General features: G+C 70.6%; 55 protein-coding genes (1 of these 55 running past the window's edge). 29 read left to right on the forward strand and 26 right to left on the reverse strand.

Annotation, left to right across the window (positions count from 1 at the left end):
- Nucleotides 1–183 precede the first annotated feature (183 nt).
- From TN53_RS46955 to TN53_RS29205, 3 genes are all read right to left on the reverse strand, one after another.
- Nucleotides 184–918 carry a hypothetical protein gene (locus TN53_RS46955; RefSeq protein WP_046261698.1) on the reverse strand — a complete coding sequence of 245 codons (735 nt, stop codon included), beginning with the start codon at nt 916–918 and terminating at the stop codon, nt 184–186.
- Nucleotides 919–1,036: 118 nt separating this feature from the next.
- Nucleotides 1,037–1,882, reverse strand: a complete 846-nt coding sequence (locus tag TN53_RS29200; protein WP_046261750.1) for a hypothetical protein — start codon at nt 1,880–1,882, stop codon at nt 1,037–1,039.
- A 136-nt stretch (nt 1,883–2,018) separates the two neighbouring features.
- Nucleotides 2,019–2,579: an RNA polymerase sigma factor gene (locus tag TN53_RS29205; RefSeq protein ID WP_046261699.1), complete on the reverse strand. Its 561-nt coding sequence runs from the start codon at nt 2,577–2,579 to the stop codon at nt 2,019–2,021.
- Nucleotides 2,580–2,710: 131 nt separating this feature from the next.
- On the opposite strand from TN53_RS29205, the gene trpS reads away from it, so the two are divergent.
- Together trpS and TN53_RS29215 are read left to right on the forward strand one after the other, a co-directional pair.
- On the forward strand, nt 2,711–3,724 hold the full coding sequence (trpS, locus tag TN53_RS29210) for a tryptophan--tRNA ligase (RefSeq protein ID WP_046261751.1): 1,014 nt from the start codon (nt 2,711–2,713) through the stop codon (nt 3,722–3,724).
- 138 nt (nt 3,725–3,862) lie between these two features.
- On the forward strand, nt 3,863–4,438 hold the full coding sequence (locus TN53_RS29215; RefSeq protein WP_046261700.1) for a 2'-5' RNA ligase family protein: 576 nt from the start codon (nt 3,863–3,865) through the stop codon (nt 4,436–4,438).
- A gap of 94 nt (nt 4,439–4,532) precedes the next feature.
- Here TN53_RS29215 and TN53_RS29220 read toward each other — a convergent pair whose 3' ends face one another.
- Nucleotides 4,533–5,288: a decaprenylphospho-beta-D-erythro-pentofuranosid-2-ulose 2-reductase gene (locus tag TN53_RS29220; protein WP_046261701.1), complete on the reverse strand. Its 756-nt coding sequence runs from the start codon at nt 5,286–5,288 to the stop codon at nt 4,533–4,535.
- Nucleotides 5,289–5,339: 51 nt separating this feature from the next.
- Nucleotides 5,340–6,689 (reverse strand): FAD-binding oxidoreductase, encoded by a 1,350-nt coding sequence (locus TN53_RS29225; protein WP_046261702.1) that lies wholly within the window; start codon nt 6,687–6,689, stop codon nt 5,340–5,342.
- A gap of 143 nt (nt 6,690–6,832) precedes the next feature.
- Here TN53_RS29225 and TN53_RS29230 point away from each other — a divergent pair, with 143 nt between their 5' ends.
- The 3 genes from TN53_RS29230 to TN53_RS47930 all read left to right on the forward strand — a co-directional run bounded on the left by TN53_RS29230 (nt 6,833) and on the right by TN53_RS47930 (nt 9,405).
- A complete protein-coding gene (locus tag TN53_RS29230) occupies nt 6,833–7,369 on the forward strand; it encodes a phosphatase PAP2 family protein (protein WP_046261703.1) in 537 nt (178 codons plus the stop codon).
- On the forward strand, nt 7,362–8,339 hold the full coding sequence (locus tag TN53_RS29235; RefSeq protein WP_046261704.1) for a decaprenyl-phosphate phosphoribosyltransferase: 978 nt from the start codon (nt 7,362–7,364) through the stop codon (nt 8,337–8,339). The genes TN53_RS29230 and TN53_RS29235 overlap by 8 nt, the downstream gene beginning before the upstream one ends.
- A 160-nt stretch (nt 8,340–8,499) precedes the next feature.
- Nucleotides 8,500–9,405, forward strand: coding sequence for a YihY/virulence factor BrkB family protein (locus TN53_RS47930; protein ID WP_046261705.1), 906 nt, complete (start codon nt 8,500–8,502; stop codon nt 9,403–9,405).
- Here the strand turns inward: TN53_RS47930 and TN53_RS47935 are convergent.
- Nucleotides 9,359–10,492, reverse strand: a complete 1,134-nt coding sequence (locus tag TN53_RS47935; protein ID WP_420719136.1) for a D-alanyl-D-alanine carboxypeptidase family protein — start codon at nt 10,490–10,492, stop codon at nt 9,359–9,361. The two genes, TN53_RS47930 and TN53_RS47935, sit on opposite strands and share 47 nt — an antisense overlap.
- Between TN53_RS47935 and TN53_RS49630 the strand changes: the two genes are divergently transcribed.
- The 5 genes from TN53_RS49630 to TN53_RS29265 all read left to right on the forward strand — a co-directional run bounded on the left by TN53_RS49630 (nt 10,491) and on the right by TN53_RS29265 (nt 14,612).
- Nucleotides 10,491–10,655, forward strand: a complete 165-nt coding sequence (locus TN53_RS49630; RefSeq protein WP_420719137.1) for a hypothetical protein — start codon at nt 10,491–10,493, stop codon at nt 10,653–10,655. The two genes, TN53_RS47935 and TN53_RS49630, sit on opposite strands and share 2 nt — an antisense overlap.
- A gap of 102 nt (nt 10,656–10,757) precedes the next feature.
- Entirely contained in the window at nt 10,758–11,000 is a 243-nt protein-coding gene (locus TN53_RS47940) for an SCO4848 family membrane protein (RefSeq protein ID WP_046261707.1), read from the forward strand.
- 24 nt (nt 11,001–11,024) lie between these two features.
- Nucleotides 11,025–12,359 carry a metallophosphoesterase gene (locus tag TN53_RS29255; RefSeq protein WP_046261708.1) on the forward strand — a complete coding sequence of 445 codons (1,335 nt, stop codon included), beginning with the start codon at nt 11,025–11,027 and terminating at the stop codon, nt 12,357–12,359.
- 198 nt (nt 12,360–12,557) lie between these two features.
- Nucleotides 12,558–14,114, forward strand: coding sequence for an ABC transporter substrate-binding protein (locus TN53_RS29260; protein WP_046261709.1), 1,557 nt, complete (start codon nt 12,558–12,560; stop codon nt 14,112–14,114).
- Between the two features lie 96 nt (nt 14,115–14,210).
- Nucleotides 14,211–14,612 (forward strand): ATP-binding protein, encoded by a 402-nt coding sequence (locus TN53_RS29265; protein ID WP_046261710.1) that lies wholly within the window; start codon nt 14,211–14,213, stop codon nt 14,610–14,612.
- On the opposite strand, the gene TN53_RS29270 is transcribed toward TN53_RS29265, so the two are convergent.
- Together TN53_RS29270 and TN53_RS29275 are read right to left on the reverse strand one after the other, a co-directional pair.
- A complete protein-coding gene (locus tag TN53_RS29270; protein ID WP_046261711.1) occupies nt 14,613–16,043 on the reverse strand; it encodes a sensor histidine kinase in 1,431 nt (476 codons plus the stop codon). It lies immediately after the preceding gene.
- Nucleotides 16,040–16,729, reverse strand: a complete 690-nt coding sequence (locus TN53_RS29275) for a response regulator transcription factor (RefSeq protein ID WP_046261712.1) — start codon at nt 16,727–16,729, stop codon at nt 16,040–16,042. Before TN53_RS29275 ends, TN53_RS29270 begins: the two co-directional genes overlap by 4 nt.
- A gap of 168 nt (nt 16,730–16,897) precedes the next feature.
- On the opposite strand from TN53_RS29275, the gene TN53_RS29280 reads away from it, so the two are divergent.
- A complete protein-coding gene (locus TN53_RS29280) occupies nt 16,898–19,306 on the forward strand; it encodes an MMPL family transporter (RefSeq protein ID WP_046261713.1) in 2,409 nt (802 codons plus the stop codon).
- An 8-nt stretch (nt 19,307–19,314) separates the two neighbouring features.
- On the opposite strand, the gene TN53_RS29285 is transcribed toward TN53_RS29280, so the two are convergent.
- Together TN53_RS29285 and TN53_RS29290 are read right to left on the reverse strand one after the other, a co-directional pair.
- Nucleotides 19,315–20,037: a TetR/AcrR family transcriptional regulator gene (locus TN53_RS29285; protein ID WP_046261714.1), complete on the reverse strand. Its 723-nt coding sequence runs from the start codon at nt 20,035–20,037 to the stop codon at nt 19,315–19,317.
- Between the two features lie 32 nt (nt 20,038–20,069).
- Nucleotides 20,070–20,480 carry a VOC family protein gene (locus tag TN53_RS29290; RefSeq protein ID WP_046261715.1) on the reverse strand — a complete coding sequence of 137 codons (411 nt, stop codon included), beginning with the start codon at nt 20,478–20,480 and terminating at the stop codon, nt 20,070–20,072.
- Between the two features lie 131 nt (nt 20,481–20,611).
- Here TN53_RS29290 and TN53_RS29295 point away from each other — a divergent pair, with 131 nt between their 5' ends.
- Both TN53_RS29295 and TN53_RS29300 read left to right on the forward strand, forming a co-directional pair.
- A complete protein-coding gene (locus tag TN53_RS29295; protein ID WP_159038216.1) occupies nt 20,612–21,046 on the forward strand; it encodes a hypothetical protein in 435 nt (144 codons plus the stop codon).
- A 41-nt stretch (nt 21,047–21,087) separates the two neighbouring features.
- Nucleotides 21,088–21,480 carry a hypothetical protein gene (locus tag TN53_RS29300; RefSeq protein WP_046261717.1) on the forward strand — a complete coding sequence of 131 codons (393 nt, stop codon included), beginning with the start codon at nt 21,088–21,090 and terminating at the stop codon, nt 21,478–21,480.
- A 190-nt stretch (nt 21,481–21,670) separates the two neighbouring features.
- Here the strand turns inward: TN53_RS29300 and TN53_RS29305 are convergent, their stop codons facing one another.
- The 7 genes from TN53_RS29305 to TN53_RS29335 all read right to left on the reverse strand — a co-directional run bounded on the left by TN53_RS29305 (nt 21,671) and on the right by TN53_RS29335 (nt 27,468).
- The gene (locus tag TN53_RS29305) at nt 21,671–22,450 is read right to left on the reverse strand and encodes a hypothetical protein (RefSeq protein WP_046261718.1); all 780 of its coding nucleotides are present in this window, start codon (nt 22,448–22,450) and stop codon (nt 21,671–21,673) included.
- Between the two features lie 61 nt (nt 22,451–22,511).
- Nucleotides 22,512–23,120: a Uma2 family endonuclease gene (locus TN53_RS29310; RefSeq protein ID WP_046261719.1), complete on the reverse strand. Its 609-nt coding sequence runs from the start codon at nt 23,118–23,120 to the stop codon at nt 22,512–22,514.
- A 177-nt stretch (nt 23,121–23,297) separates the two neighbouring features.
- Nucleotides 23,298–24,059 carry a succinate dehydrogenase iron-sulfur subunit gene (locus tag TN53_RS29315; protein ID WP_046261720.1) on the reverse strand — a complete coding sequence of 254 codons (762 nt, stop codon included), beginning with the start codon at nt 24,057–24,059 and terminating at the stop codon, nt 23,298–23,300.
- Complete coding sequence (gene sdhA, locus TN53_RS29320) at nt 24,059–25,813, reverse strand: succinate dehydrogenase flavoprotein subunit (protein WP_046261721.1); 1,755 nt, start codon at nt 25,811–25,813, stop codon at nt 24,059–24,061. The genes TN53_RS29315 and sdhA overlap by 1 nt, the downstream gene beginning before the upstream one ends.
- A gap of 22 nt (nt 25,814–25,835) precedes the next feature.
- Nucleotides 25,836–26,318: a succinate dehydrogenase hydrophobic membrane anchor subunit gene (locus TN53_RS29325; RefSeq protein WP_046261722.1), complete on the reverse strand. Its 483-nt coding sequence runs from the start codon at nt 26,316–26,318 to the stop codon at nt 25,836–25,838.
- 5 nt (nt 26,319–26,323) lie between these two features.
- Complete coding sequence (sdhC, locus tag TN53_RS29330; protein ID WP_095046799.1) at nt 26,324–26,704, reverse strand: succinate dehydrogenase, cytochrome b556 subunit; 381 nt, start codon at nt 26,702–26,704, stop codon at nt 26,324–26,326.
- A gap of 188 nt (nt 26,705–26,892) precedes the next feature.
- Nucleotides 26,893–27,468: a 2-oxo-4-hydroxy-4-carboxy-5-ureidoimidazoline decarboxylase gene (locus TN53_RS29335; protein ID WP_046261724.1), complete on the reverse strand. Its 576-nt coding sequence runs from the start codon at nt 27,466–27,468 to the stop codon at nt 26,893–26,895.
- 209 nt (nt 27,469–27,677) lie between these two features.
- On the opposite strand from TN53_RS29335, the gene TN53_RS29340 reads away from it, so the two are divergent.
- The 4 genes from TN53_RS29340 (at nt 27,678) to TN53_RS29355 (ending at nt 31,370) form a co-directional block, all read left to right on the forward strand.
- Entirely contained in the window at nt 27,678–29,300 is a 1,623-nt protein-coding gene (locus TN53_RS29340; protein ID WP_046261725.1) for a beta-N-acetylhexosaminidase, read from the forward strand.
- A gap of 119 nt (nt 29,301–29,419) precedes the next feature.
- Nucleotides 29,420–30,106, forward strand: coding sequence for a DUF4328 domain-containing protein (locus tag TN53_RS29345; RefSeq protein WP_046261726.1), 687 nt, complete (start codon nt 29,420–29,422; stop codon nt 30,104–30,106).
- Nucleotides 30,107–30,243: 137 nt separating this feature from the next.
- Nucleotides 30,244–30,747, forward strand: a complete 504-nt coding sequence (locus tag TN53_RS29350) for a hypothetical protein (protein WP_046261727.1) — start codon at nt 30,244–30,246, stop codon at nt 30,745–30,747.
- 74 nt (nt 30,748–30,821) lie between these two features.
- Nucleotides 30,822–31,370 (forward strand): hypothetical protein, encoded by a 549-nt coding sequence (locus TN53_RS29355; protein WP_046261728.1) that lies wholly within the window; start codon nt 30,822–30,824, stop codon nt 31,368–31,370.
- A gap of 124 nt (nt 31,371–31,494) precedes the next feature.
- Here the strand turns inward: TN53_RS29355 and TN53_RS29360 are convergent, their stop codons facing one another.
- A complete protein-coding gene (locus tag TN53_RS29360) occupies nt 31,495–31,980 on the reverse strand; it encodes a DUF1877 family protein (protein ID WP_046261729.1) in 486 nt (161 codons plus the stop codon).
- A 224-nt stretch (nt 31,981–32,204) separates the two neighbouring features.
- Between TN53_RS29360 and TN53_RS29365 the strand changes: the two genes are divergently transcribed.
- The gene (locus TN53_RS29365; RefSeq protein ID WP_420719138.1) at nt 32,205–32,552 is read left to right on the forward strand and encodes a hypothetical protein; all 348 of its coding nucleotides are present in this window, start codon (nt 32,205–32,207) and stop codon (nt 32,550–32,552) included.
- 78 nt (nt 32,553–32,630) lie between these two features.
- Here the strand turns inward: TN53_RS29365 and TN53_RS29370 are convergent, their stop codons facing one another.
- Nucleotides 32,631–35,276 carry an FG-GAP-like repeat-containing protein gene (locus tag TN53_RS29370; protein WP_046261730.1) on the reverse strand — a complete coding sequence of 882 codons (2,646 nt, stop codon included), beginning with the start codon at nt 35,274–35,276 and terminating at the stop codon, nt 32,631–32,633.
- A gap of 244 nt (nt 35,277–35,520) precedes the next feature.
- Between TN53_RS29370 and TN53_RS29375 the strand changes: the two genes are divergently transcribed.
- The 6 genes from TN53_RS29375 (at nt 35,521) to TN53_RS29400 (ending at nt 40,953) form a co-directional block, all read left to right on the forward strand.
- Nucleotides 35,521–35,955 (forward strand): hypothetical protein, encoded by a 435-nt coding sequence (locus tag TN53_RS29375; protein ID WP_046261731.1) that lies wholly within the window; start codon nt 35,521–35,523, stop codon nt 35,953–35,955.
- A complete protein-coding gene (locus TN53_RS29380; protein ID WP_052745331.1) occupies nt 35,952–37,172 on the forward strand; it encodes a DUF4241 domain-containing protein in 1,221 nt (406 codons plus the stop codon). Before TN53_RS29375 ends, TN53_RS29380 begins: the two co-directional genes overlap by 4 nt.
- A gap of 180 nt (nt 37,173–37,352) precedes the next feature.
- Nucleotides 37,353–37,973, forward strand: coding sequence for an RNA polymerase sigma factor (locus TN53_RS29385; protein WP_046261732.1), 621 nt, complete (start codon nt 37,353–37,355; stop codon nt 37,971–37,973).
- Between the two features lie 57 nt (nt 37,974–38,030).
- Nucleotides 38,031–38,738 (forward strand): hypothetical protein, encoded by a 708-nt coding sequence (locus TN53_RS29390; RefSeq protein WP_052745332.1) that lies wholly within the window; start codon nt 38,031–38,033, stop codon nt 38,736–38,738.
- Nucleotides 38,739–39,034: 296 nt separating this feature from the next.
- Nucleotides 39,035–39,697 carry an RNA polymerase sigma factor gene (locus TN53_RS29395; protein ID WP_046261733.1) on the forward strand — a complete coding sequence of 221 codons (663 nt, stop codon included), beginning with the start codon at nt 39,035–39,037 and terminating at the stop codon, nt 39,695–39,697.
- Nucleotides 39,697–40,953 (forward strand): hypothetical protein, encoded by a 1,257-nt coding sequence (locus TN53_RS29400; protein ID WP_052745333.1) that lies wholly within the window; start codon nt 39,697–39,699, stop codon nt 40,951–40,953. Before TN53_RS29395 ends, TN53_RS29400 begins: the two co-directional genes overlap by 1 nt.
- A 190-nt stretch (nt 40,954–41,143) precedes the next feature.
- On the opposite strand, the gene TN53_RS29405 is transcribed toward TN53_RS29400, so the two are convergent.
- Nucleotides 41,144–41,965: a L,D-transpeptidase family protein gene (locus tag TN53_RS29405; RefSeq protein WP_095046801.1), complete on the reverse strand. Its 822-nt coding sequence runs from the start codon at nt 41,963–41,965 to the stop codon at nt 41,144–41,146.
- Between the two features lie 124 nt (nt 41,966–42,089).
- On the opposite strand from TN53_RS29405, the gene TN53_RS29410 reads away from it, so the two are divergent.
- A complete protein-coding gene (locus tag TN53_RS29410) occupies nt 42,090–43,670 on the forward strand; it encodes an acyl-CoA mutase large subunit family protein (RefSeq protein ID WP_046261735.1) in 1,581 nt (526 codons plus the stop codon).
- An 18-nt stretch (nt 43,671–43,688) separates the two neighbouring features.
- On the forward strand, nt 43,689–44,336 hold the full coding sequence (leuE, locus tag TN53_RS29415; RefSeq protein ID WP_046261736.1) for a leucine efflux protein LeuE: 648 nt from the start codon (nt 43,689–43,691) through the stop codon (nt 44,334–44,336).
- Between the two features lie 47 nt (nt 44,337–44,383).
- Here leuE and TN53_RS29420 read toward each other — a convergent pair whose 3' ends face one another.
- The gene (locus TN53_RS29420; RefSeq protein ID WP_046261737.1) at nt 44,384–45,781 is read right to left on the reverse strand and encodes an FAD-dependent oxidoreductase; all 1,398 of its coding nucleotides are present in this window, start codon (nt 45,779–45,781) and stop codon (nt 44,384–44,386) included.
- A gap of 93 nt (nt 45,782–45,874) precedes the next feature.
- Here TN53_RS29420 and TN53_RS29425 point away from each other — a divergent pair, with 93 nt between their 5' ends.
- Nucleotides 45,875–46,582, forward strand: a complete 708-nt coding sequence (locus tag TN53_RS29425) for a TetR/AcrR family transcriptional regulator (RefSeq protein WP_046261738.1) — start codon at nt 45,875–45,877, stop codon at nt 46,580–46,582.
- On the opposite strand, the gene TN53_RS29430 is transcribed toward TN53_RS29425, so the two are convergent.
- Nucleotides 46,573–47,463: a class I SAM-dependent methyltransferase gene (locus TN53_RS29430; RefSeq protein ID WP_046261739.1), complete on the reverse strand. Its 891-nt coding sequence runs from the start codon at nt 47,461–47,463 to the stop codon at nt 46,573–46,575. The two genes, TN53_RS29425 and TN53_RS29430, sit on opposite strands and share 10 nt — an antisense overlap.
- Nucleotides 47,464–47,527: 64 nt before the next feature.
- On the reverse strand, nt 47,528–48,646 hold the full coding sequence (locus TN53_RS29435; protein ID WP_095046802.1) for an acyltransferase family protein: 1,119 nt from the start codon (nt 48,644–48,646) through the stop codon (nt 47,528–47,530).
- A 219-nt stretch (nt 48,647–48,865) separates the two neighbouring features.
- Between TN53_RS29435 and TN53_RS29440 the strand changes: the two genes are divergently transcribed.
- Nucleotides 48,866–50,329, forward strand: a complete 1,464-nt coding sequence (locus tag TN53_RS29440; protein ID WP_046261740.1) for a glycosyltransferase family 29 protein — start codon at nt 48,866–48,868, stop codon at nt 50,327–50,329.
- On the forward strand, nt 50,326–52,647 hold the full coding sequence (locus tag TN53_RS29445; RefSeq protein ID WP_046261741.1) for a glycosyltransferase: 2,322 nt from the start codon (nt 50,326–50,328) through the stop codon (nt 52,645–52,647). The genes TN53_RS29440 and TN53_RS29445 overlap by 4 nt, the downstream gene beginning before the upstream one ends.
- 37 nt (nt 52,648–52,684) lie before the next feature.
- On the opposite strand, the gene TN53_RS29450 is transcribed toward TN53_RS29445, so the two are convergent.
- The 3 genes from TN53_RS29450 to TN53_RS29460 all read right to left on the reverse strand — a co-directional run.
- Nucleotides 52,685–52,993: a DUF6193 family natural product biosynthesis protein gene (locus TN53_RS29450; RefSeq protein ID WP_046261742.1), complete on the reverse strand. Its 309-nt coding sequence runs from the start codon at nt 52,991–52,993 to the stop codon at nt 52,685–52,687.
- A gap of 19 nt (nt 52,994–53,012) precedes the next feature.
- Entirely contained in the window at nt 53,013–53,990 is a 978-nt protein-coding gene (locus TN53_RS29455) for a hypothetical protein (RefSeq protein ID WP_046261743.1), read from the reverse strand.
- Between the two features lie 138 nt (nt 53,991–54,128).
- Nucleotides 54,129–55,334 carry the 3' portion of an alpha-2,8-polysialyltransferase family protein gene (locus TN53_RS29460; protein WP_046261744.1) on the reverse strand. Its footprint extends 138 nt past the window's final position, so only the last 1,206 of its 1,344 coding nucleotides appear in the window; the start codon falls outside the window, past its right edge; its stop codon occupies nt 54,129–54,131.

The following is a 55,334-nucleotide window of genomic DNA, read 5'->3' on the forward strand; positions in this document are numbered from 1 at the left end:
CGCCCAACCGAAGCAACTGGCAGATCCGTCCCGCCCTCATCCCACAGATGCCCAGGTCGTGCCCTGCTGGCGCGGGACAGATCTGCCAATTACCGGCGAAGAGCCTCGGCCGCCGGTACACCGAGGGCCCAGGGCCAGCCAGCCCGGCGATCCGTCCTGCCATGGCCAGCTGGACGGGAGCCCTCATACATCCCTCAGTTCCTGCCGAGGCCCCGGCTCCCGCACCCTCCACCGCCGCAGCGCCCGCACCTCCGGCAGTCGCGGGGCGAAAGGCCGCAGCACCAGCGCCAGCACCGCCCCGGCCGCGAGGCCCGGCAGCGCCCACCACCAGTCGGTGCCGTCACCCGATCCGGGCCGCTGGGCCGGGGCCGCCGCGGGCGTCGGCTCGGTGGCCTCCGCCGGCTCCGTGCCGTACATGTCCCAGGGCGGTGGGTACTCCACCGAGTAGTCACCGTCGGAGGCCTCGCCCATCACGCCCAGGTTCTCGAGGAGGCCGCGGAGGACGGCCGGCTGTTCGGCGCGGTGCCAGGTGCCGTTCGTCGACGCGTCCAGGTTGGCCGCCGTGTGTATCCAGACCGCTTTGGAATCCACCGCCGGATGGACCCGGTCGACCCGCCACGGCGTCACGTCGTGCAGCATCCAGGTGACATTGATCTGTGGGCCGGCGGCCAGATCGGCCTCGGGCGGCTTGTCCGCCGTGCCCGCGCCCGGTTCGCCGAGGAGCCGCTGCAACTCGCCGTACTTCTTGTCCGAGTGGTAGAGCGAGGCCGTCTCCGTACTCCACGGCGAGACGATCAGCACGCTGGTCGGCCCGCCCGCCGAAGCAGCCCCGGCACCCCACAGGGTCAGCCCGAGCGCAGCCGCCAACACCCCTGCCAGCGCCCCCAGTCGACGCCGCCCACCCTTCCAGCCGCTCATCCGCCTGTGCATCAGAACCCCCAACCAGCCGATGCCGTACGGCCCGCCCCCGTCTCCGCGAGCCGTGTGTCACTTCTGGTACACCGCCCGACCCGCCGGGGTTCCCACCCCGACCGCACTATTTCGGGGACTTCTCCAGCGACTTCGCGATCTCCACCGCCCGCGCCTGTGACACCACGCCCTCCAGCCGCAGCGTCACGTCCTCGGTACCCACCCCATGGCTCCACAGCAGGGTCGGCCCGGCGGTCCGCTCGGTGCGGGTGTAGCGCTCCCCGTCCGCGTCCACCAGCCAGAAGCTCAGCAGATGGGGGCGCGGAAACCACAGGGCCGTGTCGTTCGCCGTGCCGACGCCCCCAGGGTCGTCGCCCAGGGAGATCCACTCCGGCTGCTCGCGCACGGTCTTCGTGAAGGCGATGTCCAGTCCGGCCGCGAACTGGTCCAGCCGGATCGTCCTCCCCCGCTCACGCCAGCACAGGGTGACCAGGGTCCGCCCTCGCGCCTCCCCGGTCACCGTCACCGCCACCGCGTCCGGGCCGCCGAGCGCGTCCGGAACCAGCGGCGCGAACCCGGCCCGCCGCTCGGCCTGCGCGAGGGAGACCGAGCGGCCGCAGCCTGGCACCTCGGCGCCGGGCGAGGGCGTCGCCGACGGGTCGTAGCGCACCTCGACCCCGGCGAAACCGAACCAGTCGTAGACCGCGGCCCGCACCGGCGGGGTGAGCGCGAGCACCGTCAGCAGACCGCACAGCGCCGCGCTCAGGGAGCGCCACCGCATCCGCGTCCAGCGCCGCACCGCGGCCAGCCGCTCACGGGCGGGCGGCGGCTCGGCAACCGGGACCGGCACCTGGTCGGCGAGTATCTGCCCGAGCACCCGCTCGACCATGGTCTCGGAGCCGCTGGAGCCGCCGGTCTCGTCGCCCCCGGGCGCGTCCAGCGACCTGCCCAGCGCCCGCAGCTCCTCCGGCAGCCGCGAGGCACCGCCCTGCGACGCCCGCCCACGCCCCCACGGGCTGGGACCCCGGTCCCCGCCACGACCGCGCGGACCCCGGCCACCGGCGTCCTCGGGCCCACGGCTGCCCTCACCGCCGTACGGCTCTCGCCTCTCACCCACGCTCAGCACCCCCTTCCCGAGGCTCGAAATCCGGCAGCAGCCGACTCATTTTCCGCAGCGCGCGGTTCAGCCGGGATTTCACCGTGCCCCGGGGCCAGCCCAGGGCCTGGGCCGTCTCGGACTCGTCCATCTCCAGCAGATAGCGGTAGGTGACGACCAGGCGGTGCTCCTCGCTCAGCTTCTCCAGGGCGGACAGGAGGGCCGCGCGGCGCTCCGTCTCGAGTGTCGCGACCGCCGGATCCGCCGATTCCGGTATCAGCGGCTCCGTCTCCACGAAGGCCGCCTCCCGGCCGGCGAGCGTGCGCTGCCGGGCCGCCGTACGCACTGTGTTCCTCGTCTCATTGGCGACGATCGACAGCAGCCACGGCCGGAACACCGCCCCGTCCTTGAACCTGCCCAGCGCGCAGTACGCCTTGACGAAGGCCTGCTGCACCACGTCCTCCGCGTCCGCACCCGCCCCGAGTGCCGCGGCCGCCCGGAGCGCGATGCCCGTGTGGGCGCGCACCAGCTCCGCATACGCCTCGGCCTCCCCGGCGCGTACGCGTGCGATCACCGCGGCCTCATCGACGATGCGGCCCCCCTCCCGCGTTCTCACACCTTTGTTACACCGCAGGAGAGGGATCGGTTCCCATCTGTTTCCGACCAGTTCCGAATCGGGGCCCGACACCTGAGAGAATGGTGAGCATGGCCTCTGATCGTCCCCGCGTGCTCTCCGGAATCCAGCCCACCGCAGGCTCGTTCCACCTCGGCAACTACCTCGGCGCCGTTCGCCAGTGGGTGGCCCTGCAGGAGTCCCACGACGCGTTCTACATGGTCGTCGACCTGCACGCGATCACGATTCCGCAGGACCCGGCGGAGCTGCGCGCCAACACCCGGCTCGCCGCCGCCCAGCTCCTCGCGGCCGGTCTCGATGCCGAGCGCTGCACGCTGTTCGTCCAGAGCCATGTCCCCGAGCACGCCCAGCTCGCCTGGGTCATGAACTGCTTCACCGGTTTCGGTGAGGCCTCCCGCATGACCCAGTTCAAGGACAAGTCCGCCAAGCAGGGCTCCGACCGCGCCTCCGTCGGCCTCTTCACGTACCCGATCCTCCAGGTCGCCGACATCCTGCTGTACCAGGCCAACGAGGTCCCGGTCGGCGAGGACCAGCGCCAGCACATCGAGCTCACCCGTGACCTCGCCGAGCGCTTCAACGGCCGGTTCGGCGCGACCTTCACCGTCCCGAAGCCGTACATCCTCAAGGAGACGGCGAAGATCTACGACCTTCAGGACCCGTCGATCAAGATGAGCAAGTCGGCGTCCACGCCGAAGGGCCTGATCAACCTCCTCGACGAGCCGAAGACCACCGCCAAGAAGGTCAAGAGCGCGGTCACCGACACCGACACCGTCATCCGCTACGACGCCGAGAACAAGCCCGGTGTCAGCAACCTGCTCAGCATCTACTCGACCCTCACGGGTACGGGAATCGCGGAACTGGAGCAGAAGTACGACGGCAAGGGCTACGGTGCGCTCAAGACGGACCTCGCCGAGGTCATGGTCGAGTTCGTGACGCCGTTCCGGGAGCGCACCCAGCAGTATCTGGACGACCCGGAGACGCTGGACTCGATTCTGGCCAAGGGTGCCGAGAAGGCGCGCGCCGTAGCCGCGGAGACGCTGGCGCAGGCCTACGACCGGGTCGGCTTTCTGCCCGCCAAGCACTGAGGCGTAGGCCCGCACACACGTACCACTGGACAGAGCGCTGCACATCACTACGGTTGCGCCTGCCCACAACACAGCCGTGGCCGTACAGTCGATAGCCGTACGGCCGGGACGAACCCGACAGGAAGACAGGGAGACGACGTGGGGACCGTAACGATCGGCGTGTCGATCGCGGTCCCGGAGCCTCACGGCAGCCTGCTCCAACAGCTGCGCGCGGGCTTCGGCGACGCCGCGGCTCACGGCATCCCCACGCATGTCACGCTGCTGCCGCCGACCGAGGTCGACGACACGGCGCTCCCGGCCATCGAGGCGCATCTGACCGAGGTCGCCGCGACGGGACGGCCGTTCCCGATGAAGCTGTCCGGCACGGGTACCTTCCGGCCTTTGTCGCCGGTGGTGTACGTACAGGTCGTGGAGGGCGCCGAGGCCTGCACCTGGCTGCAGAAGCAGGTGCGTGACGCGTCGGGGCCGGTGGCGCGTGAGCTGCAGTTCCCGTATCACCCGCATGTGACCGTTGCCCACGGCATCGACGACGCGGCGATGGATCGGGCCCACGAAGAGCTCGGCGACTTCGCCGCCGAGTGGCCGTGCACCGGGTTCGCGCTCTACGAGCAGGGTTCGGACGGGGTGTGGCGCAAGCTGCACGAGTACGCGTTCGGCGGGGCCGTGGTGCCGTCGCAGGGTTCGGCGCCGGTGGAGCAAGGCACCAAGGCGTAGCGGGTCGCCCACGCGGCTCTGCCGCACATCGACCCAGCCGCGCGCCCCGGGAAGAAGGGGCGCGCCCAGCTGGACCCGCGTGAGCCGGAACCGCTCAGATCGGCAGCCTCCGGAACAGCTCCCTCGGTACGTGCCGCAGTGCCGACATCACCACGCGCAGCACCCCCGGCACCCACACCGTCTCCGAGCGGCGCCTCAGGCCCAGCTCGATCGCCGTCGCCACCGCCTCCGGCGTCGTCGCCAGGGGCGCCTCCGGAAGACCCGCCGTCATCTTCGAACGCACGAACCCGGGGCGTACGACCATGACGTGCACGCCGGTGCCGTGCAGCGCGTCGCCCAGGCCCTGGGCGAAGGCGTCGAGGCCGGCCTTGCTGGAGCCGTAGATGAAGTTGGAGCGACGGGCGCGTTCGCCGGCGACCGAGGAGAGGACCACCAGGGAGCCGTGCCCCTGGGCCTGCAACGCGCGCGCGGAGACCAGGGCGGCCGACACCGCGCCCGTGTAGTTGGTCTGCGCGACCCGCACCGCGCTCACCGGCTCGCGCTCGTCGTGCGCCTGGTCGCCCAGGATCCCGAACGCGAGCAGCACCATGTCGATGTCGCCCTCCGCGAAGACCTTGCCGAGGACCGTCTCGTGGGACTCGGGGTCCAGCGCGTCGAAGGCGACGGTGTGCACGTCGGCCCCCAGTGCGCGCAGATCGGCCGCGGACTGTTCCAGCGCGGGGGAGGGGCGCCCCGCCAGCCACACCGTGCGGCAGCGACGGGCGACGAGGCGGCGCGCGGTGGCCAGCGCGATCTCGGACGTGCCGCCGAGGACGAGCAGGGACTGGGGGATGCCGAAGGCGTCCTTCACGACAGCAGCTCCTAGAGGTTGCCGGGGGTGAGCGGAAGTTGCCGGGATTGCCTAGAGGGAGAGACGGCGCGACAGGTCAGAGACGAACACCGCGCGCGGGTCCAACTCGGCGCGCAGCGCCCGGAAGTCGTCGAGGCGCGGATACATCGCCGCGAGCAGCTCTGGCCGCAGCCGGGAGTCCTTGGCGAGGTAGACGCGGCCCCCGGCGGTGGCCACCTCCTCGTCCAGTTCGTCCAGGAGGGCGCCGAGGCCCGGCAGGCCCGCCGGGATGTCGAGGGCGAGCGTCCAGCCGGGCACCGGGAAGGAGAGCCAGCCCGGGTCGGCGTCGCCGAAGCGCTTGAGGACGGCCAGGAAGGACGGGCAGCGGCGCTGCGAGACGCGGCGCACGATCCGGCGCAGGGTCTCCTCCTGGCCGTACCCGACGACGAACTGGTACTGCACGAGGCCGCCGCGGCCGTAGACGCGGTTCCAGTGGGGCACGCCGTCCAGGGGGTGGAAGAAGGCGGAGATGCTCTGGAGCTGCCCGGTACGCGCGCGTGGCGCCTTGCGGTACCAGAGCTCGTTGAACAGGCCCACGGTCGTCCGGGTGAGCAGGCCCTCGGGGAGGTGGGCGGGCACCGCCGGGAGCCGGGAGGTGCGGAAGGCCAGCGGCTCTCTGCGCGCGCGTGTGCCGAGCGCCTCCAAGGGCGCGTGGTCGCCGCGGGTCAGCACCGCGCGCCCCGTCGCCGCACCGCGCGCGAGCAGGTCGATCCAGGCGACCGAGTAGCGGTACTGGTGGTCGGAGGCCGACAGACGGGCCATCAGGTCGTCCAGGTCCCGTGCCCGTTCGGTGTCCACCGACATCAGTGCCGTCTCGACCGGCTGGAGCTGGACCGTCGCGGTCAGGATCACGCCGGTCAGGCCCATGCCGCCCGTGGTCGCGTCGAACAGGGGGGTGCCGCGGCTCACCGTGCGGACCTCGCCGTCGGCGGTGAGGAGTTCGAAGGACAGGACGTGCCGCGAGAAGCCGCCGCAGACGTGGTGGTTCTTGCCGTGGATGTCGGCGCCGATCGCTCCGCCGACCGTGACATGGCGGGTGCCGGGCGTCACCGGCACGAACCAGCCCAGTGGCAGCAGCACCCGCATCAGCCGGTGCAGGGAGACGCCGGCGTCGCACAGCACGATGCCGCCGGCGGCGTCGATCACGTGGACGCGGTCCAGGCCCGTCATGTCGAGGACCGCTCCGCCGGCGTTCTGCGCGGCGTCTCCGTACGCCCGTCCCAGGCCCCTGGCGATGCCTCCACGGGCTCCGCAGCCCCGGACGGCGGCCGCGGCCTCCTCGTAGGTCCGTGGGCGGATCAGGCGGGCCGTGGTGGGTGCCGTGCGGCCCCATCCCGTGACGGAAACGGTCTCGGCAGACATGCCGGTGACCGTATCGCCCTTGAGCGGGCAATTGATTCTCAAACATTCCGGGACATTCATCCTCTCCCCGAAATGGGTGATTAATGGGATGTCGCTCAATATTGCCGGAGTTATCGCGGCGTTGACGTGAACAGTGACTCCACATGGACCCATTCGACGACCGCGACCACCTCGACGCCCTCGAAGGCATGGATCACCGAATCCTTTCGGCGATCCGGGCGTGCGGTGCCGACCCGCGCGTCGGCGGTGCCGCGCGTGCCCTGTCCTGGGCCGGTGAGCACGGAGGGCTGTGGCTCGCGGCGGGCCTCGCGGGGGCCGCCGTGGACAGCGCGCGGCGCGGCGCCTGGTTGCGCGCAACAGCGCTCGTCGCCAGCGCGCACGTCGTCAGCATGGGCGTGAAAAGGTTGGTGCGGCGCCCGCGTCCCGCGCACGTCGACCCCCCCGTCCGCACCGCCGGCCGACACTCCTTCCCGAGCTCGCACGCGACCTCCGCGACGGCCGCCGCGGTCGCCTTCGGCGTGCTGGGGGCACGCGCCGTCCCGCCCCTCGCCGCCGCGATGTGCCTCTCGCGCCTGGTCGTCGGGGTCCACTACCCCTCGGACGTCGCGGCGGGCGCGCTCCTGGGGGCACTCACGGCGCGCGCTGGAGCGCGCTGGATGAGAGGGGGCGCGTGTGACTGAGACAGCGCCCCTCACCAACAGCGCGCACTCCAAGAGCACGGCGCTTCTGGAGCAGCGCACGCCCCAACGCCACGCCCCACCACCCCGCAAGGGCTCCCTCCTGGGCGGTCTCGTCCGGACCGCACGCCCCAAGCAGTGGGTCAAGAACATCCTCGTCATCGCCGCCCCGGCCGCGGCAGGCCGGCTCTTCACCGCGCACGCCCTCACCCGACTCGCCCTGGTCTTCGCGCTGTTCACGGCCTGCGCCGCCGCCGTCTATCTGATCAACGACGCCCGCGACGCCGAGGCCGACCGCGCCCACCCCACCAAACGCCACCGCCCGGTCGCCGCCGGACGGGTCCCCGTACTCCTCGCGTACGCCGTCGGAGGCGCCCTCGCCGCCCTCGCGGTCGCCGGAGCCGTCTGGCTCACCCCGCCCCTCGTCCCGGCCCTGCTGACCGCCTACCTGGGCATGCAACTGGCCTACTGCGTCAGCCTCAAGCACGTCCTCGTCGTCGACCTCGTCCTGGTCACGACCGGGTTCCTGATGCGGGCCATGGTCGGAGGTCTCGCGCTGGGCATCCCGCTGTCACGCTGGTTCCTGATCACGACGGGCTTCGGGGCACTGTTCATGGTGGCGGCCAAGCGCTACTCGGAAGCGGTGCAGATGGCCGGGAACGCGGGCGCCACGCGTGCGTTGCTGACCGAGTACACCACCGGATACCTGCGGTTCGTCTGGCAGTTGGCGGCCGGGGTCGCCGTCCTCGGGTACTGCCTGTGGGCGCTGGAGGAAGGCGGGACGCACAGCAGTGTGCTGCCCTGGCGTCAGCTGTCCGTGGTCGCCTTCATCCTCGCCGTCCTCCGCTACGCCGTCTTCGCCGACCGCGGCACGGCGGGCGAACCCGAGGAGGTCGTCCTGGGCGACCGCGCCCTCGCCCTCATCGCTCTGGTGTGGCTCGCGATGTACGGGCTGGCGGTGGCCCGTTGGTAGACACCCGGGATCCGAGGAGTCTGCCCCGCGGAGGTCTCTGCCGCACCTCGCAGACCGCGAACGCCGTCTCCGTGGCCGGAATCGGCCCGGCACTCGCCGCTGTCCTGCGCTTTTGGGGTACCCGCACATGGGTGTTCCGCACCGAGGGGAGATTCGGATCATGGACTGGCTGAAGAAACTCCCTGTGGTCGGCCCGGCGGTGGCCCGGCTGATGGCCACGCACGCGTGGCGGTCGTACGAGCGTCTGGACCGGGTGAAGTGGGCCCGGCTGGCCGCCGCGATGACGTTCATCAGCTTCGTCGCGCTGTTCCCCCTGCTGACGGTGGCCGCCGCGGTCGCCGCCGCGACCCTCAGCAAGTCGCAGCAGGAGGAGTTGCAGGACAAGATCGCCGACCAGGTGCCCGGCATCTCCGACCAGCTGAACATCGAGAGCCTGGTCGCGAACGCCGGCACCATCGGCCTCATCGCCGGCGCCATCCTGCTGTTCACCGGCATCGGCTGGGTCGGCAACATGCGCGAGTGTCTGCGCGCGGTGTGGGAGCTGCCCGACGAGGAGGGGAACCCGCTCCTGCGCAAGGCCAAGGACGCGGGCGTGCTGTTCGGCCTCGGTGGCGCCCTGCTCGTCACGATCGCCGCGTCCACCGTGGGCTCCGCCATGGTCGGCTGGATCAGCGACGAGATCGGCATCGACCGGGAGGGCTGGGGCGCGATCCTGCTGCGGACCGCCGCGCTCCTGATCGCCGTACTGGCCGACTTCCTGCTGCTGCTCTACGTCCTCACCCTGCTGCCCGGCGTCCAGCCGACGCGCCGCCGGCTGCTGGTGGCGGCGCTGATCGGCGCGGTCGGGTTCGAACTGCTGAAGCTGCTGCTCAGCGGCTATATGCAAGGCGTGGCGTCGAAGAGCATGTACGGCGCCTTCGGTGTCCCCATCGCCCTGTTGCTGTGGATCAACTTCACGTCGAAGCTGGTGCTGTTCTGCGCCGCCTGGACGGCGACGCAGAGCAAGGAGGACACGGACGTCAGTGCCGACGACGTACCAGATCCGGCAGCGGCCACCGGCGGTTGACGAGGAACGCGCCGGCCGCCAGCAGCACCAGCACCCCGCCGGTGATCGCCAGCGCGATACCGATGCCGCCCGAGCCCTTCTCGACGGCGGCCGCCACCGGCTTGCCCGAAGCCGAAGCCGAGGCGGAGGCCCCGCCCGCCTGGCCGTTGTCGTTCGCCCCGGGCTGGGCACTCGCCTCCGCACCCTTCGGCGCCACCAGCTCACCCACCGGCTCGACCTTGCCCGCGGCCTTGAAGCCCCAGTCGAAGAGCTTGGCGGTCTCCTTGTAGACCTCGTTGTGGTCGTCCTTCTCCGGGTTCATGACCGTGACCAGCAGCACCTTGCCGCCCTGCTCGACGACGCCGGTGAAGGTGGCGCCGGCGTTGGTGGTGTTGCCGTTCTTCACGCCCGCGATGCCCGGGTAGACATCGACGTCGGAGTCACCGGACAGCAGCCGGTTGGTGTTCTGGATCTCGAAGGAACCGCGGACCTTCTTGCCCTTCTTGTTCTTCTTGGTCTCGCCGGGGAACTTCGCGGTGACGGTCGAGGAGTACTCGCGGAAGTCCTTCTTCTGCAGCCCGGAGCGGGCGAACAGCGTCAGGTCGTACGCGCTCGACACCTGCCTCGGGGCGTCGTAGCCGTCCGGGCTGACCACGTTCGTGTCGAGGGCCTGGAGCTCCTCGGCGTGCTCGTTCATCTCCGCGACGGTGTTCTTCACGCCACCGTTCATCGCGGACAGCACATGCACCGCGTCGTTGCCCGAGCGCAGGAAGACACCGAGCCACAGGTCGTGGACGGTGTACGTCTCGTCCTCCTTTATCCCGACCATGCTGGAGCCGGCGCCGACGTCCGCCAGGTCCGAGGGGACGACCTTGTGCTCGGTGGTACCGGGGAACTTCGGCAGGAGCGTGTCGGCGAACAGCATCTTCAGGGTGCTCGCCGGGGCCAGCCGCCAGTGCGCGTTGTGCGCGGCCAGCACCTCGCCGGACTCCGCGTCGGCCACGATCCACGACCGCGCGCTGATGTCCTTCGGCAGCACCGGCACCCCGCTCGCCAGATTGACCTGCGTCCCGGCCTGCCCGAGCCGGGCACCGCCGACGGTCGACATGTTCGCGGGGGGAGTGGCCGACGGACTGGTCGAGGCCGACGCCGAGGACGAAGCCGAGCTCGACGGCGTCGGACCGGGGGCCGCGAAGGCGGGCGCGGCGGCCAGTGCGAAGGACGTCAGGGCGGCGGAAGTGACCAGCAGGGAGCGCCTGGCGGTCTTCTGAGGTGCGGACACGGTCGGAAACGTACATGCCGTGGGCCGGGAAGTCCCGCCGCCCGCCCCACCCCGGACGCGGAACCGGACACCCGGCGGAGATACTGGGCGTATGAAGCTCAGCCGCCCCGTCTCCTGGTTCCTGCTCGCCTTCGGGGTGTGGAGCTGGATCATCTGGATCACTTTCGTCAAGAATCTCGTCAAGGACGGCAGCGGGCTCGCGTTCGACGACGCGGGCGACCCGACCGCTTACTTCTGGGTGCACCTGCTGCTCGCCGTCGTTTCCTTCGTATTGGGGACGGTCGTCGGGGCCATCGGGTTGCGCGCAGTGCGCGCACTGCGCCAGACGTCATAGAAGAGAACTGAGGGATACGACTCCGTGGTCATCGTCTTCGCGCTGCTCGCCCTGGGCGTCCTGGTGACGGGCAACTGGTACGTGTGGCGCCGGTTGTTCCGCGACACGACCGAGCGCCCCGGCTGGGTGCGCCGCGCGGGTGCCGCGCTGATCGCCGGCGGCTGGCTGATGGCGGTCGGCGCCCTCGTGGCCGAGCGCACCGGCGCGCCCTTCTGGTTGCAGCGCGCGCTGGCGTGGCCCGGTTTCCTGTGGCTCGCGCTGTCGATCTACCTGCTGCTCGGTGTGGTGGTGGGTGAGGTCGTACGACCCCTGCTGCGACGTTTCCTCGAACGGCGCGACCGGCGACGGGCGCCCGCCGAGGTCGCCCTGCCGCGGCCGGAACCCGTACCGCAGCCGGAATCCGTACCGGCGGGCGCGCCGCCCGAGGAGTCGCGGGAGGCCGAGCCGCAGCCGACACCCGCGGAAGCCGCCCCGGAGGAAGGCCCGGAAACAGGCCCGGAAGCCGCCCCTGACGCCGCCTCGGGAACGCCGCTTCCCTCCCGCCGTCTCTTCGTCTCCCGTGTCGCCGCCGGTGCCGCGGCCGCCGCGGCGCTCGGGACCGTCGGGTACGGCACGTACGGCGTCCTGCGCGGCCCGAAGGTCAAGCGGGTCACCGTGCCGCTGGCCAAGCTGCCGCGCGCGGCGCACGGTTACCGCATCGCCGTGGTCAGCGACATCCATCTCGGTCCGGTCCTCGGCCGCGGCTTCGCGCGGACGGTCGTCGACACGATCAACTCCACGCAGCCCGACCTGATCGCGGTCGTCGGCGACCTGGTGGACGGCAGCGTGAAGGACCTCGGTCCCGCGGCGGCGCCCCTGGCCCGACTCCAGGCGAAGCACGGCACGTTCTTCGTCACCGGCAACCACGAGTACTTCTCCGGCGCCGAGCAGTGGGTGCGGGAGGTACGGCGGCTCGGGATGCGCCCGCTGGAGAACGACCGTACGGAACTGCCGTACTTCGACCTCGCCGGCGTCAATGACATCGCGGGCGAGAGCGAGGGGCAGGGCCCTGACTTCGCCAAGGCGCTCGGCGACCGAGACAGGGCACGCGCGTGCGTGCTCCTCGCCCACCAGCCGATCCAGATCCACGACGCCGTCGACCACGGGGTGGACCTCCAGCTCTCCGGCCACACCCACGGCGGCCAGCTCTGGCCCGGCAACTTCGTCGCCGAGCTCGCGAACCCGACCGTCGCGGGGCTGGAACGTTACGGCGACACCCAGCTCTACGTCAGCCGCGGCGCCGGCGCCTGGGGTCCGCCGACCAGGGTGGGCGCCCCGTCGGACATCACGGTGATCGAACTGGCGTCGAAGAAGGCCTGAGGAGCAGGTCCGGCGACCCTCGCGGGCGGACTCTGTGACGGCCCTGTGAAACGGGGCGGTAACACCTTGCGGCAATGACTTTCTCAACTCTCAAGATCCCTCTTCCCCCACCTGAAACGCGTGTGGTTAGGTGAGCCGCGCCGCCAGGGGAGGCGGCGTTTTTGCGCTTGGGGCCGTGGGGGCCCGGGGAGGGCACCGATGCGATCGGTTCGCATACGGATTCTCGCGACGCTGCTGGTGTTGGCGGCCGTCGGAGTGGGCGGCTGGCAGCTGATGCCGTCGCAGGAGGATTCGGGCAAGACCATCAAGGTGGGCACGTCGGACGTCGTCACGTCCCTCGACCCGGCCGGCGCCTACGACGCCGGGTCCTGGGCCCTGTTCAGCAACGTCTTCCAGTCCTTGCTGACCTTCGAGGCGGGCGGCGCGAAGCCGGTGCCCGACGCGGCGAAGAGCTGTGAGTTCGACGGCAGCGATCTGCGCACCTACCGGTGCACGCTGCGGGAGGGGCTCGCCTTCCCGAGCGGGCGCGCGATGACCGGCGAGGACGTGAAGTACTCCTTCGACCGCGTCAAGAAGATCAAGTCGGACGTCGGCCCCTCCGCGCTGCTCGACACCCTCAAGTCGGTGTCCGTGAGCGGCCTGACCGTCACCTTCCATCTGTCCTCCGCGGACGCCACCTTCCCGTTCAAGGTGGCCACCGGAGCCGGCTCGATCGTCGACCGCACCAAGTACCCGGCCAATGGCCTGCGCACCGACAACGGCGTGGACGGCACCGGCCCGTACGAACTGACGGCGTATACGAAGAACACGAAGGCGGACCTCTCGCCCAACGGGCGCTACGAGGGCGCGGTCGAGAGCGCCGGACGCCCCGTCGAGCTGCGCTACTACAAGGACGCCGACGCCCTCAACAGCGCCTGGGAGAAGAAGCAGGTCGACGCCGCCACCCGGCAGCTGCCGCCGAAGACGCTCGCCGAGCTGAACCCGAGCGACCCGAGCATGCGGGTCTCCGAGGCCGACAGCTCCGAGGTCCGCAACCTCTACCTCAACACCCGAGCCTCCTCGCCGCTGCGCGACACCAAGGTCCGTCAGGCGATGGCCTGGCTGATCGACCGTGAGCGGCTGGCGGCCACGGTGTACGAGGGGACCGTCGACCCGCTGTACTCGCTCATCCCGACGGGCATCACCGGCCACACCACGGCGTTCTTCGACGCCTACCCGAAACAGAGCGCCGACAAGGCCCGCGCCCTGCTCACCGAGGCCGGAGTGAGCCTGCCGGTCCGCTTCACCTACGGCTACGGCATCGGTCGCGCCTCCGCCGCCGGGGAGGCGAAGGAGCTCAAGCGGCAGCTGGAGGCGAGCGGTCTGTTCAAGGTGACCGTCAAGGGCTACGAGTGGACCGACTTCCAGAAGCGCTGGGTCGGCGGCAAGCTCGACGCGTACGCGGTCGGCTGGGTCGCGGACTACCCCGACCCGGACACCTACGGCGGCCCGCTCGTCGGCACCGACGGAACCATGAGCACCGGGTACAGCAGCGCCCAGGTCGACGGTCTGATTCAGGCCAGTCAGCGGTTCGAGGACCGCGGTGCCGCCACGGACGACTTCCGATCGCTGCAGGACGCCGTCGCCCGAGATGTTCCGGTCATTCCGCTCTGGCAGGCCAAGGAGTACGTGGTGACCAGCGAGGACGTCGGCGGTGGCCAGTATCTTTCGGACGGCACCGGTGTCTTCCGGCTCTGGCGGCTCAACTGGATCTGACGCGATCTCGCGGCATTGACATTCGCCGGAGTGACGCGGGGTAGCAGCCCTACGCAGCACCATGTGACGGAGGTGTGCGCGGGGTGAGGAGCAAACGTGTTGAGACGCAACTCCTTCCGGCTGCCCCGGCATCCGGCTTCCGTCGGTCTCGCCCGGCGCCGGGTACGGGACCATCTGGCCGACTGGGGGCACGGGACCGACGATCCGGCGCTGGCGGACGCCGTACTGCTGGTGTCCGAGCTGGCGACGAACGTCGTACGCCACGGGCCCTTGCTGGAACGCGAGTTCGAGGTGGCGGTGACCGCGCTCGCCGACGGCTCCTGCCTCATAGAGGTGTCCGACGAAGGGCAGCTGGAGCCTCGGCTCAGAGTCGTCGGGGAGTGGGAGGAGACCGGCCGCGGGCTGCACATGGTGGAGAACATCGCCGCCGCGTGGGGCGTGTGGAGCAGAGGGCGGCACGGCAAGACCGTATGGGCCCTGGTACCGGCGAACACCTGACTACGTCCGCGCCGGCAGGATGACCGTCACCGCCAGCCCCTCGCCGGGAGCCGTCCGCACCGCCACCCGCCCGCCGTGCGCCTGCACGACCCCCTGCACGATCGCCATGCCGAGCCCGCTCCCCGCGCCCCCGCCGGCCCGGAAGAACCGGTCGAAGATACGCGCCGCGTCCTCGTCGCAGAGCCCGGGACCCTCGTCCGCGACACACAGCCGTACGACCCCGTCCGCCCGCTCCACCCCGAGCCGCACCGGCACGTCGGCGGGCGTGTGGGTGCGCACATTGCCCACCAGGTTGCCCAGCACCTGCCGCAGCCCCGACTCGTCGGCGTGCACCAGCAGCGCGCCCTCGGCGCCGACGCTGACGGGCCGGTCCGGCTGCTGCACCCGCAGGTCCTCGGCGGCGTCCCGCACCAGACGGCTCAGATCGACATTGCGGAACCGCAGTTCGGGCTGTTGGTCCAGGCGGGCGAGCGTGAGCAGCTCGTCCACCAGCCGCCCCATCCGGTCCGCCTCCGCCATCACCCGCGCCCAGGCCCGCTTGCGCTCGGCCTCCTCCCGCAGCATGCCCTTGTCGTACAGCTGGAGGTAGCCGCGTATCGCGGCCAGCGGGGTGCGCAGCTCGTGCGAGGCGTCGGCGACGAACCGGCGCAGCTGGGACGCGCTGCGCTCGCGCGTGCGGTACGCCGACTCCACCTGCTGGAGCATGGAGTTGAGGGCGACGCGCAGCTGCTCGACCTCCAGCGTGGCCTCCCGGCTGGACGGCACCCGCCGGGTCAGATCCCCCTCGGCGATCGCCGACGAGGTCTCCACCATGTCCTCCAGCGGCCGCATCCGGCGCCGCACGCTGAACATCGTCAGACAGGCCAGCAGCGCCAGCAGCAGGGTGCCTATGGCGAGATCGAGCTTGACGGCCTTGCCGACACCTCTGTGGACGGCCTCGGTGGAGGTGGCCAGCAGGACGTACGTGCCGTCGGCGAGGCGGGTCGCGGTCGCCCGGTAGGCGTCGCCGCCCACCCGGATGTCGTGCGGTTCGGTGTCGGTGGCCAGCACGCGCGGATCACCCACGGCGCTCGCGAAGTCCCGCTGGACGTCGCTCGGCGTGTATCCGGCCAGGGAGAGCGTGCCGCCCCGCTCGTCGACGAGTGTGAGGAGCTCGTCGGGCCGGGTCTCCTCCACGCTCTGCCGCATGAACTGCTCGCGCACGATCGCCAGGTCGGTGAGCCCCTCGATCATCTCCAGCGTGAGATGGGAACCGCCCAACGACTTTCGCGTCTGGTCGAGTTCGCCGTCGATCTGGTCGAGCAGGTAGTACCGCATGCCCATCACGCTCACCGCGGTCGCCGCGACGATGCCGAGCGCCAGCAGCGCCACGTTCGCCAGCGTGAGCCGGGCGCGCAGCGAGTGCCGGGACAGGGTGCGCGGAAACCTCATGCGAGCCCGTATCCCACGCCGCGCCGGGTCGTGATGACCGGCGGCCCCAGCGCGTCCAGCTTGCGCCGCAGATAGCTGATGTAGGTCTCCACGATCGTCGACTCGGGCGGGGTGTGCTCGTACTGCCAGACGTGGCGCAGGAGTTGCTCCTTCGGCACGATCCGCCCGCCGTTGCGCACCAGGAAGCGCAGCAGCGCGTACTCGGTGGGGGTGAGCTCGACGGTCCCTCCCGCGCGGTGGACGCTGTACGTCGTCTCGTCCAGCTCCAGATCGCCGTACGTCAACGGCGGCCGCTGCGGCAGCACGTCGGCGTGGCGCGTGCGTCGCAGTACCGCGGTGACACGGGCGATGACCTCGTCGATGTTGAACGGCTTGGTGATGTAGTCGTCGCCGAAGCCGAGGGCGCCGACGATCTCGCCGGGCGAGTCGCGTGCGGTGAGGAACACCAGCGCCATGTCGGGGCGCTCGGCGCGCAGTCGGCGTCCCAGGGCGCGTCCGTCGCCGTCGGGGAGCATGACGTCGAGCAGCGCGACGTCGGGCCGGGTGCGCTCGGTGAGCGCCAGGGCCTCGCGGACGGTGCCCGCGATCATCACCTCGAACCGGTGGTAGCGCAGGGCGATGGCGAGGACGTCCGCGATGCTCTCCTCGTCCTCCACCACCAGCACGGTGCCTGGGGCCGTCGTCATGCCCCCAGTATCGGCGCAGCCACTGACAGCCGGGCCGGTCGGGTGCTTTGGAGTTCCTTGAGAGTCGGTCGTAACCGGTGTCCACGCGCGCGGGCCGGCGCCAATCCTGTTGCCCAGGACCTGGGGGACCAACCGACCGACAAAGAGGGAGCGTTGATCGTGGCGGCATTGGCACGGTGGTGCTATCGGCACCGGCTGGTGGTCCTGTTGCTGTGGGTGGGGACGGTGTTCGGTGTGGGCTTCGCGGGTTCCGCCGCGGGCACGGACTACGCGAACACGTTCTCGCTCCCGAACACGGACTCCACGCGCGCGTACGACCTGATGGAGAAGGCCTTCCCGCAGAGCGCGGGCGACACCGACACGGTGGTGTGGAAGGTCGAGGAAGGGTCGGTACGGGACGAGTCCGTACGGTCCCGGATCGAGCCCGCGCTGAAAGAGATCGGCGCGATGAAGGGGGTCGGCGAGGTCACCGACCCCTACGCGGCCGGCGGCGCGGCGCAGATCAGTGAGAGCGGGCGGATCGCCTACGCCCAGGTCACCTTCGTCGAGCAGGCCAACGCCGTGCCCAAGGAACTCGTCGAGGACGTCGTCGACACCGCACGGGCGGCCGAACGCGACGGACTCCAGGTCGAGTTGGGCGGCCAGGCGATCACCCGGACGCAGGAGCCGCCGACCGGCATCGCCGAGATGGTCGGCATCGTCGCCGCGGCGGTCGTGCTCTTCCTGGCCTTCGGCTCGCTCTTCGCGATGCTGCTGCCCCTGGTGGTCGCCATCGCGGCCCTCGGCACCGGCCTGATGGCCACCTCGCTGCTCAGCCATGTCACCGACGTGCCCGAAGTCGCCCCGCTGCTCGGCTCGCTGATCGGTCTCGGCGTCGGCATCGACTACGCCCTGTTCATCGTGACCCGGCACCGCCGCGGCATCCTGCGCGGCATGAAGCCCGAGGAGTCGGCGGTCGTCGCGCTCAACACCTCCGGGCGCGCGGTGCTGTTCGCGGGCGGCACGGTGTGCATCGCGCTCGCCGGCATGCTCGTGATGAACATGCGGTTCCTGGACGGCGTGGTCATCGCGACCTCGCTGACGGTGGTGCTGAGCGTGCTGGCCGCGGTCACCCTGCTGCCCGCGCTCCTCGGCCTCCTCGGCATGCGCGTCCTCAGCCGCCGCCAGCGGCGCAGGCTCGCCGCCACGGGACCGGAGCCGGAGCTCACGAGCGGCCTCGCGGCGCGCTGGTCGTCGTACGTCCAGAAGCGCCCGCGCGCGGTCGCCGGGCTGGCCCTCGTGGTCATGGTGATCCTGGCGCTGCCCGTGCTCTCCATCCGGCTCGGCGCCACCGACCAGGGCAACCACCAGGAGTCGACGACGACCCGGCAGGCCTACGACCTGCTCGCCGAGGGCTTCGGGCCCGGCTTCAACGGCCCGCTCCAGGTGGTCGTCTCCGAAGGCGACGCCCAGGGGCTGGTCTCCCGTATCGAGGCCACCGAGGGCGTGGCTCAGGTGGCCGCCGTACCGCCCGCGAACGGGGTCACGCTGATCCAGGTCGTCCCGACGACCTCACCGCAGTCGGAGAAGACCGACCAGCTCATCGACCGGCTGCGCGACGACGTGATCCCCGCCTCCGGCGCCGAGGCCCACGTCGGCGGTGTCACGGCCGTCTTCAAGGACTTCGCGGCCGTGACCGGCGAGCGGCTGCCGTACTTCGTCGCGGCGATCATCTCGCTGGGCTTCCTGCTGCTGCTCGTCGCGTTCCGCTCGCTGGTGGTCCCGCTGACCGCCGCCCTGATGAACCTGATCGCGGCGGCCGCGTCCTTCGGCGTCCTGGTGGCGATCTTCCAGTGGGGCTGGGGGACGGAGCTCATCGGTATCGGCAAGGAGGGTCCGATCACGGCGTTCCTGCCGGTCATCATGCTCTCCCTGCTCTTCGGCCTCTCGATGGACTACCAGGTGTTCCTGGTGAGCCGGATGCACGAGGAGTGGGTGCACACGAAGGACAACGCGCGCGCGGTCCGGGTGGGCCTGGCCGAGACCAGCCGGGTCATCAACTGCGCTGCCCTGATCATGATCTGCGTGTTCTCCGCGTTCGTCCTCAGCGGTGACATGGAGGGCGCGATGGCGGGCATCGGCCTCGCGGCCGCGGTCGCCCTGGACGCGTTCATCCTGCGTACGGCGCTGGTGCCGGCCGCGATGCACCTGCTCGGCACGTCCAACTGGTGGCTGCCGGACGGGCTGGAGAGGCGGCTGCCGCATCTGGCGGTGGAGCCCAGGGAAGAGGCCGTCGCGGAGGCTCCCGTGCAGGACGACGGTCCGGCGTCCGTCGTCCACGGCTTCGTCCGGGACACCGACGGCGAGCCGGTCGCGGGGGCGGCGGTGACGCTCCTGTCGAGGGGCGGTCGCCGGCTGGACCGGGTGGTGTCCCTGGCGGACGGCTCGTACATCGTGTCGGTGCCCGCCCCGGGCACGTATCTGCTGTCGGCCTCGGCGCCCTCGCACGGCTCGCGTGCGGGTCAGGTGGTCGTGGGCGAAGGGCCGCTCGTGTACGACGTGGAGCTGGCCGAGGGGGAGCTGGACGCGGTGAACTGACGCGGTTCCTAGGGCTTCCTGCCGGGGTCGGGCATCATCCTCGTCATCCCCGGCAGGAAGTCCGTGAACAGCTCGTGCACCTCGCGCACGAGCGGCCGCAGCACCCGGAACCTGGCGAGGGCGACACCGCGCGCGGTGAGCCGGGCGCCGCGCTCGGCGAGCCGGTAGCTCCGCTCGCGCCCCTCGGTCCGGTCGAAGATCCAATAGAGCACGAGCCCCATCTGCGAGAGCCACATCAACTCGGGCAGCACATCCCGCAGATCCTCAGGCACCTTGGTCTTCGTACCGGCCAGCACGTCGCGGTGGACGCTGACGGCCTCCACGCGCGCGTGCTCCGACTCGGGGGAGAACGGGCTGAGCGGGCTGTCCGGGTCGGCGGCGTTCTTGAAGAACTGCACCGCGAACTCGTGGTACGGCGTGGCGATGTCCAGCCACGCCCGCAGCACACCGGCGAGCCGCGCCTCCAGGTCGCTCTCCCGCTCCAGGACCTCCCGGACCGCCACCTGGTGCTCGGCGGCGATCCGGTCGTAGAAGCCCTGGATCAGGTGCTCCTTGCCCTCGAAGTAGTAGTAGGCGTTCCCGACGGAGACCCCGGCCTCGTTGGCGATGGCCCGCATCGTCGTCTTGTCGTAGCCGCGCTCCTGGAACAGCCGCATGGCCGTCTCCAGGATCAGGGCGCGGGTCTGCTCGGACTTGCTGGGCGTACCGCCCTCTTCGTTGTTCGCGGGCACGACGAAGAGCCTAACCAGTGGCGCGGGTGCGATCAGGGGCGGCGTCCCAGCTCCGGCCGCTTGGTGTAGTCCGTGAACCCGAGGACGTTGCCCCACGGATCGGCGATCTCGACGGTCCAGCCGGTCGCCGTGGAGAAGGGCCCGTCGAGCAGTGCGAGGTCCGCCTTGCGCAGCTCCCGTGCCGCCACGCGCGCGTTCGGCACCTCCAGCCACACGCGCGGGGAGGGCCACGGCGGCGGACGGTGCCCGATCCCCTCCTCCTGCCGGAGCAGGAGCCCCGGCGTCTCGCCCCCGGCCTTCAGCACCGCGATCCCTGCCTCGTCGAGCCGGGCCGCCACCGCGAACCCGGCGCGCTCGTAGAAGCCGACGGCCTCGCCGAGGTCACCCACGGGCAGCAGGACGTTGTCGAAACCGAGCAGCTCGTACGACTCTTCATCTGACATGCCATCAGATTAGGTGCGGGGCCGACGGATACCCCGCGGGCTTTCCGCGGGGTCACTCATTGGGCCGAGACGGAGGTCCTCGCGTCGGTACGCTGAGCCGTCTTCAGAGCCGCGTGGCAAAGGGGGCGGGAATGGTTCCGGGAACAGAGGCCTTCCTCGACGAAGTCCGAGTGGCTTTCACGGACGTCGCCGAGAGGCTGGGCCTGAGCGGCCCCGGCGAGGGGGAGCAGGACCGGCACCTCGCCGTCGCGACCTACACGGGCTCCGGCGTGCGGTACCGGATCGTCCTCGGCCTGTGGGACGGCGACGTCGAGACACACGCCTGCCGCGAGACGGGGCTGACCGAGTGCAAGGTCGCCATCGGCAAGCTGGCGCTCGCCGCGGGAGTGGCCGACAGCCGGGTCTCCTTCGGCGCCCGCAGCCTGCGGCAGCTGAGGAAGTCGCTGGCCGGGCAGGTCCGTTACGTCGAACTGGTGCATCCGCTGGTCTCCGGGGAACCGGAGGCGGCCCTCGCGCTGATGCGGGCCGCGGGGGCGCGGGAGTGGAGCAGGCCCGCCCTGCGGTGACGCCCGGCCCGTTGTCAGTGGCGGGTCGTACTGTCGGCGGCATGGGAATCGTGAGGTTCGTCGACGAGACGACAAGCGGGAGCCGTAGCGACGGCTGGGGGCTGGAGATCGCCGAGGAGCGGCTCGGCGTGCGGGAGTTGATCCGGCGCCGGGTCTTCCAGGAGGTCGCCGAGTACAACGCCCGTACGCCGGAGGTCTTCCAGGGCCTGGTCCAGCCCGAGGACACGGAGCGCGTGCTGAACGGCTACGCCCTGCGCACGCCCCGCCGGATAGACCCCGAGAAGCAGACCGAGCTGGCGCTCAAGGCCTTCGCGGGCAACGGCTTCCTGGTGCTCGTCGGCGACCGTCAGGTCACCGAACCCGACGAGGAGATCGAGCTGGCGCTCGGCACCGAGGTCACGTTCCTGAAGCTCGTCGCCCTGGTGGGTGGATGATGCAGGCAACGTCCAGACGTACAAGGACCTGATCCGCAATCGCTCCGCCGACGGGCGGCCGGAGGCGCTCGCCCATGACCTGCTCAAGGCCGCCGTCGTCAACAGCGGCAACTGGACCGGTCTGTGGAGCGGCGTCCTGGACCGGCTGTGTCGCGCAGACCTGGCCGACCTGCGCGGCGAAGGCACCGCCTCAGGCTCCGCAGCCACCCGCCCGACGCGTGGTCACGGCGATGTCGTCGAGACGGATGTCGTACGAGGACGGGGTCGGGTCGCCCTGGTAGAGCTGCCAGCCGAGCTTCAGCTTGTCGAAGGCCGGGAAGAGGAAGTCGTCGGCCGTGCCGCCGTGTTCCTTCGTGGACACGGTCAGGTCGGACTGCTCGACGCCGTCGAAATAGATCGTGACCTGGTTGTCCGTCGCGTCCAGATGGAACTCGACGCACTGCCACGCGCCGCCCACCGCCGGTGCGGAGGTCTTCCACGACGTCCAGTCGCCAGTGGGCCCGAGGTCGGAGCCGACGCCCCAGAAGTTGCGCTGGTCGGTGGGGGCGTACTGCCCGCCGAGCGGCCGGACGAGTGTGGGGGAGTCGGATCCGGACGCCTCGGCGATCGTCCAGTGCGCCCAGTCCGGGGCGGTCGGGAAGGCGTCCACCCGGATGCGCAGACGGGCCCAGTAGCTGTTGCCGGGGGCAGCCAGGTCGGGGAAGACGAGGAAGGCGCGACCGTTGCCCTCGGTGTGGATCCGGAGCTCACGGCCGTGGCCCGTGCTGCTGGGGGCGACCGTCAGGGTGCCGTCGGCGGTGTCGGTGGTCCAGCCGTGGCCCTTCGTCACCGGGCCCAGGGGGAGACGGTCGAAGCTCTCCCGGGCGAGGGTGCCGTGCGGGGTGGGGGCCGCCGAGGAGGAGGCGGGGATCGCGAGGAGTACGGCCGCTGCGGCGGAGAGGGAGGCGGCGGCCTTCTTCAGGAAGGGCATGGGGTCAGTGTGCAACTGGAGTCACACAACTCACAGGTGTCACAGGGGAGTTGGCTGGATCTCAGTCGCTCTTCGGCTGGCCTGCCTTCAGGATCTCCGCCACGTCCAGGGTGACCTCGGCGCCGATGGATTTGGGCAGGGTGACTATCTCGCCGGGGGAGTGCGGGCGGTGGCTCTCGTAATCGTTCCCGGTGGGGTCGGTCAGGACGTGGAGGCGCTGATGCTTGCGGTCGATGATCACATAGACCGGGATCTTGGCAGCTCCGTACGCCTTCACCTTGTCTCGCAGGTCGGTCCGATAGTTGCTGGAGGTGACCTCGAGGACAAGGCGGAAGCAGAGGGGGTCGTAGCAGTTGTTCTCGACGTAGTGATCCCGGTAGTCGGCGTCGACCACCGAAAGGTCGGGGATCGCGTAGTCCTCGGTTCCAGTCGGTAGCCATAGGCCGGCGCCTTGGAGCACCTTCGACTCAGTCCCGTGGAGACCGGAAGTCGCGAAGGGCAGCACAAGGTCGGTCAAGCTCTCGGCGTGAGGGCCGTCCGGCGGCGGGGACACGAGGATCTGGCCTCCGATGATCTCGACGCGGTAGCCCGGGAGGCGATCCATGATCCGGTTCGCCTCCGTGATCAACGGACGGTCCTCATGCGGCCGCTCAACAGCTGCTGCGGACATCAGGTGCCTCCTGGGGGCTGGTGTCGAGACCATCATCGTAGGCCGACCACCACCGGTATGTCCTTAACGATCACGTTCAGCCAAACGGGTGTCCGCACGCCAGAAGGCCCCGCTCCCAACGGAAACGGGGCCCTCACAGCCGTACGCAAAGTACGGAAAGCCGTACCGCCGACGACCTCAGAACCGGCGCGTGATCAGCGCCTTCTTCACCTCGGCGATCGCCTTCGTGACCTCGATGCCACGCGGGCACGCGTCCGTGCAGTTGAAGGTGGTGCGGCAGCGCCACACACCGTCACGGTCGTTGAGGATCTCCAGCCGCTGCTCCCCGGCCTCGTCGCGCGAGTCGAAGATGAAGCGGTGGGCGTTGACGATGGCGGCAGGACCGAAGTACTGGCCGTCGTTCCAGAAGACCGGGCACGACGACGTGCACGCCGCGCACAGAATGCACTTGGTCGTGTCGTCGAAGCGCTCGCGGTCCTCGGCGGTCTGGAGGCGCTCACGCGTCGGCTCGTTCGTGTCCTTCGTGATGAGGAAGGGCATGACGTCGCGGTACGCCTGGAAGAACGGCTCCATGTCGACCACGAGGTCCTTCAGGACCGTGAGGCCCTTGATGGGCTCGACCGTGATCGGCTTCTCGGGGTTGATGTCCTTGATCAGCGTCTTGCAGGCAAGGCGGTTCTTGCCGTTGATCCGCATCGCGTCCGAGCCGCAGATGCCGTGGGCGCAGGAGCGGCGGAAGGTGAGCGTGCCGTCCAGGTCCCACTTGATCTTGTGGAGGCCGTCGAGGACGCGCTCCTTGGGGTCGATCTCCAGCTGGAAGTCTTCCCAGGTCGCCTCGGCCGAGATCTCCGGGTTGAAGCGACGGACGCGGAACGTGACCGTGATGTAGGGAGAGGCCGCGGACTCCGCCTCGACCTTGTCCAGAACAGGGGTTGCCATCAGTACTTACGCTCCATCGGCTGGTAGCGGGTCTGGACGACCGGCTTGTAGTCGAGCCGGATCGACTCGGCGCCGTCGTCGCCCACCTCGCGGTACGCCATGGTGTGGCGCATGAAGTTGACGTCGTCGCGGTTGGGGTAGTCCTCGCGGTAGTGACCGCCGCGGGACTCCTTGCGGGCCAGGGCCGAGACCGCCATGACCTCGGCGAGGTCGAGCAGGTTGCCCAGCTCGATGGCCTCCAGCAGGTCCGTGTTGAACCGCTTGCCCTTGTCCTGGATCGAGACGTTCCGGTAGCGCTCGCGCAGCTCCGCGATCTTCTCGACCGCCGTCTTGATCGTCTGCTCGGTGCGGAACACCATGACGTTGGCGTCCATGGCCTCCTGCAGCTCACGACGGATCACCGACACGCGCTCGGTGCCCGTCGACGAGCGCAGCCGCTCGACCTGCTCGACGACGAGCGAGGCCGGGTCCTCCGGCAGCTCGACGAAGTCCGCCGTCTGGCTGTACTCCGCCGCCGCGATACCGGCCCGACGGCCGAACACGTTGATGTCCAGGAGCGAGTTCGTGCCCAGACGGTTGGCGCCGTGGACCGACACACAGGCCACCTCGCCGGCCGCGTACAGGCCCGGGACCACCGTGGTGTTGTCCGACAGGACCTCACCCTCGACGTTCGTCGGGATGCCGCCCATGGCGTAGTGAGCGGTGGGCTGGATCGGGATCGGGTCCGTGTACGGCTCGATGCCCAGGTAGGTGCGCGCGAACTCCGTGATGTCCGGGAGCTTCGCGTCCAGCTGCTCCGGCGGGAGGTGGGTGAGGTCGAGGTAGACGTGGTCGCCCTCGGGACCGCAGCCGCGGCCCTCACGGATCTCCGTGTAGATGGAGCGGGACACGACGTCACGGGACGCGAGGTCCTTCATGACCGGCGCGTACTTCTCCATGAAGCGCTCGCCGTCCTTGTTGCGGAGGATGCCGCCCTCACCACGGGCGCCCTCCGTCAGCAGGATGCCCATGCGCCAGATGCCGGTCGGGTGGAACTGGAAGAACTCCATGTCCTCCAGCGGCAGACCGCGACGGTAGACCGCCGCCTGGCCGTCACCGGTCAGCGTGTGCGCGTTCGACGTCACCTTGAAGAACTTGCCGGTGCCGCCGGAGGCGTAGATCACGGCCTTCGCCTGGAAGATGTGGATCTCACCGGTCGCGAGCTCGTAGGCCACGACGCCCGCCGACCGCTTGACGCCGTCGACCTCGATGAGCAGCTGGTCCAGGACGTAGAACTCGTTGAAGAACTCCACACCCTCCTTGACGCAGTTCTGGTACAGCGTCTGGAGGATCATGTGGCCGGTGCGGTCCGCGGCGTAGCAGGACCGGCGGACCGGGGCCTCGCCGTGGTTGCGGGAGTGACCGCCGAAGCGGCGCTGGTCGATCGTCCCGTCGGGCGTCCGGTTGAACGGCAGGCCCATCTTCTCCAGGTCGAGGACGGCGTCGATGGCCTCCTTCGCCAGGATCTCGGCGGCGTCCTGGTCGACCAGGTAGTCACCGCCCTTGACCGTGTCGAAGGTGTGCCACTCCCAGTTGTCCTCCTCCACGTTGGCCAGCGCGGCGGCCATGCCGCCCTGCGCGGCGCCCGTGTGGGAGCGGGTGGGGTAGAGCTTCGTCAGCACGGCGGTACGGCTGCGCTTCGTCGACTCGATCGCGGCGCGCATGCCGGCGCCGCCCGCGCCGACGATGACGGTGTCGTACTTGTGGATCTTCATCAGGAATTCCTCAGCCCCGTGCCTAGCGGATGTTCGGGTCGAAGGTGAAGATCACCAGCGTGCCCAGCAGAATGGTGAACACCGTGGCGGTGTAGAGCAGGCCCTTCAGCCAGAGCCGGGTGTTCGCGCGCTCCGCGTAGTCGTTGATGACCGTGCGCAGGCCGTTGGCGCCGTGCAGCATCGCGAGCCACAGCATCAGCAGGTCCCAGACCTGCCAGAACGGGGACGCCCAGCGGCCGGCCACGAAGGCGAAGCCGATCTTGGAGACGCCGCCGTCGAGCACCAGCTGGATCAGCAGGTGGCCGAGGACCAGGACGACCAGCACGATGCCGGACAGACGCATGAACAGCCAGGCGGCCATCTCGAAGTTGCCCCGGGTGGACCGGGGGGTCTTCTTGGTGCGCTTGCGCGGGGCCTCGATGAGGGGGGCCGGGTTGTCGACGTCGTAGAGGGACTCACCCTCGACGGGGCCGATTCCGGACGCGGTCTTCTCGGTAATAGACATGCGCGTCAGCTCCCGAACAGTTCACGAGCGGCGTGACCGAGGACGGGGTAGATCGCCCCGATCATCAGCACGACCCACAGGCCTACGACCGACCAGAGCATCTGCTTCTGGTAGCGCGGGCCCTTCGACCAGAAGTCGACGGCGATGACGCGCAGGCCGTTGAGCGCGTGGAAGAGGACGGCGGCGACGAGGCCGTACTCCAGACACGCGACGAGCGGAGTCTTGTAAGTGGCTACGACCCTGTCGTAGTCCTCGGGGGAGACACGGACGAGAGCGGTGTCCAGCACGTGAACGAACAGGAAGAAGAAGATGAGGACGCCGGTGACTCGATGAGCCACCCAGGACCACATTCCTTCCCGGCCGCGGTACAGCGTTCCAGCCGGCACGGAAGTCCCTCCGGGAGCGGGGATTGGGGCCGCCGGCTTGTGCTGTCGGTCTGGCCCGGCCGGGTACGGTCCACCGGCCCCCAGCATGTTATCGATGCAGCGGAGTTTGGCTTACGCGGGGCCTGTCGGTGTGATCAAAGTGGCACGCGGATGGGTGAGTGGTGCGGCTAATGGGGTGGGGTGTCCCGTTATTTGCCGGGTGCGGGGTCGTTGTGGCTGGTCGCGCAGTTCCCCGCGCCCCTGACTGCGTCTACCAACCGTCCTTTTGCAAGGCGTCGCAGTTCCTCCGCTGCCACCACCCGCTCCTCCTCCGGATCGTTTGTCAATCGTGACCGGATTCCTGCCAGTACGTGGTCCAGGGCTTCACCCTCTGACAGTCCGTCCAGGCAGATGACGAAAGAATGGCCGAACTTGGACTCATATGCCGCGTGTGCCGCACTCAGGGCCATATGAGCGGCCTCGTACATTCCGTCCGGCAGAGTCGGCAGCGTTTCTCCCGCCAGGGCCTCCGACAGGTCGCCCGGGGACAGGTCGTACGCCGCCTCGTCGGACGCGGCCTGCAAGGAGTCCAGGTCCGGGTACGGGCGGTGGTCTGCCACTCGGCGGGCCCAGCGGAGGCTGCGGAGGCAGGCGAGAAGGAGGTGGTGGGCTTCTTCGGGGGACGCGGTGTTGAAGGCGTCCAGCAGATTCGGCGACCGTGGGGTGCGGGTCTGCTCGGGCAGGGCCGGTATGGCGACTCGGCCGGGAAGGTGTGTGGGCGTCACGTGTGTTTCGGCAGGGGAAGCTGTGTGAGGTGTGGCGTCACGTTATCGAGAGTGGGCACGACGTGTCCGACGGACAACCGAATTTCACCCGAACGGCAGAGTTTCGGAACGGCGGGTGGACACTTCCGGCCACTCCTCATGCCTAGGTTGGCCTTGTGAGCCAGCACAGGCGCCGGCCGTCGGCGGAGAAGGCACGGCAGACACGGCAGATGAGGACACGGGTGGTCGTCGTCGCGGCGGTGGCCGCGACCGTCGCCGCGGGGGTGGGGCTCGGGTTGTGGACCTCCGGGGACGACGGTGGCGGGGGGCCCGCGGGATCCGCGCGGCCGACGTCCTCCGTCGGGGCTTCGGCGGCCGCGCCCAGCGCTTCCCGGGAGACACCGAGCCCGTCTCCCACCCGCTCCTACCCCCTCTCGCGAACCCCGCGCACGATTCCCGCCGTCCAGGCCCACACCCCGGCGCGCGGCCCCGGCTGGCGGCCGCAGCGCGGCGCGCGGGTCGTGGTGAGCGACGCGGAACTGGCCGGGGAGGGGCGGCTGATCGCGAGTGAGCTGGGGCTGACGTACGCGGGAGAGCGGGGGGACGACAAGGACGGGGACCTGCGGCTGGCGCTCGACGACGGCGAAGGGGGCGATCCGGAGTCGTACACCATGACCGTGCGCGGTGGGCGGGTCAGCATCAGCGGGCCTGCCGACTCCGGGGTCTTCTACGGGACCCGCACCCTCAAGCAGGAAGTGCACGGCGGCGGTACGGCGCCGGAGGGTGTCGTGCGGGACGCGCCGGCCAAGGCGGTGCGCGGGTTCTCCCTCGACATCGCGCGCAAGCACTTCACCGCGGGCTGGATCGAGGACCGGGTCCGGGAGCTGGGCGATCTGAAGTTCAACCAGTTGCAACTGCACTTCTCCGACGACCAGGGGTTCCGGATCGAGTCCGACTCGCACCCCGAGATCGTGTCCGCCCAGCACCTCACCAAGGCCGAGGTCCGGAAGATCGTCGCGCTCGCCGCCCAGCGGCACATCACCGTCGTACCCGAGATCGACTCACCCGGACACCTGGGTGCCGTGCTCGCCGCGCACCCCGAACTGCAACTGCGCAACGTCTCCGGCGTCGCCACGCGCGGCGCGATCGACATCTCCAAGGACGGGTCCGCCCAGATCGTCGACGATCTGCTCGACGAGTACGCCGGCCTGTTCCCGGGCGTGCCCTGGCACCTCGGTGGCGACGAGTACCAGGCGCTGGTGGTGAGCGACCCGGAGGCGTCGTACCCGCAGCTGGCCGCCGCCGCGAAGGAGGCGTACGGGTCCGGCGGGACTGTCGCCGACCTCACCACCGGGTGGCTCAACGACCGCGCCGACACCGTCCGCGCCCACGACAGGACCCCGCTGGCCTGGAACGACGGTTTCTTCCGGGGTACGTCCGTGCGGCCCGACGCCGACATCCAGGTCGCCTACTGGACCGGCAAGGAGATCGGGGCACGGCAGCCCGTGGAGTATCTGAGCGCGGGGCGCAAGCTGATCAACTACAACGACGAGTTCCTGTACTACGTCCTCGGACAGCCCAACAACTTCGTCTATCCGACGGGACAGCGGATCTACGAGCTGTGGACGCCCCGGGTGGTACGCGGCACGCTCGCGGTCCCGGCGAAGTACGACGACCAGATCCGCGGCGGGTACTTCGCGGTCTGGTGCGACCTCGCGAACTCCCAGACCCAGGACCAGGTCGCGGCCGGGGTCCGGCTGCCGCTGAGGGCTCTGGTCCAGAAGCTGTGGGACGCGGAGAAACCGGCTCTGTCCTGGACGGAGTTCAAGGCGCTGGCCGATCGACTGGGCTGAGAGTAACGAGTGGACTTACGGCGCCCGTGAACCGTATCTTCCGCTTGCCGTGCGTGAGGCTCTGGGGAGGGCTGGGTTGCGGCGTTCCGTTTTCTCAGTACCCGGGGGGCAGCCTCACCATGATCGAAAATCCGCATACCCAACTCAACGCCGTACCCCATGCCTGGCTGCGATCGCCGATCGGGCTCGGGTGGGCCGCCGTCGCGGGGCTCGGTGTCGTGATCGCCACCGACCTGTTCGCCGTCTGGGCGGACGTCGTCATGCGCGACGTGACCGGTGACCTGGCGAGCGGCGCGGCGGTCGGCGACCGCGCCGACCGTGCGGACCGGCTCTACTCCGTCGCCGGCACCGTCCAGACGGCCGCGCTGCTCACGACCGCCGTCCTGTTCCTGTGCTGGTTCCATCGGCTGCGGGTCAACGCCGAGGTGTTCCGGCCGGACGGCCACAGCAAGACGCGGAGCTGGGCGATCTGGGGCTGGATCGTGCCGATCGTCAACCTCTGGTACCCGCGCCGGATCACACTGGACATCTGGGACGCCAGCGGCCCCTGGGGCGCGCCCCGGCCGCACGGGCTCGTCAACACCTGGTGGACGTTCTGGGTCATCTCGCTGCTCTCCGGACGGGCCGCGTCCCGCGCGTACACCAAGGCCGACAGCGCCGAGGAGATCCAGGACGCGGCGGGTCAGATGCTCTTCGCGGACGTCGTCGACATCGTGGCCGCCGCCCTCGCCATCGTCGTCGTACTGCGGCTGACACGGATGCAGAACGAGAAGGTGCGGCAGGGGCCCGCCCCTGTCTTTGCCTGAGGAGAGGGCCGGCGGCTGCGGGGGCCGGCCTTCGTCCACGTCTGAAGGGTCGGATTGTCCGATACGGCTGCGAACTGCCGTGCGACTGTGGTGTATTCGGCCCCGAGCCGCAGCCGAGACGCCGGGGGGAGCCGGGAATGGGCTACTGGGGGTATTTCGTCGTGGGCCGCAGTGAGCGGCCGCTCGGGGAGTTGGACGCGCTGGCGGGGGCCGAGGGGCTGAGTCTGCGGGCGGAGGCGTCCGGAGGATGGCAGGTGTGGGAGTACCCGAGCGGGGAGGGGGACGTCGGGTCCATGAACTCCCTGGCCCGGGAGACCGGGGCGCCCGCGCTCTTCGGGTACGTGATGGACAGCGACTGTGTGGTCGTGGAGGCGGCCGGGCCCCGGAGCGGGGCGTGGACGACGTGGCTGGCGCGGGCCGCGATGGCCAAGTACATCGGCGCCGACAAAGAGGGCCTCACGCTGGAGGACTACTTCCTGGAGCCGCGGGACGCCGCCGAACGGGCCGTCTCCTGGGCCGAGGAGGCCGGGCACGCCGTGGCGGCCGAGCGGTTGGTGGAGGTGCTGACCGCGGACCCCGACTCGTTGGCCGAAAACCTGTTCTTCCGGCTGCTCGACCGACTCGCCGTGGTGCCCCTGTGACACTCCGGCGCCGTCGCACGCAGTAAGGGGAAGTGCGGACTCCGTCAGGGAAACCGCAGGCGAGGGAGGCGTGGATGAGTCTGGTGGAGCTGATCGCTCAGGCCGACGAACGCGGACTGGCCGCCAGCGGGTTGGCTTGTTTGGACCGGTGCGTGCCCCTGCTGGGCGGTGACGACGAGCTCCTGAGACCGCTGTGGGCGAGCCTCGCCGACACCGGCGACTGGGGTGCGGGTCTGGAGGTCGCGCGCGGCAAACTCGGGGGCGGGGAGAACGCCGCCGAGGACGAGGCCACCGTGCTCGCCCGCCGGATGCTCGACGCCGCGCCCGCCACGCCGGACGCCGCCGAGGTGCGGGTGTGGGCCGACGCCTGCTCCGTCGCCTCGCTCCAGATCCACCGGCTCCTCGACCCCGCCGCCGATGGCGCCCCGCTCGACGCCCGTCGCGCAGGCCGCACGGAGGGCATGCCTCCGCTCGTCGCCGCCGAACTGCGCCGCCAGGTCACCGTCCTGGAGGTACTCGCCGGGCACGGCACGGCGGGGTTGCGGCGGGCGCTGGAGGTGTCGGTGGAGGGGCGGCGGGTTTTGCGTGCGGTGGTGTCGCGGCGGGCTCGGGGGCGGAGCTGATGGTCTGAAGGGTGAGTGGGTCAGCCACCCGGCCACCCGGCCACCCGCCCACTCCGCTGCGGTGAGGCTCGGTGGGTCAGCCACCCGGCCGCCCGGCCACTCCGCCACCCGGCCACACCGAGGCTCAGAGGACCAGCCACTTCACCACCGCATCGCCGTACTGCGCCGTCTGCCCGTAGAACGCCGTGAGATCCCGATGGGCCGCCGCGAAAGCGCCGCGCAGTTCCGGCTCCGCGTCCTGGCCGTCGTAGGGCTTCAGCAGGTCGACGCGCGCGTTCCGCCACAGGGACTCGAAGTCGGCGGTGGCGAGAAAGGCGGCGACGCGGTGCGTCTGGGCCGCGGTGAGCAGCAGGAACGGCGGTGCCGACGGGTCGGGGTGCGATATCGGCCGGCCCCCCATGACCACCTGCGTGTGCGGGCCCTCGCCGGTCAGGGCGTCGGCGTACAGGTGCTCATGGTCGAGGTAGCCGCCGTCCAGCACCTCCTCCCGGTGGCGGCCGATCCGCTGCCGTACGGCGTCCCAGTCGTCCTCGAAGAGCTTCTCCAGCCAGGCCGGGCTGTTGCGCAGTGCGGCGGGCGGAATGGCGCGGAAGTGGAAGTACATGCTCATCAGTGACAGGAGCGCACGGGGACGGCGAACCGTCACTCCCGGGCAAAACGCGCACCTGAGAGCGGCCTGTGACCGTCGTGGGGCGGAGGTGGGGCGGTCCTGCGCCGGTATCGGGGATCGGGCCGGAAACGGGTGACGAACCGGCTCCCCCGCACGCTCTTGGGGATGTGACGACCCATGTGACGACACAGCAGGTGACCAGGCCCCCGGCGGCGACCAAGCCGATGCGGTGGGCGGCGGACGCGGTGGCGACGATGCGCGAGGGCGCGCGGGTGCGGCTCGACTACTCGGCGCAGAGTCTGTGGCGCGTCGACCGGATGGTCGAGGACCTGCGGCGCGAGGGCACTCCGTACGACGCCGTCGAAGCGGTGCTGCGCGGTTTCGGCGCGTACGCGGGTGAGGTGATCGCCCGTCAGTCCGGTGCCGAGTGGTGGGCGAGCGGGGGTGACCACTGGATCCGTACGCCCGACGGGCTGCTGTGGGATCCGATGGACGAGGCCCGGCGGTGTTTCGCCGGGCACGGGTCGCTGCGGTTGCTGTGCCGGGACGCGACGGGTGCAGCCCGGCCGTAGGGCCGTTCCCCGAGTCGCTGCCCGGGGCGGCCGGGGCCCCGCCCACTGCACGGGGCCCCGGCCTTCGTTCCGGCGGTTCTACGGCGCCAGCACCTGGCCCAGTCGCGCGTCCGTCGGTGTCGCCAGCGTGGTCTTGCTGTAGATCACCGCGTCCGCGTACCCGAGGCCCGTGCTGTTGCTCGGCAGGTGGAGGAGGATGCCGTCGCCGGTGTCCTCGTTGTCGGCGCCGAAGGTGAGGTCGGCGCGGCCGTAGCCGGAGAGGTCGGTCAGGGAGACCGAGGAGCCGAAGCGGTCGTCGGTCTCCGTGGACCCGGGGACGCCCGAGGTGTCCTGCGAGACCGCCACCGAGCCGGAGCCCGTGAGCCCCGACGCCGTGCCCTTGACCAGGATCGCGTTGCCCGCGTTGGTGCGGTTCACGCCATCGCGGACCAGGTCCTCGCCCGGGGCGCCCGCGAGGACGTCCGCGTAGCCGTCGGCGTTGTAGTCGCTGACGGAGACCGAGCTGCCGAGCGCGTCGCCGGACTCGTCGCCGCCGGGGACGGACGCCGTGTCCTGGTGGATCACCGTCATGCCCGTGGTCGTGAAGCCGGTCGACGTGCCCGGCACCATCGTGATCTGGCCGCCCGACTTTCCGCCGGACTCGGAGGCGACCGGCTGGCCGATGACGATGTCGTCGTAGCCGTTGCCGTTGACGTCACCGGCGGCGATGGACCGGCCGCCCTTGACGGAGATCACGCCGGCCTTGGTCAGTCCGGTCGCCGAGCCCGCGAAGCGGACCACGCGGCCGATGCCGCCGGTGTCGCGGTAGTTGAGGGCGACGTCCGCGTAGCCGTCCCGGTTGAAGTCGCCCGTCGCGGCGTCCAGGTAGGCGACCGCGCCGGTGGCGGAGGTGAGCGTGCCGTACGTGTACTTTCCGGTGCCCAGCCGCGCGTTCCAGTTGCCGCCCTTGCCGGCGCCCGCCGAGAAGACGTCGGCCTTGCCGTCGCCGTCGAAGTCACCGACGGCGACGGTCGAGCCGAGCTTGGCGCCGGCCGCCGTGACACCCGAAGTGGTGTACGAGAAGCCGGTGTTCAGCGCCGGTCCGTACATCACCGTGACGTTGCCCCGGTCGGCGTTGCCGCTGGTGTCGTCCTCGCCGGGGGAGCCGACGGCGAGGTCGGCGTAGCCGTCGCCGTTGACGTCGCCCCAGGCGGTCGAGGTGCCGAAGGCGTCACCGGTCTCGGAGGAACCGGGGACGCCCGCGCTGTTCTGGGTGAGTGTCACCTTCGAAGCCGTGACGGGTCCGTCGACGCCGCCCGGGATCACCTTCACCGCGTTGGCCTTCGGTACGCCCGCGACCAGGTCGGTCACACCGTCCCGGTTGTAGTCGGAGGTGGCGAGGGCGTGCGAGATGCCCGGCGTCTTCGCGAGCGTGGCGATCGTCGACAGCTTCGAGTAGAGGTTGGCGCCGGGGCAGGCCGTGGCGTTGGTGTCCCGGTGCCCGAAGACCCGGGGCAGCGTGATCGAGGAGCCCTTGGCGACCTTGTTGCCGTCGACGCCGGCGTCGCTGCCGGAGACCAGGGTGACCTTGCCGGTCGGGTCGATGCCGTACATCCCGAACTTCCACGCCACGATCCGCGCGATGGCGTCGAGCGCGGCCTTGCTCGGCTTGGCGCTCTCGTAGTTGCCGATGTACGAGATGCCGACCGTGTTCGTGTTGAACCCGATGTCGTGCGCGCCGATCACCGGCAGGTCCATGCCGCCGCTGCGGCCCTCGAAGATCTGGCCGCACTTGTCGACGACGAAGTTGTAGCCGATGTCGTAGTAGCCGCGCGCGAAGTGCTCCTGCTGGATGGAGCGCAACCGGGCCCGGGAGTCGGCGCAGGACAGGGTGTTGTCGCTGTCCATGCCGGTGTGGTGGATGACGGCGGCCTTGATCTCGGTGCCGTAGCCGGGTGTGCCGTCGTAGTCCGTGGACGCGCCCCACTCGGCCTGGGTGATCACCGGCGGCTTCACGACCGTGGAGGGGCGGGGTGCCGGGACGGTGGGTGTGGGAGACGCGGATGCCGAGGCCGAACCGGACGGCGAGGCCGACGCAGAGGGTGACGTCGAGTCGGAGGGCGACGCCGACACGGAAGGTGACGTCGAGTCGGAGGGCGACGCCGACGGTGTGCCTGTCTCCGCCACGAACGCCGCCGGCTCCACCCCCCTGCCCTTGGGATCCGTACCGGGGTCGAGGAGCTTGACGTCCATCCCGGCCGGCTGCCCACCGGCCTCCGTGCCGTCCGCGTTCACGACCCGCACCTCGACACCGTCGGAGTCACCGGTCCACAGCGACTCCGTACCGCCCCGCAGCGCGGCCCGCTCGCCCTCGGCCCCGTCGGCCTGGCTCGGATCGTCCTGGAGCTTCTGCCAGCCCGACCACTTGCCCGACCCGGCGTCCCGGGTGCGCACTTCGGCCGTGCCCGGGGACTTCGCGTCGGGGTTGTCCCAGGTGACGAGGACCGCGCTGAACCGGTCCGTCTCCCGCCGGTCGAGCCCCTTGCGGCCCGAGCCCTCGCTCTGGAGCTTGAGCGTGTGGACGGTCGACCCACGGCTCCCGGCCCTGCTGTCGGACTGCGCGCTCGGATCGGCCATGGCGTACGTGGCGATGCCGGCACCGCTCAGCACGACGGCCCCGGCGGTCAGCCAGGCCCGTCTTCTGAGACTGAGCGGTCTGTACGCACGGCTGCTGCGAGGACTCAAGAATCCCACCCCTGAAAGATGAACACGGTCGTATCGGCCGCCACTTGGGCAGCACTTACAGACAGCGCAGGGCTTTGGCCAAACATCACGCGTTGCGTGACCGACGACGTACGAGAAAACAAAAGGTTGCACGGAGTCTGTGACGCATCTGTGTGGGAAGGGCCACGTCCGTGGCCCGTGATGTTCCTGAAGCGGCATCCGCTGGGACAGCGGGGAGTGCAAGCCGAACGAAGGGGTGGGGCCCATGGAGAGGCAGGCCGAACGGGTGCCGTGCGCGAGCGGGATGCGGGCGCGGGCGGCGGAGTTCGTCGCCCGGGTCACCGCGCGCAACCGGCTGCCGCTGGACTACTCCGTGGCCAGTCTGCGGGTCGTCGACTTCCTGGTCGACGGGTTGCGCAAGGGGGGTGCCGACCGGGAGCGGGCGAGCGGGCCGCTGCTCGCGCTGGGTGCCTACGTCGGTGAGGTGCTGGTGCGCCGGGCGGGCGCGGTGTGGGTCGATCTGGACGAGGCGCAGCGGGGGTACTTCGGTCAGCCGGTCGGCGTCCGGATGCCCGACGGCCGGGTCTGGAACCCCCTGGGCAAGGTCCTCAACCGCTTCGAGGCGGGCGGCCCCGAGGAGTCCCTGCAGACCTTCTATCTGACCCTGCACGGGCGGGTCCGGCGAAGGAGCGCGGTGTGAGGCGGACCATCGACGTCGCTTACGGCATGGGCTGGGACGCCGGGTCCGTCCTCGGGCCGATCGGTCCCGAGGAGGCGGCCGCGCGGGATGCGGCGGGGCAGCCGTACGCCGTCGTACTGCGGCAGACCGGCAGCGCCGAGGCCGTCGTGGCGCAGGTGGCACGGGCGCGGAACTACCTCGGTACAGCGGTGTACGACGACCGGGGGCGGCGCTTCCTGGAGGTCGACCTGCGGCAGCTGGACGCGGACCGGCTCTTTCTGCGGCGCCGGCGTGCGTGGGTCTACCCGGACGACCTGGCGCCCGAGTTCGCGCCGGACGCGGGGCGGGTCACGGTGTCGCTGTGGCCGGACGGGCGGGGCTCCGAGGTCGTCGAGCCGCAGGGCGACAAGGGTGGCTCGCGGCACACGGTCGCCCAGGTGCCGGACGAGCAGCGGTGGTTCGAGGTGCCCCGGTTCGGGTGCTGGGAGCGGCTGTTCGCGCCGCTGGGCATCGAGGGCGCGGACCGCGTCGAGCTGCGGGAGACCACGGACGTACCGAAGGGCGAGAGCGTCGAGCCCAACTGGCGGGCGCCCGAGGGGATGCGGCCCGGGCCGCTGGCCGAACTGTTCGTCGCGGGCACCCGGTTCTCGTCACCCGACGGCGACTACACCGTGCGCGAGCCGATCGAGGCGGGGACGCTGCTGCTGCCCAGCGGGCGGCTGGTGGCGAAGGACCCCACGTACGGGGCGTGCGACGAGGGCGCCGGGTTCACCGTGACGGTGGCGCCCGGGAGTTACCCGGTGCAGATCGCCCGCGCCGCCGCGACGTTCGAGGAGTACGTCGCCGCGCGCGTCCTGGTCTGCGACCGGCCGGCCGTGCGCTGGGAGGCCGCGCTGCTCGACGGGCAGGACGAACGGCTGCTGGGCGAGGGCGAGTTCTACGGCTTCGGGGTCGACGCCGGTACGGCCGCCTTCACCGACGCCACCGCCGCACCCGACCTCGGGCGCCGGTACTGGGACGATCTCGTCGCCGGTACGCAGGTGGAGGACGTCCACGGTGTCGCGGTCGTCGACGACCCGGCGAACGGCACCAATCTCGTCGCCTACCCGAGCGGCCGGGGCGACGGCTCCTACCCGGTGTGGGTGGGCCGGGACCGGGAGGGCGAGGTCACGTGCTTCGTGGCGGACATGCTGGTCCTGCACCGGGCGGAGCCGAGCACGGCGGAGGCCGTCACCTGACCAGGCCGTGGACGCGGTGGATCCGGGGAAGCCCGCCGCGTCCACGGCCTCCCCGCGACACGCGGGGCGCAGTGACACATCTGGGGCGTCCGGCGCTGTTGACCGTGGGGGAACACCCGCAGGGGCGGTCATGCAGAACGGTGCCGGACCGCCACGAACAAGTACGGACGAGGACAGTTCTTGGGTCGAGGAGGGGAACCCCGCCGCGTGCAGGCGTACGACGGGGAGCTTGGCGCGGCCGTCGCGCGGGCCCAGGAAGGCGACGAGGCCGCCTTCGCGGTCGCGTACCGGCTCGTGCAGCCCGGCCTGCTCGGCTACCTCCGCGGGATCGTCGGCGACGACGCCGAGGATGTGGCCTCCGACGCCTGGCTGGAGATCGCCCGCGACCTCGGCCGGTTCAAGGGCGACGGGGCCGGCTTCCGCGGCTGGACCGCCACCATCGGCCGGCACCGGGCGCTGGACCATCTGCGCCGGCTGCGGGTGCGGCCCCGGTCGGCGGCGCTGGAGCAGGACGTACTGGATCTGCCGGGCCCGCACAGCACCCACGACCAGGCGCTGGAGTCCATCTCCACGGACCACGCCCTGGAGCTGGTCCGGGGCCTGCCCCGCGATCAGGCGGAGGCCGTGCTGCTGCGGGTGGTCGTCGGCCTCGACGGCCCCGCCGCCGCCCGCGTCCTCGGCAAGCGGCCGGGTGCGGTGCGTACCGCCGCCTACCGGGGGCTGAAGCGTCTGGCTCAGCAGCTGGGCGTCGAGAGTGTGACGGATGACGATCCCCGGACGCTGGGGGAGTCGAAGCAGTGAAGGACGACGACGGCGGCGGCAGGCCGGACAGGAACAGGGACAGGGACGGGAACGGGCATGGGTGAAGGGCGGAGCGGCGGCGAGGTCCCCGGCCGTCGGCATGGGCACCCCGGCGGTACCGGTTCCCCGAACGCCGACGGGTCCGACGGCCTGGAGACGCTGCTCGCCGCCGCCATGCGCGAGGACGCCGGCCCACGCGCGAACCGCGCCGGTGACGAGGGCGAGCGGCAGGCCGTCGCCGCGTTCCGGGCCGCCCGCGACGCCGGGGCGCACCGGTCCCGCACCCGCCGCCGGGACGACTGGCGGCCCCGGGAGCAGCGCCGGCTGTCCCGTTCGCTGCGGACCACGCTCTCCGTGTTCCTGGCGAGCCTCACCCTCGGCGGCGTCGCGTTCGCCACGATCGGCACGGGCGGCTCGTCGCCCGAGGCCGAGAAGAAGGACCCGCCCCGGCCGCCGACGTCCGCCCCCGCGCGGCAGCCGAGCACCACCGCCCCCGCCACCGAAAGCCCTTCCGCGCAGCCCGACCGCCCGGTCACCGCCCAGGACACCGAGGCCCACTGCCGCGCCTACGAGAAGGTGCGGGGCCGCGGCAACGCACTGAACTCCACGGCCTGGCAGCGGCTCGTGGAAGCGGCGGGTGGTGAGGGGAACGTCCCGCAGTACTGCGCGGACCAACTGGCGCAGGGCAAGAAGGCGGACGAGCCCGGTAAGAGCGAGAAGAGCGAGAAGAACGCCGAGGACAGGGCCGGCAAGAAGAAGCAGTAGCCCGGCAGGACCCCGCAGCCAATGCAACGGCCGGGGCCGCCACCCCCCACAGGAGAGGCCCCGGCCGTCGCGCGGCACGGGCCGCGCGGCGACCCGTACTTCCTACAGCGCCATGGATGCGTTTTCTGTCACACAGGGGGAGTACCCGCCCCGTCCCGCGGTAGTTGCATCTTGTACGGACATGGACGAGCAGCGGTTTCAGGTCGTAACGTGCCTTTCGCGCCGAGCGCGGAAGCGAGAGATCACCGCAATCGCAGGCGGCCTCGGGGCCGCGACCATCGACTGAGGAACCATGCGTGCTGGGGGATGACGCGGAGCTGACCGCCGCGGTGCTTGCGGCGCAGGACGGGGACGAGACCGCGTTCCGGACTGTGTACCGCGCCGTGCACCCGCGGCTGCTCGGATACGTCCGGACGCTGGTCGGTGATCCGGATGCCGAGGACGTCGCCTCCGAGGCGTGGCTGCAGATCGCCCGGGACCTCGAGCGGTTCAGCGGGGACGCGGACCGCTTTCGCGGCTGGGCCGCCCGTATCGCCCGTAACCGCGCCCTGGACCACATACGTATGCGCGGCCGCCGCCCCGCCATCGGCGGCGACGAGAGCGAGCTCACGGGGAAGGCCGGCGCGTCCGACACCGCGGGCGAGGCCATCGAGGCCCTGGCCACCGACAGCACCCTCTCCCTCATCGCCCGTCTTCCGCAGGACCAGGCCGAGGCCGTCGTGCTGCGGGTGGTGGTGGGCCTCGACGCCAAGACCGCCGCCGAGACGCTGGGCAAGCGGCCGGGGGCGGTACGGACCGCCGCGCATCGGGGTCTGAAGAAGCTGGCCGAACTGCTCGGCGCCGATCCGGAAGCGGACGGTGTGCTCGACGCGCTGCCGCCCCAGCGAGAACCGCACCCTCGTACGGTGACGTCCGCGAGTGTGACGCATACGCGTCCGCGGACGCAGAAGGACATGTGATGGCCGACAAGCAGTACGGGTGGCTGGACCGCGAAACGGCGGAGCGTTTGCTGCGCGGCGAGTCACTGGACAACGCTGTCGACGCCGCCGACCGCGACGATGCCGAGCGTCTCGCCAAGACCCTCGGCGCGCTCTCCGTGGAACCCCCGATGAGCAGCGCCGAACTCCCCGGCGAGGCCGCTGCCCTGGCCGCCTTCCGCAAGGCACACGCGAACCGCGGCCCGGCTACCGCCGGGCACACCCACCCGGCCCCCGGGGCCACGCCCACCGCAGACACCCCCTCGCCGGGCGCCGCCTCAGCTCACGCCCCGTCGCCCGCAGACTCAGGACACACGTCGTCGGCCGCCCCCTCAGCGCCCGCCTCCCCGACCACTGCCTCCGGCCACACGCAGCCGACTGACCCTGTCGGCCACGCCTCGCCGGCGGCGGACTTCGGGCGCGCCTTGTCCGGCGCTGCGCCGGGTGACGCCCTGTCGGGCAGCCCCTCCACCGACGCCGGGCTCATCCGTATCGGTGTCGCCGGTCATCGCGCCCCGCGTACCCGGCGCCGGCGGACCGTGCGGTTCGGGGTGGCTGCGGTGGTGGCGTTCGGGATGGTCGGTGGGGTGGTTGCCGCGGCTGCGACCGGAGTGCTGCCGAGGCCGTTCGGGGAGGACGAGCCGCGGCCGGGTGCCTCGGTGTCGGCCGCCGTGACGCCGGACCGTCCGCTGGTGTCGCCGTCGCCGGACGGTGCCGCGGAGGATGAGCCGAGGCCCGAAGGATCCGTCGGCGCCTCCCCCGATCAAGGCACCCCGCGTACCGACGCGGGCGGCGCTCCGAGCGCCGACCCCGACGGGCACGGCCGGACGGGCGGCTTCGGTTCCTGGTGGGACGGGGCCCCGTCGGCCTGCCGCGACATCCGTGACGGCAAGCGGCTGTCCACCGACCGCAGACGCGCCCTGGAAGGGCTGGCGGGCGGCTCCACGCGCGTGTGGAAGTACTGCAAGGACGTACTGAAGACCTCCGACGGTCAGGCCGGTCGGGAAGACGACCGCAAGGACTCGGACAAGGACCAGGACGGTCCGGGCGGTGACGACGAAAGCCACCACGGAGCCCCCGGCGGGAACGGCAACGGCCACGGCCGCGGCAACGACCACCACCAGAACGGGGGCCTCTCCACCCCCTCGCCGTCCCCGTCGGACGACACCGCGATTCAACCGAAACGTGCCGCCGCCGTTCCCGAACCGTCGCCCAACCCGTCGTACTCCGCCCTGTGACCTGCACGTCCCCCAGGGCGTTGAACTTTTTTCGCGACGGGTGTGACATTTTCGGCCGCGGTGGCGCTGAGATGAGTGAGCCGACTGGTCATCGGCCGTCGCACAGAGCCGGGGTTCCCCCCGTACTCACGGCTCGTGCACCTCGGCGCGGGCGGGACACGTTCCCCCGGTCCCGCCCGCGCCCCACAGGTCACCAGTGCACGACGACCTTGTCGCCGTCGCGCACCTCGTCGAACAGCTTCGCGATCGCCGCCTCGTCCCGCACGTTGACGCAGCCGTGCGAGGCGCCCGCGTAACCCCGGGCCGCGAAGTCGGACGAGTAGTGCACCGCCTGACCGCCGCTGAAGAACATCGCGTACGGCATCGGTGAGTCGTAGAGCGTCGAGACATGGTGGCGCGACTTCCAGTAGACGCTGAACACGCCTTCCCTGGTCGGGGTGTACTCCGAGCCGAACCGCACCGGCACCGTGGTGACGGTCCGGCCGTCCACCATCCAGCGCAATGTGCGACTCGACTTGCTGATGCACAGCACCCGGCCCGTCAGACAGCGCGCGTCCGGCTTGTCGGCCGGCTGCCCGCCCATCAGATACAGCTCCCACTTGCCGGGCTCATGGGTCATCTTCAGCAGCCGCTGCCAGGTGACGGCGTCGGTCTCGCCGGTCTTCGGCAGCCCACGCTTGCCCTGGAACCCCTTGACGGCCTCCTCGGTCGTCCCGTCGTACGTCCCCGTCGGCCCCTCGAAGATCCAGGCCACCTGACGCAGCCGGGCCTGGAGTTCACGGACGTCACGGCCGGTGTCGCCGGGGGACAGGAGCACCTTCGGCGGGGTCTTCGTCGGCTCGGCACTGGGCTTGTCGTCCGCCGCGCCGGCCGAGGACGAGGGGGAGCTCTTGGGCAGCTCGACCCGCACCGGGCTCTTCCCGTCGCCTTCCGACGCCTGCACGGTGCAGCCGCCCACGGCCACCGCCGCCACCAACGCGGCGATCACTCTCCTCATGCCCTCTGTACGCATGTCCGCCCCCGCCTTCTCACCACTGGTGTCACCAGAGATGGCTTCCCGCGGATGACTGGTTGCGAACGGCGCGGCATTGTTGTGAGGAACCGGCGAGTGATTCCTCAGCGGGAGGCGGCACACCATGACGCGCGAGTCGGAGTCCGGACTGCCCATCGAACCGGTCTACGGTCCCGGGGCCCTGGACGGCTGGGACCCCGCGGAGCAGCTGGGCGAGCCGGGCGCGTACCCCTTCACCCGTGGCGTCTACCCGTCGATGTACACGGGCCGCCCCTGGACCATGCGCCAGTACGCCGGCTTCGGTACGGCGACGGAGTCCAACGCCCGCTACCGGCAGCTGATCGCCCACGGCACGACGGGCCTGTCGGTCGCCTTCGACCTGCCGACCCAGATGGGCCACGACTCGGACGCCCCGATCGCCCACGGCGAGGTCGGCAAGGTGGGCGTGGCGATCGACTCGGTCGACGACATGCGGGTGCTGTTCGAGGGGATCCCGCTGGACCAGGTCTCGACGTCGATGACGATCAACGCGCCCGCGGCCCTGTTGCTGCTGATGTACCAGCTGGTGGCGGAGGAACAGGGCGTACCGGCGCGGCAGCTGACGGGCACGATCCAGAACGACGTGCTGAAGGAGTACATCGCGCGGGGGACGTACATCTTCCCGCCGAAGCCGTCGCTCCGGCTCATCGCCGACATCTTCAAGTACTGCCGGACCGAGATCCCGAAGTGGAACACCATCTCGATCTCCGGCTACCACATGGCGGAGGCGGGGGCCTCGCCCGCGCAGGAGATCGCCTTCACGCTGGCCGACGGCATCGAGTACGTCCGCACGGCGGTGGCGGCCGGAATGGACGTCGACGACTTCGCCCCACGGCTCTCCTTCTTCTTCGTGGCCCGCACGACGATCCTGGAGGAGGTCGCCAAGTTCCGTGCGGCCAGGCGTATCTGGGCGCGCGTGATGCGGGACGAGTTCGGCGCGCAGGACCCCAAGTCCCTCATGCTGCGCTTCCACACCCAGACGGCCGGGGTCCAGCTGACGGCCCAGCAGCCGGAGGTGAACCTGGTCCGGGTAGCCGTCCAGGGCCTCGCGGCGGTACTGGGCGGCACGCAGTCCCTGCACACGAACTCCTTCGACGAGGCGATCGCGCTGCCGACGGACAAGTCGGCGAGGCTGGCCCTGCGTACGCAGCAGGTGCTGGCGTACGAGACGGATGTGACGGCGACGGTCGACCCGTTCGCGGGGTCGTACGTGGTCGAGAGGATGACGGACGACGTGGAGAGGGCCGCCCTCGACCTCATGCGCAGGGTCGAGGACCTCGGCGGCGCGGAGGCGGCCATCGAGCACGGCTTCCAGAAGAACGAGATCGAGCGCAACGCCTACCGCATCGCGCAGGAGACGGACGCGGGCGAGCGGGTCGTCGTGGGCGTCAACCGCTTCCGGCTCGACGAGGAGGAGCCGTACGAGCCTCTGCGCGTCGACCCGGCCATCGAGGCCCAGCAGGCCGAACGGCTGGCCGGGCTGCGCGCCGAGCGCGACCAGCGGGCGGTGGACTCGGCCCTGGCGGCCCTGAAGAAGGCCGCCGAGGGCGAGGACAACGTCCTGTACCCGATGAAGGAGGCGCTGCGGGCCCGGGCCACGGTCGGCGAGGTGTGCAACGCCCTGCGGGAGGTCTGGGGGACATACGTTCCAGTGGATGCGTTCTAGCGTGCGACACTCGATTTCATGTTCGGCGTCATCGACCTCCCCACCTATCTCGCAGGCCTGGTCCTGATCGTGCTCCTCCCCGGGCCCAACTCCCTGTACGTGCTCTCCGTCGCCGCCCGGCGCGGGGTGCGGGCGGGGTACACGGCGGCGGCCGGGGTGTGGTGCGGGGACGCCGTGCTGATGACGCTGTCGGCCGCGGGGGTCGCCTCGCTGCTCCAGGCCAACGCCGTGCTGTTCGGGATCGTGAAGTACGCGGGCGCCGGATATCTGAGCTGGCTGGCGGTCGGCATGCTGCGGGCCGCGTGGGCGATGTGGCGGGCGCGGGGGGAGACGGCCGCGGTCGTCCCGGAAGCGGGTGCCGCCCATGAACGGCCTTTCCGCCGTGCGCTGGTCGTCAGCCTCTTCAACCCCAAGGCGATCCTGTTCTTCGTCGCCTTCTTCGTGCAGTTCGTCGACCCCGGGTACGCGTACCCGGCCCTGTCCTTCGTCGTGCTCGGTGTGCTCGCGCAGTTCGCGAGCTTCCTGTATCTCACTGCGCTGATATTCAGCGGGACGAGGCTGGCGGACGCGTTCCGTCGCCGGAGGCGGTTGTCTGCGGGGGTGACGTCGGCGGCGGGGGCGTTGTTTCTTGGGTTTGCGGTGAAGTTGTCTCTGGCCAGTGCGTGATGCCGGCTGCGGGCCGGTGGAGGCTGGTCGCGCAGTTCCCCGCGCCCCTATAGGCCCGTTGCCGTCACGTACTCCTGCAATCCCCTCGGCGTCTCGCCTGCCCAGCCCACGTAGCCGTCCGGGCGTACCAGGAACAGGCCCGTTCCGTACGAGGCCTGCGCATCTCCCTGTACGACCTTGATCGCCCCCGGCACCTCCGGCGCCTCGCTGCCCACCGCCACCAGCGTCCAGTGCGGCCCCCGGAACGCGTCGAAGAGCCGTGTGCCGCCCAGCAGTCCGTCCGGCGCGCGGTCGCCCGCGCGTACCCCGGTCGCTGTCGCCCTCGTCTCCTGGGTGAGGGACGAGTCCCGGTATCCCAGCCCCAGCTGACGGGTCGCGTCACCGCGTCGGGTCTCCCCGCGGTGGACGCTCGCCGACAGGCCGAGCATGTCCGCGGCGATGGGGCGCCGCTCCTCCTCGTAGGTGTCCAGCAGCGTCGCCGAGGCGTCGCCCCGCAGTACCGCGCCCAGCTTCCAGCCCAGGTTGTAGGCGTCCTGGACGCTGGTGTTGAGGCCCTGCCCGCCCGCCGGGGAGTGGACGTGGGCCGCGTCGCCGGCGAGGAAGACCCGGCCCGAGCGGAAGCGGTCCGCGAGGGCCATGCGGGGGCGGAAGTCCGAGGTCCAGCGGACCTCCGTGACATCCGAGGGGTCGAGGTGGGAGCGGGCGGCGACCACCTTGCGGACGCCGTCCGGTGACACGTCCACCGCGGTGTCCGCCGGGAACTGGGCCGCCACCTGGAAGTCCTCCGTGCCCGCGAGCGGGCAGATCGCCAGGAATCCGTCGCCCTCCCCGCTCGGCGGGAAGACGTGCCAGTAGTCGCGGCCCAGGCCGGTCAGGCGTACGTCCGCCACCAGCATCGGCTGCGGGTCCACCGTCTCGCCCGTCATCCCGATGCCGAGCGCCCGCCGGACCGCCGAACGGCCGCCGTCCGCCGCCACCAGATACCGGGCGCGGATGTTCTTGCCGTCCGTGAAGCGGGCCGTCACTCCTTCCTCGTCCTGGGTGAGACCGGTCAGCTCGCGTCCGAAGGCGACCTCGCCGCCGAGCTCCGTCAGCCGCGCCGCCAGGATCTGCTGGGTCCGCCACTGCGGCACCATCCACGGCGCGTTGTACGGGGAGTCCTCCGTCGCCTCGGCCGGGTCGAACATCTGGTGCTCGCCGACCCGCTTGCCGTCCTGCCAGACCATCCCGACCGGGTAGCTGCCGCCGGCGGCGTGGATCGCGTCCAGGACGCCGAGGTCGTCGAAGACCTCCATGGTGCGCGGCTGGATGCCCTTGCCCCGCGAGCCGGGGAAGAGCTCCTCGGCCTTCTCCACCACCAGCGCGTCCACCCCGCGCCGGGCCAGGTCGATACCGAGGGCGAGGCCGGTCGGGCCCGCGCCCACGATCAGTACGTCGGTGTGCATATTGGTACGCATACGACCATTCTCCTTAACGCTGTTAAGTGCCGTTGGCCACGAGAGTGCCCTTAACGTCGTTAAGCTGTCAAGCTGTCAAGCGTGACTAAGGAACGACGCGCGCCCCTCGACCGCACCCGGGTCGCGGACACCGCCCTGAAGCTCCTGAACGAGGTGGGTCTGGACGGGCTCACCCTGCGCGCCATCGCCAAGGAACTCGACGTCAAGGCGCCCGCCCTGTACTGGCACTTCAAGGACAAGCAGGCGCTGCTCGACGAGATGGCGACGCAGATGTACCGGCGCATGGTCGCCGGGGCCGCACTCGACGCCGGCGACACCTGGCAGGAGCGGCTGCTGAAGTCCAACCGCGGGCTGCGTGCCGCCCTGCTCGGTTACCGCGACGGAGCGAGGGTCTTCAGCGGCTCACGCTTCACGAGCCTCGTGCATGTGGAGGCGATGGAGGACAACCTGCGCCTGTTCACGTCCGCGGGCTTCACCCTCGCCCAGGCGGTCAGGGCCTCCTCGACGACGTACCTCTACACCCTCGGCTTCGTCATCGAGGAACAGGGCGTCGAGCCCCTCCCCGGCGAACGCCGTGAAGGCTACGACATCGACGAACGCGCCCGCCTGATGGCCGACTTCCCACTGTCGGCCGCGGCGGGCGCGGAGATCTTCGCGGACTACGAACGCCACTTCGAGGAGGGGCTGGGCCTGGTGATCGCGGGAATCGAGGCGCGGTACGCGCCTCTTCAGGGGCGCGGGGAACTGCGCGACCAGCCCCCACTCGGCCGCAGTCGAACTCAGACCTGACGAGCCCGAATCCTCCGCACGGCCCGCGTGACGATCGGCGGCAGCAGATCCACCGTGATACGCCGGGCCGGCGAGCGACGAGGCGCCGGCCTGGGGACGGGCTCCACCGGCGGAGCCACATAGTGCCGCGACCTGGGAAACTCCGGCGCCTTCATCCCCTTCGCCCGAGCCCGGACCAACCGATGCCCCGCCGCATGCTGCACACTCAGCCCACAGTCCGCCCGCCCCCGCAGCATCTCCAGCAACTCCTCCTGCACCGACGAGGGATCACCCCACGTCCCGTACAGCTTCTGCGTACTGAGACAGATCGGCCGCAGCCCGCGATTGAGCACCGCCTCCCACGCCGCGACCGACACCCCCGGCGTGTGCTCGGAGCGGAAGTCGTCGAGGACCACCACGCCCTCCGGCAGCAGGATCTCCCGGGCCGCACCGATGTCGTCGCGGACATGCTCGTACAGGTGCGAGGCGTCGATGTGGACGAAACGGCAGCTCCTCACAGCGACCTCGGAGGAGATCACCGAGCTCGGCGCCTCGATCACCTTCGGGAGGGTGTCGTGGAAGGAGAGGTAGTTCCGCTCGAAGGCCTGCCGGGTGAGGGAGGCGTACGACTTCGCTGTCTCGGCCTTGTTCGCCCCGTCCGGGGCGTCGCCGCCGAAGAGGTCGCAGACCGTGAACCGCTCGCCCTCCTCCAGGTGCCGGCCGAGCAGGATCGCGCTCTTGCCCATGTAGGCGCCGAGCTCCAGGAGGTCACCGGTGAGGCCTCGCGTCCGCTGCCGTTCGAGGAACCAGGTGAACAGGACCTGGTCGAGTGGAGGGAACCAGCCCGGTACGTCGCCTAGTTCACCGGGGTATGTGTACGTCGTCTGCTGTGCGTTGGCCATGGAGCATGTCTGCTCGCTGGAGCCCGCCCCAACTTTCCCCCCGCTGAACGTCCGGTGAACAACCTCAGCGAGCCTTGGCCAAGGCCGAACGCAGCTTCGGGGTCAGGGGCTTCTCGACGTACCGGTTCATCAGCCAGGCCAGCAGCAGCATCGAGGTGACCGTCAGCGCGAACGTCTCCGCCGACGGCAGCCCGAGCCCGATGTGCAGCCCGTGGATCACCACCCAGCCGAGGTGCTCGTGGACCAGGTAGAAGGGGTACGTCAGCGCCCCGGCCACCGTCAGCCAGCGCCAGTTCGCCCAGTTCAGCCAGCCCAGCGCGATCGCGGTGACGGCGAGGAAGCCGAACGCGACGACGAGGACGATGCCGAGGGTGGTGCGGTGTGCGAAGGCGTTCGGGTCGGCCGCGTTCCACAGGCTGCGGACCGCGTAGTGCTGGCCGATCAGGAAGCTGACGGCGACGATGCCCCACGCGTAGACGTCCCGCCGGTCGCGGTGGACGAGGTAGAGACCGACACCGCCGATGAAGAAGGAGGCGTACTCGGGCATCAGCACGATGTCGAGCAGCGGCTCCCTGGAGGCCTGCGCGATCGCCGCGGCCAGCGTCCAGCCCGCGCAGAACATGATCACCCGGCGCCGGGAGGCTCCGGGCAGGACCACGCACAGGGCGAACAGGGCGTAGAAGCGGACCTCCGCCCACAGCGTCCAGCACACGCCCAGCACCCGGTCGACGCCCAACGGCTGCTGGAGCATCGTCATGTTGACCAGGGCGTCGCTCGGCGCCACCGCCTTGAAGGCGACCATCGGCAGCGCGAACACCGCCGTGACGAGCACGACCGCCACCCAGTACGCGGGCAGCAGCCGGGACGCGCGGGACGCGAAGAACGACTTCAGCGGTCTGCCCCAGCCGCTCATGCAGATCACGAATCCGCTGATCACGAAAAAGACCTGAACGCCGAGACAGCCGTATGCGAAATACCCGCTCAGCGTCGGGAACTGGTCTTTCGGGGAACTTCCCCAGGCCGTCGTGACCTCACCGCCCCGGCCGCCGTAGTGGTAGGCCGCCACCATCAGCGCGGCCACCAGGCGCAGTCCGTCCAGGGCCCGCAGACGGGTCTCACGGGGAGCCGTCCGGTCCGGCCGCCGGGGCGTCTCGATCACCTGGCGGACCGTCGTCGTGGTCACGGATATCCCCTCGATACAGCTGTTCCTACGGGTTCACACAGGCACATTAGTCCGAATCACAGGGATGTCTTGGACGGCGATCCAACGATTGGCCGCACCGTCCCGGTGAGTTCACCTGGATGTCGTTTTGGCTTCCTAAATTCCCTCAGAATCCCCCCACGCAAGCGGTAAAGCCCAAGAACTCGCCTGAGCTTTGGTAAGAAGACAAACAGGAGTGCCATGACGACGGTCCAGAAGAGACGTGCACGTGCGCGTGGAGGGGAGCTGGACGACTGCCTGCGCGCCTGCGCGGTGCACAGCGGAAAGGTCGTCGGCAGCATCGACCGGCGCCGCGTCGAACTCGCGGAGCAGCTGCGCAAGCTGCTCGTGGTGTGGGGCACGACGGCCACGTCCGCCCCCGTGCCCGCCCCGGCCGGCGGCGCCACCGCGCTGCTCAAGCGGGCCGTCAAGGGCGCCGCCACCCCGGCCTCCGCCATCCCGGGCGAGCTCCTCGACGCGCTGCTCGCCGTCGCCAACAAGGCGCTCGAGTGCGGCTACGACGACGAGCTCGACCTCGCCCTCGTCATCAGTGACACCGTCCTCGTCCACCGCAAGAACTCCCGCGCCGGCTGGCGGCTGCGCGCCCGCCTCCTGGAGGCCCTCGGCGAGGAGACCGAGGCCGTCGAGGCGTACGAGAAGTACCTCGCCCTCACCGACGACGACGGGTTCGGCGTCCGCGCCAAGATCGCCGGGCTGCGCGTCGCGGCCGACAAGGAACGGGAGCTGCTGGCGCTGCTGAAGCGGCAGTCCCCGCGCGCCGCGGAGTTCACCCGCCGTGCCGCCACCGACGTCTGGGCCGAGGGCCTGGCCGCCCACGCGGTAGGGGACTGGACCGAGGCCGAGCCGCGTCTCGTGGGAGCGCTCCTGACGCTGGCCGCCGAGGACGCCCCGGTCGCCGACCGGCAGGAACTCCTCAGCCAGTACCTGGACTTGCGCACCACCGAGTCGACGGACCTCGCCTCCCTCACCGAGGCCCTCGCCCTCTACGCCGAGCAGCGCCGCAACCGGATGCGCGGCCCCGTCGCCGACCCCACCGTCGGCGGAGTGCAGTGGATCAGCCTCGGCGAGTTCCGCAACCGGATCGCCGGCAAGTCGATCTGCCTGATCGCCAACTCCGGGCGCGTCGGCGCCAGTTCGATGGGCGCCGAGATCGACGCGTACGACCTCGTCGTCCGCTTCAACTCGTACCGGATCGACCCGAAGCACACCGGCAGCCGCACCGACATCCACGCCACCATCCACAAGCACGGCTTCAACTGGGACCAACAGGTCGACACCCGGCTCGTGTTCGGCGGCATCTCCGGCGACTGGAAGTACTCGCTGCGCAACCGGCTCGTCCCCGGCGCCCAGACCTTCCTCGGCGACGAGTCGCTGCGCTGGCCCGTGCGCAACATCGGCAAGCTCTCCGCCGACGTCTGGTCCGGCATCCCGACCACCGGCTTCAACATGCTGTACCTGCTGGACTTCCTGGACGTCAGCCCGACCCTGGACCTGATCGGCTTCGACTTCTACGAGAGCGGCGCCTACCGCGTCCAGGAGGCGATGAAGCTCGCGATCACGTCCGTGCACGAGTACACGAGCGAGAAGGCATGGGTCATGCAGCGGGCCCAGAGCGTGACCGACATGAGGATCTCCCTGCGATGACCACTGCCCTGCCTGCGACACAGGCCCCCGCCACCGACGCCCACGCCCTCACCGGCAAGCGCCGCATCGCCTTCGCGTCCTACGTCGACGAGAACTACCTGCCCGGGTTCCTGACGCTCCTGCGCAGCCTCGCGCTCTCCAACCCCGGCGTGTGCGAGGACTTCGTCGTCCTCTACGACGATCTGCGCCCCGGCTCGATCGCGCGGATCCGCGCCCTGCACCCGCGGATCGTGTTCAAGCGCGTGGGCGACACGCACTACGACTCGTACAAGAAGGGCGACCAGGACAACTACCTGGTCCGCAAGGCGTACTTCATCCTCGACGTGTTCAGGATCCGCGAGTACGACACGATCATCACCCTCGACACCGACATGGTGGTACTGGGTGACCTGGGTGAACTCCTGCGGCTGCGCGAGGGGTTGGCGGCCGTCCCACAGTTCTTCTACGGACAGCACAAGCTCAACTCCGGGCTTCTCGTCATCCAGCGCGAGTATCTGAGCGACGAGTTCTGCGCGAAGGTCGACCGCTGCGGCCGCACCGGCGACTACGAGCTCGACAAGCACGACCAGGGCATCCTCAACGCCGTCCTCGACGGCGACTTCGTGCGCATCGACCCGCGCTACAACTTCGTCAAGCGGCGCCTGTCCGGAGACCTGCCGGTCCCCGAGGACACCGCGATCCTGCACTTCACCGGCCGCCACAAGCCCTGGCAGGGCGGCGAGGCCGGGTACAGCCAGGCGGAGGACCGCTGGCGCGAGTTCGAGCTGTCGGACGCCGACTTCCAGAGCGCCTACCTCGCATCGAGCGGCGGCCTCCACCACGACCTGGTCGTCCACTTCGGCACCCCGCACGTCCGGCGCACCGGTGACGTCGAAGTGGCTCGCAAGGTCGCCGCCGCGCACATCGCGAACGGCGACTACCAGGACGCCGTCGACGTCCTGAGCAGCGTCCGGATCCCGCTCGACGAGGCCTGGCCGCACGAGGTCCTCGGCCACGCCCTGATGAGCGTCTCCCGCTACGAGGAGGCCAAGGCCCAGCTGCTGCTGGCCACCGCCGCCCCCAACCGGGCCGCCACGGCGTACGCCCGACTGGCCCAGATGGCGTGGGTGCACGGCGACAACACGGAGTCCCTGCGGCACGCCACCGCCGGTATCACCGTCGACCCGACCCACCGCTCCAGCCGGCTGTGGGCGCAGCGCGCGGGCGCCGTCCCCTCGCAGGAGCGGGGCAGCGCCGAGGACCAGCTCGCCCACGTCGCCTTCTACATGGACCGGCAGGGCAACGCGGGCGACAAGCTCCTCCCGGAGACCGTCCGGCTCGCCTTCGGCCCCGACGTCACCTCGCGGCGCTGGCACTCGGTCCACGCCCACCGCCTCTTCGACGAGGCCGCGTTGGAGCGCGTCAACGCCCGCCGGGGCCTGGTCATCGGCGGCGGAGGGCTCTTCATCCCGGACACCATGCCCAACGGCAACAGCGCCTGGCAGTGGAACGTCCCGGACGAGCTCCTGAACCGCATCGACGTACCGATCGCGGTCTTCGCCGTGGGCTTCAACGCCTTCGACGGCCAGTCCTACCGGGCGAACCGCTTCCGCGACTCGCTCCTCCAACTGGTCGAGCGCTCCGCCTTCTTCGGCCTGCGCAACCACGGCTCGATCGAGAAGGTCCGCGCGATGCTGCCGTCGCACCTGCACGACAAGGTGCGCTTCCAGCCCTGCCCCACCACGGTCATGCGTCAGCTGGTCGCGGGCTGGCAGGACCCCGTGCAGCGCGAGAACACGATCCTCATCAACGCGGCGTACGACCGCGCGGGCCTGCGCTTCGGCCATGACTACGGCTACTTCCTCGCCCAAATGGCCCAGGCCGTCCGGGACTTGGGGAAGCTCGCCGAGGTGCAGTGTGTGGCGCACTCGCTCGACGACGAGAAGATCGCCTTCGATCTGCGCCGCGAGCACGGTATCTCGCTGCCGGTCATCCCGATGTACGACTTCGACAACGACCAGATACGCGAGCTGTACGCCCGCACCAAGCTGGTGATCGGCATGCGCGGCCACGCCGGGATGATCCCGTTCGGCGTCGGCACGCCCGTCATCAGCCTGATCTCGCACCCGAAGATGGCGTACTTCCTGCGGGACATCGAGCGCCCGGAGTGGGGCGTCTCGGTCCACGACCGCCACCTCGCGGCCCGTCTTGTCGAGCGCGCGAGCGACCTGCTCGCCGACCACGCCAAGACGGTCGCCGACGTCCACGGCCGCCAGCAGGAGCTGTGGAAGGTCACCGAGGCCAACGCGGCCGACCTCCGGGTGATCCTGGGGAGTTGAGAGACGGCGGGCCCCCACGGCACAGGGGGCCCGCACCTCACTCGTCCGGCAGGTGTTCCAGCACCAGGTCGATGGCCTCCCGCGCTGTCGTCACCCGGCCGAACGACTCCTGCCGGGACGGGCCCATGACGAAGTAGGTGCCTCCGTACTCGGACAGGACGAAGGGGACGTCCCAGGTCCATGGCTGCTCCGCGGTGCGGCTGAAGTGCAGCTCCCCCATCCCGACCCAGGGGAACCGGCGCCGCAGGCGGGGTTCCGCGTAGGCCAGGTCCAGCAACTCCGGCCGTACGCGCCCGTCGTCCCGAGCCCTCTGCCAGCCCGCCTCTATCGCCGCGTCCGTGTCCATGGGCCCATCATGCGACAGCTCAGCGGCCGACGGCCTTGTGCAGGAGCCGGGTGAGCTTCGAACCGCTCGGCTGCTCCTGCTCGTACGTTTTCCTCAGCTGCTCGAAGTGGTCCGCGCGGGTGCGGCTCAGATACTCGTCGGAGGTCAGCGGCCCGGCGATCGACCAGGCCCGCCGGTGCTGGCCGTCGTAGTGGGCGACATACGCCTTGGACAGCTCAAGGACGGACTTGAAGGGGATGCCGCCGGTGTGGTCGCGGTCGATCTTCTCCTGGACGGCGGAGATCAGGGCGAGCTTCTCGTCGACGGTGTAGTCGTCCTCGGTGATCCGCTTGAGGACGTCCGCCGGGATCGGCTTCGTCACCTCGAAGGCGAGGGTGGAGCGGATCGGCGGACCGGCGATCTCGATGTACGGCAGCAGCGCGCCGGTGCTGTGGTGCAGCCACGGCAGCCGGGGCCCGGCGAAGTCCTGGTGCAGGACGACCGTCCCGGGCCGCATCCGGCTCAGGAACCGCTCCGACACACACCGGAACACCCGGGCGGTCTTGGCTATGTCGATGTGCAGGAACTCCACGGGGCTGGTGTCCTCGGGGTCCGAGGTCTGCCACAGGTCACCGGCGTGGATCTCCAGGAACGGCAGGAAGGGCTCCAGGCGCCCCCTGAAGTCGTCCAGGAAGGAGTTGTCGTCCGCCGGCTTGTGACCGGAGTCGAAGAACTTCTCCGAGGCGAACGTGCCCTTGCCGACCCGGAAGAAGTCGTACGCGTGCAGCCGCCCGGCCTTCTGGTCGAACACGGGGCTCTCGCTCAGGCCGAGCGCGAGCGCGTACGTCGATCCGCCGCCCCCCGAGCCCAGTTCGACGATCCGGTCCCCGCCCGTGAGGTGGTGCCGGCCCACCAGGTACAGGAACTGCAGCTCCCAGGCGCTGCACTGGGTGTAGGGCAGATTCTCCGGCAGGGTGACGCTGTCGAAGAGGGAGTAGAGCCGGCCGAGCTTCGTCATGAGTGCCTCACGGGATTCGGATAGGCGGTGCCCGTGATCCTAGGGATCCGGACACCGCTTCACCATTGAATCAACGGAGTAGCTCGATGGTTGGGCTGTATTTCCACGGCCTTTCCAGGGAGTTCATCCCTCATTCGCTCAGCGCTTCACGGCCTTCCGCAACGCCTTGGCCCGCCGGACCACCCGACGCGCGGTGGAGTTGCGCGGCAGGAACGACAGCCGCTCCGGGATGCCGCCGGGCAGGCCCAGGGACGTGAGGCGCTTCTTCTTGAAGTACCGCCGGGTGCGCGGGCGCAGCTGCTTGGCGAGGTACTTCTCCGCTGTCTCGCGCCGGCCCGGGTAGATCCGGTCCTGCATGGTGAACCCGACCGCGGTGACCAGACCGTTCAGCTCGTCCGCGGGCAGCGGGTCCTCGCCCTCCCGCTGCTCCAGGTCCGCCAGCACCGCATCGGCCAGCACCGCCGGGACCCGGTTGCTGTTCTGGTACGGCGTGAGCCGGTCCAGGAGCGGCTCGGTGCCGATGCGGGCGACGGGAAGGTCGTAGAAGACGGACGCCGTGAACAGCGCCGTCGAGAAGCAGCCCACGACCAGCGCCGGCCGGGCCTTCTCGAACAGCACCTCGGCGAGGACGGGGATGTCCAGGACGGTCAGGTCGACGCCCAGCTTCCCGGCCTCGGTCTCCAGGGCGCGGCTGAAGCGGGCCGGCGCGGTGGGGTGCGGCTTGAAGACGATGCTGCGATGCCCGCGCTCGACCGCGCCGCGCATCATCCGTACGTGCAGGTCCTCCTCCTCCTTGGCGGAGAGGATGTTCAGCGCGGACAGGTACTGACCGAGGAGCAGCGCCGAGTTCTCCGGCAGCTCGGGCAACTCCGGTACGGCCTCGCCGAGTTCGCTCAGCACCTTCAGGAACGCGCCCGTCGGCACGGTCTGCCCGGGCACGTCGAACTCGGTCAGCAGCATCGGCGTGAGGCCCGGCACCAGGTCCAGGTGGAGCAGCCGGCGCACGCGCGTGCCGACCAGCGGGTCGAGCTTGTTGCGGGTGGGGCCGTAGCTCATCAGGCCGTCCGCGTAGACATGCACGGGGGCGCCGGTGAACAGCTGGGCCACGGTGAGGGCGGGGGTGACCTGGATGGACTCCAGGACCAGCTCGACGCGGTCGTCGCCGAGGTCCCACAGCAGCCGCAGATAGCGCTCGAAGAGCGGGATGTCGTCGGGGCGCGGTGTCCAGGAGCCGGGGTGGAAGGGGCGGATGGCCTCGTTCCACGACACCACGTCGTCGAAGTGGTCGCGCAGCGGTTCGAAGCCCGGCATGGCGTCGACCGCCAACGTGGTCTCCGGGTTCGC

Origin of the sequence: Streptomyces sp. WM6386, assembly GCF_000972385.1 — a bacterium.
Taxonomy (GTDB): domain Bacteria; phylum Actinomycetota; class Actinomycetes; order Streptomycetales; family Streptomycetaceae; genus Streptomyces.

Excerpts from the sequence above, each read along its gene's own strand:
- TN53_RS29450 (WP_046261742.1), bottom strand. The coding sequence starts at position 52,993 with ATGGACACGGACGCGGCGATAGAGGCGGGCTGGCAGAGGGCTCGGGAC.
- TN53_RS29275 (WP_046261712.1), bottom strand. The coding sequence starts at position 16,729 with ATGACGACGGCCCCAGGCACCGTGCTGGTGGTGGAGGACGAGGAGAGC.
- TN53_RS49630 (WP_420719137.1), top strand. The coding sequence starts at position 10,491 with ATGTTCGCGGGGGGAGTGGCCGACGGACTGGTCGAGGCCGACGCCGAG.
- TN53_RS29405 (WP_095046801.1), bottom strand. The coding sequence starts at position 41,965 with ATGCGTACAGAGGGCATGAGGAGAGTGATCGCCGCGTTGGTGGCGGCG.
- TN53_RS29455 (WP_046261743.1), bottom strand. The coding sequence starts at position 53,990 with ATGACGAAGCTCGGCCGGCTCTACTCCCTCTTCGACAGCGTCACCCTG.
- TN53_RS29260 (WP_046261709.1), top strand. The coding sequence starts at position 12,558 with ATGCGATCGGTTCGCATACGGATTCTCGCGACGCTGCTGGTGTTGGCG.
- sdhA (WP_046261721.1), bottom strand. The coding sequence starts at position 25,813 with ATGAAGATCCACAAGTACGACACCGTCATCGTCGGCGCGGGCGGCGCC.
- TN53_RS29420 (WP_046261737.1), bottom strand. The coding sequence starts at position 45,781 with ATGCACACCGACGTACTGATCGTGGGCGCGGGCCCGACCGGCCTCGCC.
- TN53_RS29290 (WP_046261715.1), bottom strand. The coding sequence starts at position 20,480 with ATGTCAGATGAAGAGTCGTACGAGCTGCTCGGTTTCGACAACGTCCTG.
- TN53_RS47940 (WP_046261707.1), top strand. The coding sequence starts at position 10,758 with ATGAAGCTCAGCCGCCCCGTCTCCTGGTTCCTGCTCGCCTTCGGGGTG.
- TN53_RS29345 (WP_046261726.1), top strand. The coding sequence starts at position 29,420 with ATGATCGAAAATCCGCATACCCAACTCAACGCCGTACCCCATGCCTGG.
- TN53_RS47930 (WP_046261705.1), top strand. The coding sequence starts at position 8,500 with ATGGACTGGCTGAAGAAACTCCCTGTGGTCGGCCCGGCGGTGGCCCGG.
- TN53_RS29375 (WP_046261731.1), top strand. The coding sequence starts at position 35,521 with ATGGAGAGGCAGGCCGAACGGGTGCCGTGCGCGAGCGGGATGCGGGCG.
- TN53_RS29300 (WP_046261717.1), top strand. The coding sequence starts at position 21,088 with ATGGGAATCGTGAGGTTCGTCGACGAGACGACAAGCGGGAGCCGTAGC.
- TN53_RS29315 (WP_046261720.1), bottom strand. The coding sequence starts at position 24,059 with ATGGCAACCCCTGTTCTGGACAAGGTCGAGGCGGAGTCCGCGGCCTCT.
- TN53_RS29350 (WP_046261727.1), top strand. The coding sequence starts at position 30,244 with ATGGGCTACTGGGGGTATTTCGTCGTGGGCCGCAGTGAGCGGCCGCTC.
- TN53_RS29340 (WP_046261725.1), top strand. The coding sequence starts at position 27,678 with ATGAGGACACGGGTGGTCGTCGTCGCGGCGGTGGCCGCGACCGTCGCC.
- trpS (WP_046261751.1), top strand. The coding sequence starts at position 2,711 with ATGGCCTCTGATCGTCCCCGCGTGCTCTCCGGAATCCAGCCCACCGCA.
- TN53_RS29390 (WP_052745332.1), top strand. The coding sequence starts at position 38,031 with ATGGGTGAAGGGCGGAGCGGCGGCGAGGTCCCCGGCCGTCGGCATGGG.
- TN53_RS29355 (WP_046261728.1), top strand. The coding sequence starts at position 30,822 with ATGAGTCTGGTGGAGCTGATCGCTCAGGCCGACGAACGCGGACTGGCC.
- TN53_RS29270 (WP_046261711.1), bottom strand. The coding sequence starts at position 16,043 with ATGAGGTTTCCGCGCACCCTGTCCCGGCACTCGCTGCGCGCCCGGCTC.
- TN53_RS29440 (WP_046261740.1), top strand. The coding sequence starts at position 48,866 with ATGACGACGGTCCAGAAGAGACGTGCACGTGCGCGTGGAGGGGAGCTG.
- leuE (WP_046261736.1), top strand. The coding sequence starts at position 43,689 with ATGTTCGGCGTCATCGACCTCCCCACCTATCTCGCAGGCCTGGTCCTG.
- TN53_RS29360 (WP_046261729.1), bottom strand. The coding sequence starts at position 31,980 with ATGAGCATGTACTTCCACTTCCGCGCCATTCCGCCCGCCGCACTGCGC.
- TN53_RS29430 (WP_046261739.1), bottom strand. The coding sequence starts at position 47,463 with ATGGCCAACGCACAGCAGACGACGTACACATACCCCGGTGAACTAGGC.
- TN53_RS29305 (WP_046261718.1), bottom strand. The coding sequence starts at position 22,450 with ATGCCCTTCCTGAAGAAGGCCGCCGCCTCCCTCTCCGCCGCAGCGGCC.
- TN53_RS47935 (WP_420719136.1), bottom strand. The coding sequence starts at position 10,492 with ATGTCGACCGTCGGCGGTGCCCGGCTCGGGCAGGCCGGGACGCAGGTC.
- TN53_RS29400 (WP_052745333.1), top strand. The coding sequence starts at position 39,697 with ATGGCCGACAAGCAGTACGGGTGGCTGGACCGCGAAACGGCGGAGCGT.
- TN53_RS29325 (WP_046261722.1), bottom strand. The coding sequence starts at position 26,318 with ATGTCTATTACCGAGAAGACCGCGTCCGGAATCGGCCCCGTCGAGGGT.
- TN53_RS29295 (WP_159038216.1), top strand. The coding sequence starts at position 20,612 with ATGGTTCCGGGAACAGAGGCCTTCCTCGACGAAGTCCGAGTGGCTTTC.
- TN53_RS29230 (WP_046261703.1), top strand. The coding sequence starts at position 6,833 with ATGGACCCATTCGACGACCGCGACCACCTCGACGCCCTCGAAGGCATG.
- TN53_RS29410 (WP_046261735.1), top strand. The coding sequence starts at position 42,090 with ATGACGCGCGAGTCGGAGTCCGGACTGCCCATCGAACCGGTCTACGGT.
- TN53_RS29445 (WP_046261741.1), top strand. The coding sequence starts at position 50,326 with ATGACCACTGCCCTGCCTGCGACACAGGCCCCCGCCACCGACGCCCAC.
- TN53_RS29225 (WP_046261702.1), bottom strand. The coding sequence starts at position 6,689 with ATGTCTGCCGAGACCGTTTCCGTCACGGGATGGGGCCGCACGGCACCC.
- TN53_RS29365 (WP_420719138.1), top strand. The coding sequence starts at position 32,205 with ATGCGGTGGGCGGCGGACGCGGTGGCGACGATGCGCGAGGGCGCGCGG.
- TN53_RS46955 (WP_046261698.1), bottom strand. The coding sequence starts at position 918 with ATGAGCGGCTGGAAGGGTGGGCGGCGTCGACTGGGGGCGCTGGCAGGG.
- TN53_RS29310 (WP_046261719.1), bottom strand. The coding sequence starts at position 23,120 with ATGTCCGCAGCAGCTGTTGAGCGGCCGCATGAGGACCGTCCGTTGATC.